Source organism: Streptomyces sp. NPDC019531, from assembly GCF_044903305.1.
Lineage (GTDB): Bacteria > Actinomycetota > Actinomycetes > Streptomycetales > Streptomycetaceae > Streptomyces.
On the sequence record NZ_JBJDQL010000001.1, the window covers coordinates 264,654 to 321,400 of the forward strand.

Consider the following 56,747-nt stretch of genomic DNA (forward strand, 5'->3'; position numbering starts at 1 on the left):
CCGTCCCGTCCTCCAGGGGGCTCCGCCCCCTTCGACCCCCGCTCCTCAAACGCCGGAGGGGCTGAATTTTGCCGGTCCAGGCAATTCCAGCAACGGCCCCGCGCTAGCGGCCCGCCTCCTTCGACACCAGCGCCACCGCCTCGTCCACGTCGTCCGTCACGTGGAACAGCAGCAGGTCCTTCTCCGAGGCCTTGCCCTGTGCGACGAGGGTGTTCTTGAGCCAGTCGATCAGGCCGCCCCAGTACTCGCTGCCGAAGAGAACGATCGGGAAGCGGGTGACCTTCTGGGTCTGGACCAGCGTCAACGCCTCGAAGAGTTCGTCCAGGGTGCCGAGGCCGCCCGGGAGGACCACGAAGCCCTGCGCGTACTTCACGAACATCATCTTGCGGACGAAGAAGTAGCGGAAGTTGAGGCCGATGTCGACGTAGGGGTTGAGTCCCTGCTCGAAGGGGAGCTCGATGCCGAGGCCGACGGAGGTGCCGCTGGCCTCGCAGGCGCCCTTGTTGGCCGCCTCCATGGCGCCCGGGCCGCCGCCGGTGATGACCGCGAAGCCGGCTTCCACCAGGCCGCGTCCGAGCCGCACCCCCGCCTCGTACTCAGGGGAGTCGACCGGCGTCCGTGCCGAGCCGAACACGCTGATCGCGGGCGGGAGTTCGGCGAGCGTGCCGAAGCCCTCGATGAACTCCGACTGGATGCGCAGAACGCGCCAGGGGTCGGTGTGGACCCAGTCCGAGGGGCCGCCCGCGTCCAGCAGGCGCTGGTCGGTCGTGCTCGCCGTGACCTGTCCCCGCCTGCGGAGGACCGGTCCCAGGCGCTGCTCCTCCGGCGGCTGCTTCTTGCCCTCGGGGTTCCCGGTAGCCATGTGCGCTCCCTCCGCTTGCCTGGTCTTTCCATCTCAGCCTAGATCTACGCGGGTTACGGAGGGGGGACGTACGCGTGTCCGCCATGAAGCGCCCACCGCCACACCGCCTCCTTACGACGTCAGCCAGGCCCGCAGCTTCTCCTCCGCCTCCGGGATCAGCGACACCTTCACCCGCTCGTCCACCTTGTGCGCGAGCAGCGGTTCTCCGGGGCTGTAGTTCACCGCGGGCACGCCCAGCGCGCTGAAGCGGGAGACGTCCGTCCAGCCGAACTTGGGGCGGGCCACTCCGCCGACCGCGGCCATGAAGGCCTGAGCGACCGGGTGAGTGAGGCCGGGGCGGGCGCCGCCGGTGTGGTCGTCGACGACGAACTCGTCGACGCCGCAGTCCGCGAAGAAATCCCGTACGAAGGCCTCCGCCTCGGCCTCGCTGCGGTCGGGCGCGTAGCGGAAGTTGACTGTCAGGACGCAGGAGTCCGGGATGACGTTCGTGGCCACGCCACCCTTCACTCCGACCGCGTTGAGGCCCTCGTGGTACCCAAGGCCGTCCACGAGCGGCTTGCGCGGTTCGTAGGCCGCCAGCTTCGCGAGGGCCGGAGCGGCCTTGTGGATCGCGTTGGAGCCCATCCACGCGCGCGCGGAGTGCGCCCGCTCTCCCTTGAACGTCAGCAGCACCCTCAGGGTTCCCTGGCAGCCGCCCTCGACCTGGTTGTCCGTCGGCTCCAGCAGGACCGCGAAGTCGCCCTCCAGCCACTCCGGGTGGGCCTCGGCCACATGTCCCAGGCCGTTGAGGTGGGCGGCGACCTCTTCATTGTCGTAGAAGACGAAGGTGAGGTCGCGGTTGGGTTCGGGGACCGTCGCAGCGATCCGCAGCTGGACCGCGACGCCGGACTTCATGTCGCAGGTGCCGCAGCCCCAGAGGTAGCCCTCGTCGTCGAGGCGGGAGGGCACGTTGCCCGCGATGGGGACGGTGTCGATGTGGCCGGCGAGGATGACGCGTTCCGAGCGGCCGAGGTTCGTGCGGGCGACGACGTTGTTGCCGTGGCGGTCGACCGTGAGGTGCGGCAGGGCGCGCAGAGCGGTCTCGATCGCGTCCGCGAGGGGCTTCTCGGTGCCGCTCTCGGAGGGGAAGTCGACGAGCCGCGCGGTGAGCTGAGCTGCGTCCAGCGTAAGGTCAAGAGGGGTGTCGGCCATGCTCCTGACCCTAACGCCCCACCGATCGCGCCCACTGTCCCCATCCGGCGCGGACGTCTCCGTACTCTCCAGTATCTTGTCCGGATGCCAGAGCCGTTGCCCCCTACTCGTAAGCGCCGCGGCCGCCTGCTCCGCTTCGGGGCGGCCCTCGTGGTCCTGTGCGCGGTCGCCGGTTACCTCGTGGTGCAGTACGTCACCGGAGGCTCGGGCGGTCCGGTCTGCAGAGTCGTGTCGGGCAAGGCCGGCGGAGCGTCGTACGACTTCACGCCGGAGCAGGCGGTGAACGCGGCGACGATCACCGCAGTCGGCACCGGGCGCGGGCTGCCCGAGCGGGCCGTGACGATCGCGCTCGCCACCGCGCTCCAGGAGTCGGGCCTGCGCAACATCGCGCACGGCGACCGTGACTCGCTCGGGCTGTTCCAGCAGCGGCCCTCGCAGGGCTGGGGCACCGCGCGGGAGATCCAGGACCCGACGTACGCGGCGGCCGAGTTCTACAAGCACCTCGTCAAGGTGGACGACTACCAGGATCTCCCGCTGACGGTCGCCGCGCAGCGCGTGCAGCGCAGCGGCTATCCGGAGGCGTACGCCAAGCACGAGCCGGACGCCACAATGCTCGCCGCCGCCCTCACGGGCACCTCGGCGGCCACCCTCACCTGTGATGGGCGCCAGGACACCACACAGGCGGCCCAGGCCACCGCCACCGGCCCGGACGCGGTGCGGTCCGCCCTCGTTCGGGACTTCGGGCGGGACGCACTGGAGACGACCGCCGCGGAGGTGGGCGGCAAGGCGTCGCCGAGCCCGACGCCGACCACGGGTGACGCGCGCACGGTGACCCTTCCCGTGCGCAAGGACTCCAGCCCGGGTGCCGACCGCAGTCTCACGGAGCGCGGCTGGCAGCTCGCGCACTGGGCCGTCGCCAACTCCTCGGCGCTGCGCATCGAGCGCGTCTCGTACGCCGGGCGGCAGTGGACCGCCGGGAACACGGACAGCCGGTGGCGGTCGGCGGGCAGCGCGGGCGCCACGGACTCGGTGCGGATAGTCACGGCACGGTAGTTCGGAAGATCACCTGGAAGGGTCACATCCGCCCGCCGTCGGAGCGGGTGTGCGCAGGTTTTCGCCCCGTCACCCCCGCATCCGCGAAAACCCTTGAGAACAAAGGGCTGCACGGATTCGAAAGACTTTCGGACCGGAAGCTTTTTGCCCGTTTTTATCCGCAGGCGATTATGCGACGCATTGCCAACTCTTTACGTTGTGCCTCCGCAACCTTCCTCGGCTTCGAGCGGTAGTCACGGCGTCCTAGCAACGTTTCCTCCGTCGAAGGAGCAACATGTCCCTCCCCCTGACCCGCAGGATCGCCCGTGCAGCGCTGCTCGTCGCTGCGGGGGCGGCAGCCGGGGTCGGTGCGGCCGGCGCCGCCAGCGCGGCCCCCGCACAGCTGCCGGCCACCCCGAACCTCGGCGGGCTGACCGCTCTGGACGGGGCGGACGTCGGCAACACGGTGGACGGCACCGCGCAGAACCTGACCGAAACCGCGGGTAAGACCGGTGGCAAGACGGTCGAGAAGGCCGTGCCGACCGCGGGCAAGACCAGCGGCAAGGCCGTGAAGAAGGCGGCTCCGGCCGCGCAGAAGACGGCGGGCGAGGCCGCCGGTTCCGCCGGGGACCTCCTCGGCGACACAACGTCCACGGCGACGAAGGGCGGCGTCCCGACCGACTCCCTCACCAAGGGCGGCGGCCTTCCGGCGGCGGACACCCTGCCGGCGAAGGGCCTGCCGCTCGGCTAAGCGCCTGGCTTGAGCCGATGTCGGGGTCCAGGGAGTTCCCTGGACCCCTTCGGCTTGTGCGCCGAACCGCCTGCGGCGGTCGGGGCCGGGGCGTCTTCGAGCGGTGCCCCGTGCTCCAGGCCGAGCCCACCCGTTCCGCCCTGCGGATCGAGGACCCACGGCGGTGGCAGGGGCAGCTACGCCAGACGCTCCACCGCCGCCCGCACCCGCTCGTCCGTCGCCGTCAGTGCCACGCGGACGAACTTCTCGCCCGCCTCGCCGTAGAAGTCGCCCGGGGCCACCAGGATGCCCAGTGCCGCCAGGTGGGCGACGGTCGCCCAGCAGGACTCGTCCCGCGTCGCCCAGAGGTAGAGGCTGGCCTCGCTGTGCTCGATGCGGAAGCCGTGTCCGAGCAGTGCGTCGCGCAGCAGAGAGCGGCGAGCCGTGTACCGCTCCCGCTGCTCGCGGACGTGGGTGTCATCGCCCAGGGCCGCCACCACCGCGGCCTGGGTCGGCGCCGACGTCATCATGCCGCCGTGCTTGCGGATCTCCAGGAGGGGCGCCAGGACGGCCGGGTCGCCCGCCAGGAAGGCCGCGCGATAGCCGGCGAGGTTCGAGCGCTTGGAGAGCGAGTGGACGGCCACGATGCCGTCGTAGGAGCCGCCGTTCACGTCCGGGTGCAGGACGGAGACCGGATCGGCCTCCCAGCCCAGCTCCAGGTAGCACTCGTCGGAGAAGATCAGGACGCCATGTGCCCGGGCCCAGGCGACGATCCTCGTCAGCTCCTCCTTCGACAGCACCCGGCCCGTCGGGTTCGACGGGGAGTTGAGCCACAGGAGCTTCAGGCCCGCCGGGTCCAGTTCGGTCGGGTCGTCGTAGATCTCGTACTCGGCCCGGGCCAGGCGTGCGCCGACCTCGTACGTCGGGTAGGCCAGGCGCGGGTACGCGACCCGGTCGCCGGGGCCCAGGCCCAGCTGGGTGGGGAGCCAGGCGACGAGTTCCTTGGAGCCGATGATCGGCAGGACGTGGCGGTGGGTGACCTCGCGGGCGCCCAGGCGGCGCTCGACCCAGCCGGTGAGCGCGTCACGCAGGGCCGGGGTGCCCCAGACCGTCGGGTAGCCCGGGGAGTCCGCCGCGTCGATCAGGGCCTTCTGGATCAGGTCGGGGACCGGGTCGACGGGGGTGCCGACCGACAGGTCGACGATGCCTCCGGGGTGCGCGGCGGCCGTCTTCTTGTACGGCTCCAGCTTGTCCCAGGGGAAGGTGGGGAGGCGGTCGGAGACTGCGGACACGGCGTTCGGGCTCACTTTCGGGTCGTACGGCAAACGCCTCGGTCCCGTACGGCGGCGATCGGTGCGATCAGGCCGTACGGGACCGAGGCGGCACACCTCAGGGGTGCCGGATGTTCAGGCCTGCGGCGGGAGCGCGGCGATGAACGGGTGGTCCCGCTCGATCAGGCCCAGCTTGCTGGCGCCACCGGGCGAACCGAGCTCGTCGAAGAACTCGACGTTCGCCTTGTAGTAGTCCTTCCACTCATCCGGGGTGTCGTCCTCGTAGAAGATCGCCTCGACCGGGCATACCGGCTCACAGGCACCACAGTCGACGCATTCGTCCGGGTGGATGTACAAGGACCGGGAGCCCTCGTAGATGCAGTCGACCGGGCACTCCTCGATGCAGGCCTTGTCCTTCACGTCGACACAAGGCTGCGCGATGACGTAGGTCACGCTGTCGTTCCTCCTCCATAGGGCGCTGGCGGGCCTCCTCAGGCTCCGCCGCCTCGCGCGCGGGAGCGCGGCGTCGTCGATGCCCGCCCCTAGTATCTCCGTTCTTGGGCATGATCCGAACAGGAGGGGTGAACTGACCTGTGGAAATCTCCGCCGCGGGGCGCCTCGTCGTCCGTATCTCCGCAGCTGACGTGGGCAAACGGGTATCCGTGCGACGCCAGGACGAAACCGCCGTCACGCAGGAGAAGTTCACCGACACGGTGGGTGTTCTCACATCATGGGACAACGGTGTGCTGATGATCACGCGCCGGGACGGCGAGAGCGTCCGCATTCCGGAATCCGCGCTGGTGGCGGGCAAGGTCGTCCCGGCCGAGCCGGCCCGCCGCCGGGGCCCCGCCGCGTCGTACGCGGAACTGGCCCGGATCGCCGCGCGCGGCTGGCGGCCCGTGGAGAGCGAGCGGCTCGGCGAGTGGGAGCTGCGCGCCGCCTCCGGGTTCACCCGCCGCGCGAACTCCGTCCTCCCGCTCGGCGACCCCGGCATGCCGCTCGACGAGGCCCTGAGCGCCGTACGCCGGTGGTACGGCGACCGTGGGCTGCCGGCGTACATACAGACCGCGACCGGCGCGGCGGGCACTCAGGAGACGCTGTGCGCGGAGCTGGAGGCGCGCGGCTGGACGCGGGAGGTGACGGCGGAGCTGTGGACCGGGGCGCTGGCGCCGGTCGCCGATCGCGAGGCCGCGGGTGTCGTGCTGTCCCGGGAGGCCGACGAGGGCTGGCTGGCGCGTTATCAGCGCAAGGGGGTGAGCGAGGTGGCGCTGCGGGTGCTGGGGAGCGGGGCGTCGGTGTGGTTCGCCACCGTCGCCGGTGAGGAGACGCCGGCCGCGATCGGGCGATGTGTCGTGGACGGACGGTGGGCCGGGTTCGCCGCGGTCGAGGTGGATCCCTCGCTACGGCGACGGGGGCTGGCCTCCACCGTGATGGCCGCGCTGGCACAGCGGGCGCTCGACGAGGGGGCGTCGGCCGGGTGGCTCCAGGTCGAGTCGGACAACGCCGGTGCGCGGGCGCTGTACGCCGGGATGGGGTTCGCCGCGCACCACGCCTACCACCACTACCGCGAGCCGGGCCTCTCCGGCGGAGCACGGTAGCGATCGCCGCGAAAGGGCACGAGCCAGCTATGCGTCCCCCGTATCCGCCACCGCCCGAACGTTCCGCCGAGCTACGGAGGCGGTTCGCCGAAGAGGCGCGGTCCGAGCGGCCCGATCTGTCCGCGCTGTGTCTGTTGCTGGGGGCGGAGGCGGACGGGGAGCTCGACGAGGCCGGGATCGACCGGGCGCAGATCGAGCTGGACCGGCTGGCCGGGCAGTTGCCCTTCCGCCCGGGCGGTCCGCGGTCGTGGGCCGTGTCGCTGCGGGAGCTGCTCGGGGACCGGTGTGGGTTCCGTGGGGCGCCCGCCGACTACCAGCGGCTGGAGTCCTCGCTGTTGCACGAGGTGCTACGGCGGCGGAGGGGGCTGCCGATCCTGCTGTCCGTGGTGTGGATGGAGGTGGCTCGGCGGGCCGGGGCGCCGGTGTACGGGGTGGCCCTGCCGGGGCACTTCGTGGTGGGGTTCGGGCCGCCGGAGGAGCAGGTGCTGGCGGATCCGTTCGACGGGGGGCGGGTCCTGGCGGGGGCCGACGCCGAGTTGCTGGTGGCGGGAGCGACCGGGGCGCCCTTGGACCCGGCGATGCTGACACCGGCCGCTCCGCTCGACGTGGTCCTGCGCATCCTGAACAACGTGCGGGCCTGGGCCACGGCCCGGCCGGAGCGGTCGGACGTGGGCCTGTGGGCCGTGGAGTTGGCCTTGTTGCTGCCCTCGCATCCGGCGCGACTGCGTTATGAGCGGGCGCAACTGCTGGTGCAGCGCGGTGACTTCGTCGAGGGGGCTGAGGAGTTGGAGGCGTATGCGGGGGTGGTGGTCGCGGTGGACGAGGCCGCTGCGGATCGTCTGCGACAGCAGGCGCGGGCCGCGCGAGCGAGGTTGAACTGACGGTTGTGCGGCGTGTGCAGCCCGGTGGGGGCTTGTCGCGCCCACGCGGCGGAGCCGCATATCGATACAGCCCCGCGCCCCTGAAAACGCAAAGCGCTTACAGCCAGCCCTTTTCTCTTGCGATGCGGACTGCCTCAGCCCTGTTCCGTACCGCCAGTTTCTGGATCGCCGTCGAGAGGTAGTTGCGCACCGTGCCCTGGGAGAGGTGAAGTGCCTTGGCCAGCTCGGCGTTCGTCGAGCCGTCGGCCGCTGCCCTCAGGACCTCTCGCTCCCTGTCCGTCAACGGGTTCGCGCCCTCCGCCAGCGCCGCCGCCGCGAGCGTGGGGTCGATGACCCGCTCCCCCGCCAGCACCTTGCGTACCGCCGCTGCCAGTTGGGCCGCCGGGGCGTCCTTGACCAGGAAGGCGTCGGCGCCCGACTCCATCGCGCTGCGCAGGTAGCCGGGGCGGCCGAAGGTGGTGAGGATGACCAGCTTCACCGACGGGAGTTCCTTGTGGAGCCGGGCCGCCGCCTCGATGCCCGTCGCGCCCGGCATCTCTATGTCCATGAGGGCCACGTCGATGTCGTGGGCGCGGGCCGCCGCCAGGACCTCGTCGCCGCGGGCCACTTGGGCGACGACCTCGATGTCGTCCTCCAGGCCGAGCAGGGCGGCCAGGGCCTCGCGGACCATCGACTGGTCCTCGGCGAGCAGGACCTTGATCGTGCGGCTCGTCATGAGGCGGATCCTACGTCGGCCGCGGAACCGGCGGGCACGCGGGCGACCAGCCGGAAGCCGTGCCGGGTGCCGGTGGCCTCCAGGGTGCCGCCGGCTTTCTCCAGACGTTCGGTGAGGCCGGTCAGACCGTTGCCGGGGCCCTCTCCCGAGCCTCCGGAGCCGTTGTCCTCGACGGAGAGTTCGAGCATCGCTCCGTCGAGGGTCTGGCGGCGCAGCAGCTCCACGGTGCAGCGCCGGGCGCCGCTGTGCCGTACGACGTTGGTGACGGCCTCACGGAGGGCCCAGGCGAGGGCCGACTCGCTCTCCTCGGGGACGCCGGTGAGGTCGGGGTCGGTGGGAACCTGAGCGGTGACCCCGGCCGACGTCAACGCGGCCTCGACGCCCGCCAGTTCGGCGGCCAGTCGGGGGCGCCGGTAGCCCGTGACGGCCTCGCGGACGTCGACCAGGGCCTGGCGGCTGACCTGCTCGATGTCGGCGACCTGCTGGGCCGCCTTCTCGGGATGGTCGGGCAGCATCCGGCCCGCCAGCTCGCTCTTCAGGGTGATCAGGGAGAGGGAGTGGCCCAGCAGGTCGTGCAGGTCGCGGGCGAGGCGCAGGCGTTCCTCGTTGGCGGCCAGGTGGGCGACCTTGGCGCGGGCCTCGCGCAACTCGATGGTCGTACGGATCAGTTCGCGTACGCCGGTCATCGAGAAGCCGCCGAGGAGGGCCGGGAAGAGCAGTCCGGCCAGGAACGCCGTGCCGCCCGGGACGGCGAACGCGACGCACGTCAGCAGGGCGGAGACGGCCGGGACGGTCCAGCGGGCCATCCGGAACGGCAGGGCCGCGCCGGAGGCGATCGCCACGTACACGAACAGGACGAGCCACTCCCGGCCCAGGGTGAGGGAGAGCACGGTCGACTGGGCCGCCAGCGCCGCCACCGAGCCCAGTACCGCCTGGTTGAGCTCGCCGCGCCCGGTACGGAAGACCAGGGCGAAGTACCAGGCCACGAAGGCGACCAGGCCGATCCAGCCGAGGACGGTGACCCCGTCGCTGTGCCCGCCGTGCAGCAGGTCGCCGACGGGCGCGCTCAGATAGGCCAGCCAGATGCCGATCCAGAGGAACTTGACGACCTGCTGCCTGCGGTTCTGCGGGCGCTGCCCGATGCCGACGGTGCTCACGCCTTCAGCGTGTCCTTCCGGTACAGCCAGGCCGCTCCGCCCGCGAACAGGGCGAAGGAGACGGCCAGGATGGCGATGTCCTGTGCGTGCGGGGCGCGGCTCTGTTCGATGGCCTGCCCGAGAGCAGCGTACGCATGTGTGGGCAGCCACTTGGCGATGTCCTGGAGCCACTGCGGGAAGGTCGTCGTCGGCATCCACAGGCCGCCCAGCATCGACAGACCGAAATAGGTGATCATCGTGATCGGGCGGACCGCGTCCCCGGTCGCGAGATAGCCGATGGCCACGCCGAGCGCGGCGAAGACCAGGCTCCCGGCCCAGATCGAGGCGGTGAGGGCGAGCCACTGCCATGCGTCCAGACGTACGTCCTTCACGACAGCGGCGACCACGAACACGACCACGATCGAGGGCAGGCTCACCACGGCGGCACTCGCCGTCTTGGCGAGGACATAGCCGTGGCCCGGCAACGTGGTCAGCCGCAGCTGCCGTACCCAGCCGCCCTCCCGCTCCTTGGCGATGCGTTCGCTGTTGCCCATCAGGACGGCGGTCAGGGCGCCGAAGGAGGCCATCGAGACCATCATGTAGGTCGGCAGGGTCAGGCCGGTGCCGTCGACCTTCGACGTGCTGTCGGCGTTGCCCGCGATGATCAGGAACAGCAGGGACGGGTACATCACCGAGAAGAACAGGAACTTGCGGTTGCGCAGGGCGCGGACGAGTTCCAGCTTGATCAGACCGTTCATGGGGTACGGGCCTCCTCGGCCTCGGTGATCGCGACGAACGCCTGCTCAAGGCCGAGCCCGGTGACTTCGAGGTTGCGGGGGTAGACGCCGAGGCCGTAGAGGGCGTGGACGGTCGCGTCGGCGTCGGTGGACTGGATGCGGACGGTCCGGCCCGAGATATCGACTGAGGTGAGGAAGGGCAGTTCGCGCAGGGGCCCCTCGTCGATCGTGCCCTCCAGGTCGAAGGCGATCCTGCGGGCGCCCGCCTTGGCCTTGATCTCGGCGGCCGTGCCGTCGGCCAGGAGGCGGCCTCGGTGCAGGACCAGCACCCGGTCGGCGATGGCGTCGGCCTCTTCGAGGTAGTGGGTGGCGAAGAGGACCGTACGGCCCTGGTCGGCCTGTTCGCGCATGGTGGCCCAGAAGGCCTGGCGGGTGGTGACGTCCATGCCGGTCGTGGGCTCGTCCAGGACGATCAGGTCGCTGTCACCGGCGGTCGCGAGGGCGAAGCGGACGCGCTGGGCCTGGCCGCCGGAGAGCTTGTTGACCTTGCGGTCGGCGATCTGGGAGATACCGGCACGGGCGAGGACATCGTTCAGCTTGTACGGCTTCGGGTGCAGGTCACAGGCGAGCCGTACCAACTCGGCGACCGTGACCTCGTCCATCAGTCCGCCGCTCTGCAGCATCGCGCCCACGCGCCCGGCGACTATCGCCTCGCGCGGGGTGGTGCCGAAGAGCCCGACAGTGCCGCTGTCGGGCTGCTTGAGGCCGAGCAGCAGATCGAGCGTGGTCGACTTGCCGGCCCCGTTGGGACCCAGCAGCGCCACGGTCTCCCCCGGACGCAGGGTCAGGGACAGTCCGTCCACGGCCCGTACTTCGCCGTATGCCTTGCTCACCTGGTCGAACGCGACCACCGAGGCTGTCGTTGTCATACGGCCATGGTGGCTTCGAGGGTGCGGCGGCGGGCAGTGTCGGCCGTCCGGAGTGCCGCATGACAGATGTCATGTCGGGCGGCACTCCGGTGCGGTTTCCGCGGGTCGGTCAGCTCGGGTCGGTGTCGATGGTCACGGTGCGGTCCGCCGCCGTCTTCGCGCGCAGTGCCTTGCCCAGTGCGGAGGCGACATCCTGCGGCAGGACGTCACGCTTGCCGCTGGCGCCGTTGATCTGCACGCCGGCGAAGGTGGTGCCGTACGCCTCCTTGAGCGCTTCGAGGTCGTACGTCTCCACGAGCTTGCCGCCCACCGCCTTGAAGCCGAGGATCTTCGGCAGGGAGAGCGAGCCGAACTTGATGCTGTGCGCCGCGTCGGTCTGGATGGTGACGACGCTGGACATCGCGGGCTCCGCGAACTCCTTCATCATCCGGTCGACCTCGGAGTTCGAGATCGACGGCTGCTTGGTGGTCGTCGGGAGCGTGACGGAACCGGCGGTGCCGGTCTCGACCTGGGCGCGGTACGCCTCCTCGACCGCCGAGACCGACTGGTCGACGGCGATGCCCTTGCCGGCCTTGCCGTACACGGCGACGGCCTTGCCGTTCTCGAACTTGATCGTGCCGTCCGTGGACGAGCCGGAGCCGCCCGAGGCGTCCTCCAGGGCCGCCCGGAGCTTCTCCTCGTCGACGGGCATGACCGGGTCGACGACCCGGTGGTTGCCGAAGAGGGAACCGATGACCGAGACCGGGTTGTAGTCGCTCTTGGCGGCCGCGGCGACCGTGGCCTGCTCGTCGAGCTGGAGACCCGCCTGGTCCGGCTTGAGCGAGACGGTGCCGCCTCCGACCGACAGCTTCAGCGCCTCGTTCACCCGGTCACCGAAGGCGTCGTCGAGCTTCTTGACGGCGTCGTCGCGGGTGCCGCCGCCGATGTCGACACCGAGCACGGTGGTGCCCTTGGGCACGTCGGAACGGTTCATCAGCAGGCCGGCGCCGTAGGCACCGACGCCGAGGAGGACCACGGTGCCGCCGACCATCGCCAGCTTGCTGCGGCCCTTCTTTTTCTTCTTCTTGGACGAGGCGGCCGGCTCCTGCGATGCGGTGTCGGGCAGCTTCGGGGCCGTGTGCGGACCGTCGGTGACGTGTCCCTGCGTGCCGGGGGGCACGACCGGGATGCCGCTGGTGACGGTGTGCCCGGAGACGTTGTCCGGGTTGCCGTAGCCGGGGCCGCCCGGTTCGGGGGCCGGCTTCTGCGGGGTGAGGATCGCGGTGTCGTCGCTCAGTCCGCCGCCGGGGCCGAGGCCCGCGCCGGGAGCGCCGGGTGCGGGGGCGCCGGGACCGCCGGGGCGACCGAGGGTGCCGGGGCCGCCCTGCGTGGACTGGCCGGGCTGACCGCCGGAGATGCCCGGAGCGCCGGGGCCTGCGAAGCCGCCGGAGATACCTGGGGCGCCGCCGGGGCCGCCCTTGCGGCGGGGGCCGCCCGGGCCGCCGGATCCGCCCGTGCCGCCGGGTCCGCCCTGCGCGCCGGGTCCGTCCTGCGCGCCGAAACCGTCGGAGCCGTTGAAGGACTCGCCGCCGAAGGACTCGGGCCTGGCGAAGGGGTCCGGTCCGGCGGGCGGTACGACCGGGCCGTCGCCGGTGACCGGGCCGCCGGTGGGGCCTGCGGGGCCGTGGGTTCCGCCCGGGCCGCCGGGGCCCTTCGGTCCGCCGAAGCCGCCGCCGTAGTCGATCTGGCCGCCCTGACCGCCGTAGTCGATCTGGCCGTTCTGCCCGTTGGGCCCACCAGGGCCGCCCTGCGTGCCGAACCCGCTCTGGCCGTTCGGGCCGTCCTGACCGCCGGGGCCCGCGAAGCCGCCTTGGCCGTTCAGGGCGTCCTGACCGCCTTGGCCGCCGAAACCGCCCTGGCCGCTCCCCCCGTTCGGGCCGACGGAGCCGTTGCCGTTCTCCGCGAAGTACGGGAGGTCGTCGCGGCGGGGTTCGGTGCCGCGCTGTCCGGCGTTCAGGGCCTCGGTGACGTCGAAGGAGCCCGTGCCGCCGCCGTGGCCGGGAGCCACCGGACCGCCGGTGGCGCCAGGGAGCCCGGCGCCGTTCGTGCCGCCGGAGCGGGAACCGCCCGGCACGCTCATCGAGCCGACCACGCCACCGGGCCGACCGGCCCCGTGACGCGCACCACCGGAAACGGGCGCACCGGGACCACCGGCACCCGCACCCGCCACACCCGGCGCTCCCGCGCCCGAACCGCCCGGCAGACCTTGCCCGTTGGTGGCATCGCCGCCCGGACCACCCTTGGCGGGGCCGGACTTGCGGGGCGCGAACCAGTCGCTCGTCTTCTCCTCGGCGGCGGGCGGGGTGGGTTCGGCGGGAAGCTCGACGGTGCCCGTGGTCGAGGAGGGACTCGGCGCCGGTGCCTCGGCCACCGGGCCGGTGTCGGCGGAGCCCTCCGTATCGCCGACGGGCTGGCGCATGACGACCGGCGGAATGGGCCGCGATCCGGGGATGTTGATCCGGATCCGGGTCGTCAGCGTGGTCTCGGTCTTGCGCTCCTCCGGCTGCGCGGACGAACGGCCCGCGTCCGGACCGCCGTCGGACACCTGGGGCGTCCCGTACGGCGGCGTGCCCGAGGGGTAGGCGGCTCCGCCGCGCCCGTTGGGCCCGGAGGACGGACTGTCAGTTTCACGACTCAAGGCAGGTTCTCCCGGTTGGCTCCGCCGCCCGTTTCGACCTCACTGCTTCGGGCGTCGGCGGCGCGCACCACCATACTGGCCACTTCTGGCCCGTATCCCACGACCGCTGGGGAAACCCACACGGGACTCCCACGCGCGCGATGCGGAGAAGTAGTACGTCACTTGCCAAGTCGGACGGCGCCGCCGCCCGGTTGCCGCCCTCGTCCAAGGGTGGCGCAGATCACAGCCACAGCCATGCCACCGAGCAGGAAGAGGTAGGAGCCGCTTTCCGCGGCGAAGACGAAGTCTCCTTCCGGACGGCTGGCGGTGAGGAAGATGACCGCGACCATCCAGCCGCCCGCGGGCGCGACGGCCCCGGCCCGGCTGTCGGCGGCGCGTGCCCCGCCGAGCAGCAGTCCGGCCTCGCCGAGCACCGCGAGCAGCAGTCCGCCGGGGAACCAACCGCCCTGCACCAGCGCTCCGGCCAGCCCGACGACCGCGCCGAGCACGAAGAGGCCGAGGTAGGCGGCGACCCGGCCGGCCGACGGGCGTGGCAGCGGCTGGGCCAGCATCGACGTACGGTCGCTCATGACGCGCCCTCGATCCCGGAGAACAGGTCGCTCTCCCTGGTGCCTCCGTGTTCCCCTCTGACCAATTCGTAGTACTCGGTGGTGAAGAGAGGTTGCGCGAGTTCGTTGGAGAGCGCGAAGTACGCCCCGGACACGTCGATCTGGGTCGCGTGCGCGGTCATGGCGGCGCTCTTGGCGGCGGTGTACGCCGTGCCGTCGATCTCCGTGGTGATCCGCTCGTCGTCCACCACGCCCGGTACGTCGTCGAGTACGCCGGCCTTGGTGAAGGGGAGGTCGGGCAGGTCGTCGTGGAGCCGGGCGAAGGCCTGCTCGCCGACCGTGCGCGGTACGCGGTTCCAGTAGACCTTCTCGATCGACCAGCCCGTCTCCGCGGCGAGCTCCACCGCGCGCATGGCGACTCGGTGGGCCTGGATGTGGTCGGGGTGGCCGTACCCGCCGTTGTCGTCGTAGGTGACGAGGACCTGGGGGCGGACCTCCAGGATCACCTCGACCAGGTGTGCGGCGGCCTCGTCGAGGTCGGCCTGCCAGAAGCAGGCCGGGTCGTCGTTCTCCGGGAGGCCCATCATTCCGGAGTCCTGGTAGCGCCCGGCGCCGCCGAGCAGACGGAAGTCCGCGACGCCGAGCTCACGCAGGGCCGCGGTGAGCTCGCCCCGCCGGTGCTCGCCCAGGGCGGCACCGGTCAGATGCCGCGGCCCGGGCGGGATGACCTCGCCGAGCTCGCCGAGGGTGCAGGTGACCAGGGTCACCCGGGCGCCCTCGGCCGCGTACCTGGCCATGGTCGCGCCGTTGTTGATCGACTCGTCGTCCGGGTGCGCGTGCACCAGGAGGAGACGCCGAGCGGGCTGTTCCGTCATGGCCCCAGCCTACGAGGAGCCACCGACAGTCCCGCGCGGGCGGGGTCGCCGGACCAGGGTCAGAACTTGATACTGCCGATCATGCCCGCGATGTTCGTCGTCAGCTCACTGATCGTCGGGGCGATCGAAGAGGCTGCGAGATAGAACCCGAGCAGGATGCACACGACCGCGTGCCCGCCCTTCAGCCCTGACTTCTTGATCAACAAGAAGACGACGATCGCCAGCAGCACCACCGCCGAAATCGAGAGTGCCACGGCGGTTCACCTCCAAAGATCCCAGGGACGTGGGGGTCGGACCAGGGGGGCAGATAAATCCATACGTCAGCCAGCAGGTTCATACCCACTATGCGGTAGTGATCATAACTATCCGTGCCTGCGCATCCGTCGGCGCACGGCCGCACAAGGGGGCGCATGGCCAATATGGTCGGGGCATGACGACCGAGCCTGACTCCTTCCCCCGTCGGCACGCCCGCACCCAGCGCTTCACGCTCGGCGCGCCGCGCGCGTTCACCGTGGCGCCCGACGGATCGCGTGTCGTGTTCCTCCGCTCGAACTCCGGCACGGACCGGGCCCATTCGCTGTGGCTGCTCGACACCGCGGAGGGCGGGGAGCGCGTGGCGGCCGACCCGCGCGCCCTCCTGGGCGGCGCCGAGGAGCACCTCTCTCCCCAGGAACGGGCCCGGCGCGAGCGCAGCCGGGAGGGCGGCGCCGGCATCGTCGGCTACGCCACCGACACGGCCGTAGAGTTGGCCTCTTTCGCCTTGTCAGGGCGTCTTTTCACGGCGGAGCTGCGGGCCGGCACGGCACGCGAACTGCCCGCCCCCGGACCGGTGATCGACCCCCGTCCGGCCCCCGACGGACGGCAGATCGCGTACGTCGCCCAGGGCGCCCTGCGGGTCGTGGGCGCCGAGGGTGAGGACGACCGGGCACTGGCCGTACCGGAGTCGGATCAAGTCACGTACGGCCTGGCCGAGTTCGTCGCGGCCGAGGAGATGGGCCGCTCACGGGGCTTCTGGTGGTCGCCGGAGTCGGACCGACTGCTGGTCGCGCGCGTGGACGACACGCCGGTGCGGCGCTGGTGGATCTCCGACCCGGCCCACCCCGAGCGTGATCCACAACACGTCCCGTATCCGGCGGCGGGCACTCCCAACGCGGACGTACGGCTGTCGGTGATCACCCTGGACGGCATGCGCACGGAGGTCTCCTGGGACCGGGCACGCTATCCGTATCTGGCCCGTGTTCACTGGTCAGCGGCGGGCGCTCCGCTGCTGCTCGTACAGGCGCGCGACCAGCGCAGCCAGCTGTTTCTCGCGGTGGATCCGGAGACCGGGACGACCCGGATGGTGCACGCGGACGAAGATCCAATTTGGCTGGATCTTTTCCCCGGGGTGCCCTGCTGGAGCCCTTCGGGGCAGCTTGTGCGGATCGCCGACGAGGGCGGCGCACGCGTGCTGGCGGTCGGAGAACGCCTGCTGACCGGACCGCAGTTGCACGTCCGCGCGGTGCTCGACGTCGGCGGGGACGACGTGCTGGTCTCGGCGTCGGCCGGCCCGGAGGCCGAGGCCCCGGAGACGGGCGAGGTGCACGTCTACCGGGTCAACGAGCTCGGAATGGAGCGCGTGTCGCAGGAGCCTGGCATGCACTCGGCAGTGCGCGCCGGGGGCGTGACCGTGCTGGTGTCCGCGACCCTCGACCGGCCGGGCGCCCGCGCGCGGGTGCTGCGCGACGGCAAGAAGACGGCGACTGTCACGTCGTACGCAGAAGATCCCGGTCTGTCCCCGCGCGTGACGCTCACCGAGGGGGGCGCACGGAAGATCCCGTGCGCCGTGCTTTTGCCACGGGACTACGCCGGTGACACCCCGCTTCCGGTTTTGCTGGACCCGTACGGGGGCCCGCACGGGCAGCGGGTGGTCTCCGCGCACAATCCGCACCTGACCTCTCAGTGGTTCGCCGACCAGGGTTTCGCGGTGGTCGTGGCCGACGGCCGGGGCACTCCGGGCCGCTCACCCGCCTGGGAGAAGGCGGTCCGGGACGAGCTCGCGGCGGTGGTGCTCCAGGATCAGGTGGACGCGCTCCAGGCACTGGCCGGGGAGTTCCCGCTGGACCTCTCCCGGGTCGCGATCCGCGGCTGGTCCTTCGGCGGCTACCTGGCGGCGCTCGCGGCCCTGCGCCGCCCCGACGTCTTCCACGCGGCGGTGGTCGGCGCCCCGGTCAGCGATCTGCGCCTGTACGACACGCACTACCAGGAGCGGTACCTCGGCCACCCGGTCGCGCAGCCGGAGGTCTACCGCCGCAACTCACTGATCGACGACGAGGGCCTGGTCGACGCGGCCCAGCCGCACCGCCCGATGATGATCATCCACGGGCTCGCGGACGACAACGTGGTGGTCGCCCACTCCCTGCGGCTGTCCTCGGCCCTGCTGGCCGCGGGGCGCCCGCACGAGGTGCTCCCGCTGTCCGGGGTGACCCATATGACCCCGCAGGAGACGGTCGCCGAGAACCTGCTGCGGCTTCAGCTGGAATTCCTGAAGCGGTCGTTGGGGATGGCGTAGGCACAACAACGGGCCGGGGCGACATGGCGCGCCCCGGCCCGTTTACGGCACCCGCACGGCCGTACGTCGTTCAGCCTGACGCGTCCGTATATCGGAACCGGGTCGGCCAAGTTGCCGCCGTGTTACTCCGGCTCCTCGGGCGACACGACCTGCATCTCGTCGGCGAAGTGGCAGGCGGAGTCGTGCGCGACCGGTCCGCTCATGAACCGGAACTCCGCCGGTACCGCCAGCGCCGGGACCTCCAACGCGCAACGCTCCTCGGCCTTCCAGCAGCGGGTGCGGAAGCGGCACCCCGACGGGATGTTCGTCGGGGACGGGACATCACCGGCAAGGATGATCCGCTCCCGGTCTTCCCGGGCCGTCGGGTCGGGCACGGGCACGGCGGACAGCAGCGCCTGTGTGTAGGGATGCGTCGGATGGTCGTAGATCTCGGTGTCCCTGCCGATCTCGACGATCCGCCCGAGGTACATCACCCCGACCCGGTCCGAGATGTGCCGGACGATCGACAGGTCGTGCGCGATGAACAGGTACGACAGCTCGAACTCGCTCTGCAGCCGGTCGAGAAGGTTGATCACCTGGGCCTGGACGGAGACGTCGAGGGCGGAGACCGGTTCGTCGGCGACGATGATCTCGGGGCGGAGCGCCAACCCGCGTGCGATGCCGATGCGTTGGCGCTGGCCGCCGGAGAACTGGTGCGGATAGCGGTTGATGTACTCGGGGTTGAGGCCGACCACGTCCAGGAGGTCCTGGACCTTCCTGCGCCGGTCGCCCTTGGGGGCCACCTCGGGGTGGATGTCGTACGGCTCCCCGATGATGTCGCCGACCGTCATGCGGGGGTTGAGGGAGGTGTAGGGATCCTGGAAGACCATCTGGATGTTGCGGCGGACCGACTTGAGCGCCTTGCCGGAGAGCTTGGTGATGTCCTCGCCCTTGTACTTGATCGACCCACGCGTCGGCCGCTCAAGATTGACGAGCATCCTGGCGACAGTTGATTTGCCGCAGCCGGACTCCCCGACGATGCCGAGGGTCTCTCCTCTGTTGACGACGAAGTCAACACCGTCAACAGCCTTGACGGCACCGATCTGTTTCTTGAACAGAATGCCCTGGGTCAACGGGTAGTGCTTGACCAGTCCACTCACTTCCAGGATCGGCTCAACCATTGAGGCACTCCGTCCAGAAGTGACAGGCACTCGTCCGTGTGTCGTCAATGTCGTACAGAGGTGGTACGTCCGTCCGGCACACCTCTTGAGCCATCGGGCAACGGGGGTTGAACGCGCAACCCGGAGGGATGTTCATCAAGTTGGGCGGCAGCCCCTTGATCGCGTACAGCTCCTGGCCCTTCTGGTCGAGACGCGGGATGGAGTCGAGGAGTCCACGAGTGTAGGGGTGGGCTGGCGCCTTGTAGATGTCGTGGACGGGGGCCTGCTCGACGATCCGCCCGGCGTACATGACGGCGATCCGGTCGGCCACGTCCGCGACCACGCCGAGGTCATGGGTGATGAGGATGAGCCCCATGTTGTACTCGCGCTGGAGCTCGGCGAGCAGGTCCATCACCTGGGCCTGGACGGTGACGTCGAGGGCGGTGGTCGGCTCGTCGGCGATGATCAGCGCGGGTTCCAGGGCGAGGGCCATCGCGATCATGATGCGCTGGCGCATACCGCCGGAGAACTGGTGCGGGTAGTCCCGCACACGCTCCTTGGCGGCCGGGATGCGCACATGGTCCATCAGCTCCACGGCCCTGGCCCGCGCGTCCTTCTTCGACATCCCCCGGTGCACGACGAACATCTCGCCGAGCTGGTCGCCGACGGAGAGCACGGGGTTGAGGGAGGACAACGCGTCCTGGAAGATCATCGCCATCTCGGCGCCCCGGACCTTCCGCCGCTCCTCCTCCTTGAGGGTCAGCAGATCCTTGCCCTGAAAGACGATCTCCCCGCCGGTGATCCGGCCGGGCGGCATGTCGAGGATCCCCATCACGGCCTGCGCGGTCACCGACTTCCCGGACCCGGACTCCCCGAGCACCGCGAGGGTCTCCCCCGCGTCCACACCGTAGTCGACCCCGTTGACGGCCTTGGCGACCCCGTCCCGGGTCCGGAACTCCACATGCAGATCACGCACTTCGAGCAACACGACGACTCACCTCAGCTTCTGGTCGGGGCGCCGCGGGTGGCGCCGCAGAACAGGAGGAACTGGGTGCGCCGCACGCCCAAAGCGCCACGGCCACGCGGCTCCCGGGCACGCGTCTCGTACGCCCCCGACATGCAGGCCGCGACGGTCCGGGCGCAAGGGGAGCGGGACCCACCGCGCCGCCCCACCACACCCCTCCCGCCCCCTCACCACCACATCCGCTCCCGGCCTCCCCGCCTGGTCCGCCCGCACAGCGCCACAGCCGCACGCCCCGGTCCGCAGAGCAGCGCAGCCGCCCGCCCCTCGGCTCCCGGGCGCGCGCGCCCTGTACGCCCCCGCCAGGCAGGCCGCGAGGTCCGGGCAGAAGCGGAAGGGGCGCAAGGCCCACCGTGCCGCCCCATCCCGCCTCACCCGCATGGTCACCACCACGTTCGCTCACCTCAGCTTCGGGTCGAGGGCGTCGCGGACCGCGTCGCCGAGCATGATGAAGGCGAGCACGGTGATCGCGAGGGCTCCGGCCGGCCAGAGGAGCATGTGCGGGGCGTTGCGGATGTAGGCGGAGGCCGAGGAGATGTCGATGCCCCAGCTGACCGTGGGGGGTTTGAGGCCCACACCGAGGTACGACAGGGTCGCCTCCAGCGAGATGTAGGTGCCGAGGGCGATGGTCGCCACGACGATCACCGGGGCGATCGCGTTCGGGGTGATGTGGCGGAGCAGGAGGCGCAGGTTGGAGGCGCCCAGTGCCCTCGCCGCCTGTACGTAGTCGTTCTGTTTGGCGGTGATGACCGAGCCGCGCGCGATGCGGGAGAGCTGCGGCCAGCCGAGCAGCACCATGAAGCCGATCACCGGCCAGACCGTGCTGCTGGTGACCACCGACAGCAGGACCAGGCCGCCGAGGACGACGGGGATCGCGAAGAAGATGTCGGTGATGCGGGACAGGATCGAGTCCCACCCGCCTCCGAAGAAGCCGGCGAGGCCGCCGAGGGCCGACCCGAGGATCGCGACGCCCAGCGTGGCGCAGACACCGACCGTGACCGACGTACGGGCGCCGTACACCGTGCGCGTGTAGACGTCGCAGCCCTGACCGTCGTAGCCGAAGGGATGGCCGGGCTGCGAGCCCTCCTGGGCCTTCGACAGGTCGCACTTCAACGGGTTCCCCGACGCGATCAGCGACGGCCACAGGGAGATGACGACCAGGAAGAGGATCAGCAGCGCGGAGATGATGAAGACAGGGTTGCGGCGCAGGTCGCGCCAGGCGTCGGACCACAGCGAGCGGGGCCTGTCCCGAGGGCCCGTTCCCTCGGGGCCCTTCTCCAGGGTGGTCGCCTCGCTCACGGCGAGGTCCATCGCGCCGCCCATGCCGGTCGCGGCGATCGCACCCTCTGATTCCTGGGGTTCAGGCATAGCGGATCCTGGGGTCGAGGACGGCGTACAGCAGGTCGACGAGCAGGTTGGCCACCAGGAACACCAGGACGAGGACGGTGACGAAGCCGACCACTGTCTGGGTGTTCTGCCGCAGGATGCCCTGGTAGAGCTGGTAGCCGACGCCGTGGATGTTGAAGATGCGCTCGGTGACGATCGCACCGCCCATCAGAGCGCCGATGTCGGTGCCGATGAAGGTGACCACGGGGATCAGGGAGTTGCGGAGCAGATGCCTGATGATCACCCGGCGTCTCGGCAGTCCCTTCGCCACCGCCGTACGGACGTAGTCGGACCGCCTGTTCTCCGCGATCGACGTGCGGGTCAGCCGGGTCACGTACGCCAGTGACACGGAGGCGAGGACCAGGCCCGGCACGATGAGTTCGCTGAACGTGGCATCCGTCGACACCGACGGTTTGATCCAGCCCCACTCCACCCCGAGGAGCAGTTGGAGCAGCAGACCGGTGACGAAGGTGGGCACGGAGATCACGACGAGGGTCAGCAACAGCACCGTGGTGTCCACCGGGCGCCCTCGCCTGAGTCCTGTCAGCACGCCCAGCGTGATGCCGATGACGATCTCGAAGACGATGGCCACGACGGTCAGCCGGATGGTGACCGGGAACGCCGTCGACATCAGCTCGGTGACCTTCTGGCCGTTGAACGCGGTGCCGAAGTCGCCGGTGAAGACGTTCCCCATGTAGGTCAGGTATTGCTGCCAGAGCGGCTTGTCGAGGCCGAACTCCTTCTTGAGCTGGGCGGCCGTCGCCGCGTCGCACTGCTTGTCGCCGCACAGGCCGGCGATGGGGTCGCCCATCACGTTCACCATGAGGAAGATCAGCAGGGTAGACCCGATGAACACCGGGATCATCTGGAGCAGGCGCCGGACGACGTACCGTCCCATGGCGCGGTCAGCCGACCTTGATCTCGTCGTAGACGGGAACGCTGAACGGGTTGAGCTTCACGTTCGAGAGCCGCTGCGAGTAACCGGCGCTGCCGTTCTGGTACCAGAGCGGGATGGCGGCCATGTTGTCCCGTACGACCTCCTCGGCCTGCTGGAACTTCTCGACGGCCTTGGCGGTGTCGGCCTCGGCGTTGGCCTCGTTCACGAGCTTGTCGAAGTCCTTGTTGGACCACTTGCCGTCGTTGGAGGAGGCGTTGGTGTAGTAGAGCGGCTGGAGGAAGTTCTGGATGAGCGGATAGTCCATCTGCCAGCCCGCCCGGAAGGGGCCGCTCATCTTCTTCGCGGTGATCTGGCTGCGGAAGTCGGCGAAGGTGCCGACCGGGTTGCCGACGCAGGCCTTGTCATTGCCGAGCGCGTTGTTGATGGAGTTGCAGACCGCGTCGACCCACTGCTTGTGGGAGCCGGTGTCCGCGTTGTACGTGATCTTGACCTGGCCGCCGGGAAGCCCGCCGCCGTCCTCGATGAGCTTCTTGGCGGCGTCGGGGTCGTAGTCGCAGGCGTCCCCGCACAGACCGTCCTTGAAGCCGCCCTCCTCGCCGAGCACCGGGGAGGTCCAGTCGGTGGCCGGGGTGCGGGTCTTCTGGAAGATCGTCTCGGTGATCTGCTCTCGGTCGATCGCCCGGGACAGGCCGGTGCGGACCTTCTCCATGCCGGCCGTGTTCCAGTTCTTGTCGTAGAACGGGAAGGCGAGGGTCTGGATGATGCCGGCGGGAGTGTTGATGTAACGGTCACCCAGGTCGCTCTTGACGTTCTTGAGCTGGGCGGCTGGCACGTCGTCGACCAGGTCGAGGTTGCCGGCCATCAGGTCGGTGTAGGCGGTGTTGTTGTCGGTGTAGACCTTGAGGGTCACACCGCCGTTCTGTGCCTTGTCCGCGCCGGGGTAGGCGTCCCACTTCTTCAGGGCCATCTGTGAGCCCTTGGTGTACGAGTCGATGGCGTACGGCCCGTTCCCGACCGGCTTCTTCACCCAGGCCTCGTGGTCGGTGAAGAACGCCTGTGGGAGGGGGGCGTAGGCGGGGTAGCCGAGAGTGTCGGGGAAGGTCGAGAACTTCTGGCTGAGCTTGACGGTGAAGGTGTTGGTGCCGGTGACCTTCAGCCCGGAGAGCGTGTCGGCGGTCTGCTTGCTGCCGTCCTCGGGGTGCGTCTTGTCGTATCCGTCGATGTAGCCGAAGAAGTACGCGTTCTTCTGGTTGTTCTTGAGGGAGGCCCCGTAGTTCCAGGCGTCCACGAACGACTTGGCGGTGACCTTCTCACCGTTGCTGAAGGTCCAGCCGTCCTTGATCGTGATCGTGAAGTTCTGCGAGTCGCTCGTGTCGATCTTCTCGGCGAGCATGTCCTCGGCCTTGCCCGTCTCCGGGTTGTACTTCTTCAGACTGCGGAAGATCATGTCGAGGACCTTGCCGCCCTGCACCTCGTTGGTGTTGGCGGGCTCCAGAGGGTTCTGCGGATCGCCCCACGAGGAGCTGAGCACCGCGCCGCCGTCCCCGCTGCCGCCACTGTCGCCGTCCCCACCGCCGCAGGCCGTCGCCGCGAGGGCTACGGCCGCCGCGCATGCGGCCCATTTGGCGTGCGTGGCTCCACGCATGGAGTGCCTCCTCAAGACTGATCCGTTACCGGCCAATATCAGTCCAGAAAGGGCATACCGCATGTCTGGATAGGCCTTTGGGGGCAGTGAGGGGCCGCCCCGGAGGGGCATACGACGACCGGGGGCGGAGGCAGCCGGCCTCCGCCCCCGGTCGGGGTCGTGCAGGGGTCGTCAGTCCTTGGCCGGCCCCTGGTCGGAAGCCGCCGACTCCGCCGACTCCGCCGCGTCCTCCAGGGCCTTCAGGGCGGGATCCATGATCACGTCCTCGTCGCGGGCCTCCGTGGTCGGGTCCTCCGGGAAGTGGCAGGCCGTCAGGTGGCCGACCTTGTTGCCGGAGATCTGGACCAGCGGGGGCTCGTCCGTGGCGCACTTGTCCTGCGCCTTCCAGCACCGGGTGCGGAAGCGGCAGCCGGACGGCGGGTGGATCGGCGAGGGGACGTCACCGGAGAGCCGGATCCGCTCCCGGCGCTCGGTGTCGTCGTCCAACTCGACCTCGGGCACCGCGGAGAGCAGGGCGTGGGTGTACGGGTGCCGCGGCCGGTTGTAGATCGAGTCCCGGTCGCCGACCTCGACCACCTTGCCGAGGTACATCACCGCGACACGCTGCGAGAAGTGCCGTACGACGGCCAGGTCGTGGGCGATGAACAGGAAGGCGATGCCGAGCTCGTCCTGGACCTTCTTGAGCAGGTTGACGACCTGCGCCTGGATCGACACGTCCAGCGCGGAGACCGGCTCGTCGGCCACGATCAGCTTGGGGTTCAGGGCTAGCGCGCGGGCCACCCCGATGCGCTGGCGCTGACCGCCGGAGAACTCGTGCGGGAAGCGGTTGTAGTGCTCCGGGTTGAGGCCGACGAGCTCAAGCAGCTCGCGGACCTTCTTCTCCCGGCCGCCCTCCGGCTCGATGCCGTTGACCTCCATCGGCGACTTGATGATCGTGCCGACGGTTTGCCGCGGGTTGAGCGAGGAGTACGGGTCCTGGAAGATCATCTGGATCTCGGACCGCACCGGCGCGAGCTGGCGGCGCGAGGCACGGGTGATGTCCTGGCCCGCGTAGGTGATCTTGCCGCTGGTCGGTTCCAGGAGCCGGGTGATGAGCCGGCCGGTGGTCGACTTGCCGCAGCCGGACTCGCCGACCAGGCCGACGCTCTCGGCGACTCCGACCGAGAGGTCGATGCCGTCCACGGCTTGCACCGCGCCGACTTTTCGTTTGATCGGGAAGCCGCCGTAGATCGGGAAGTGCTTGGTCAGCCCTTCGACCTTCAGCAGTGTCTCGGGCGCGGCGGTATCGGCGGAACCCTGCTGGGCGGGGAGGGTGAGGTTGTCGCTCATGTCTCGGTTCTCCCTAGCGCAGCCGGGGCTGGATCTTGTCGATGAAGATGGTCTGCTTCTGCTCCGCCGTCAGATGGCACGCAGAGGCGCGGCCCTCGGCCAGCGGCGGCCGGGAGTCCGTGCAGAGCGTGCCGGCCACCTCGTCCTTGAAGGTGCACCGCGGGTGGAAGGGGCAGCCCGAGGGCGGGTTGAGCAGCGAGGGCGGGGAACCGGGGATCGGCACGAGTTCCTCGTCGACGTCGCTGTCCAGGCGCGGCATCGAGCTGAGCAGGCCCCAGGTGTAGGGGTGGCGCGGCGCACGCATGACCTCGCGGACGTTGCCTCGCTCGACGGCCCGGCCCGCGTACATCACCAGCAGGTCGTCGGCCATGGTGGAGATGACGCCCAGGTCGTGGGTGATGAAAATGATCGCGGAGCCGAACTCCTGCTGGAGGTCCTTGAGCAGGTCCAGGATCTGGGCCTGCACGGTGACATCCAGCGCGGTGGTCGGCTCGTCGGCGATCAGCAGCTCGGGGTCGCACATCAGCGCCATGGCGATCATCGCGCGCTGGCGCATACCGCCGGAGAACTGGTGCGGGTAGTCGTCGAAGCGCATCTTGGGCTGCGGGATGCCGACCTTCTCCAGCATCTGGACCGCCCGGTCCTTCGCCTCCTTCTTGGAGGCGCCGCGGTGCTTCATGAACGGCTCGGACAGCTGGCGGCCGACCGTGTAGAACGGCGACAGCGCGGTCAGCGGGTCCTGGAAGATCATCGCCATCTTGTTGCCGCGGAGCTGCTCCAGCTCCCGCTCGGTGGCGGTGACGAGTTCCTTGCCGTCGAGGACGATCTCGCCGTCGACGGTGGTGGTGCGCGGGTTGTGCAGGCCAAGGACCGTCAGATTGGTGACGGACTTGCCGGAGCCGGACTCGCCGACGATGCCCAGGGTCTTGCCGCGCTCGACGTCGAAGGACAGGCCGTCGACGGCCTTGACGATGCCGTCCTCGGTGGAGAACTGCACCTTCAGATCGCGCACTGAGAGGAAGCTGTCCGAGCCTGAAGGGGCCGGGGCGTCCTCGGTCTTGGTCAGTGTGGTCACGGTGGTTCGTTCTTCCTAGGAGAGACGGACGCGCGGGTCGATGAGGGCGTACGCGATGTCCGTGAGGATGTTGATGATCAGGATGAAGAAGGCACCGAACAGCATGACGCCCATGGTCAGCGGGAGGTCCTTGGTCTGCGCACCCTGAACGGCGAGACGGCCCACGCCCTGGAGGGAGAAGGTGATCTCGGTGACGACGGCACCGCCGAGCATGGAACTGATGTCGATGCCGAGGACGGTGACGATCGGGATGAGCGATCCGCGCCAGGCGTAGCGGAAGAAGACGTACGGCTTCGACATGCCCTTGGCCCGGGCGGTGCGGACGTGCTCCTCGGCGAGTTGCTCGATCATCGAGGAGCGCGCCATACGCGTGTACTGGGCGGTGAAGATGGTGGCCATCACCAGGACCGGCAGCAACATGCCGATGAACCAGCCCCACGGGTCCTCGGTGATCGGGACGTACTTGGGGCTCTCCATCAGTCCGGTGCTGTAGACGAGGATCCACAGGACGATCGGACCGAGGAAGTAGATCTGGAACGAGCTGAGCACCATGGACGCGCCGGTGGCGACCTTGTCGAGCAGTGATCCCCGCCGGTAGGCGGCGATCATGCCGGCGCCCACACCCACGACCAGGAAGACGACGGCACCGCCCGCGGTGAGCGTCAGGGTGGTCGGGAAGCGGTCCATGATCGTGGACCAGACCATGTCGCCCTGGTTGAAGGAGACACCGAGGCAGGGGGCGCTGCAGTGGCCCTGGGGGAAGTCACGGCCGGTCACAATGCCGGACATGAAGTCCCAGAACTGCTGCGCGATGGGCAGGTTGAGGCCGAGCGCCTCGCGGATGTCCGCCAGTCTCTGGGGAGAGCAGTCCTTGCCACAGGCCAGGGAGGCGTAGTCGGAGGGCGCGGCGACGAACAGGAAGAACGTGGCGGCGCCGATGAGAAAGAGGGTGACCAGGGCACCGACCGTGCGCCGGAGGATGAACTGAAACATGGCGGGAGGGCTGCTCTCTGCGGAGACGGTGGGAGGTTTCACGGAGGTGCGGGGGCGCGCTCCGCCTGGTGCGCGCCCCCGCGATCAGCCGTAGAGAGTTACGACTTCAGGTACAGGCGGGTCATGTCGATGAGGCTCGACACGCTGCTGTAGCGGGCACCGCCGACGTTGGAACCGCTGAGCTGGAAGCTCTTCGTGTACCACAGCGGAGCACCGGGAAGGACCTTCTCCAGCAGGTAGTGCTGCGCTTCCTTCCAGGTCGCGGCGGCCTCGGTGGGCTCCTGGGTCAGCGCCTTCTGGATGAGGGCGTCGACCTTGGCGTCCTTGACGTGCGAGTAGTTCGGCGAACCGTCGGAGACGAGCGAACCGTCGTAGATGGGCGTGATGACCGTGCCCGCGGACGGCCAGTCCTGGCCCCAGCCCGTGATGTAGATGTCGTACGGGTTGTTGAGCTTGCCGATCTGCTCGTAGTAGCTCGCGGAGTCGACTTCCTTGGCCACGACCTTGAAGCCCGCCGAGGTCAGCGCGTCCTCGATGGCGACCTTGCGCTTCTGGCCGGGCTCGTTGTTGTTGTAGGCGTAGACCAGGGTCTTCTCGGAGGCCGGGACGCCCTTGAGGATCTCCTTGGCCTTGGCGAGGTTGCCCTGCGGCGTCTTCAGACGGCCGTACGGGTCGTAGTTCGCCTCGTAGCCGGGCAGAGTCGGGGCGAAGTAGTTCGGGGCCACGTCGCCGCCGTACGCGCCACCCTCACCGGCGATGAGGGACTTGGAGTTGACCGCGTAGGTCACGGCCTGGCGGACCTTGAGGTCCTTGACCCGGTCGAGGTTGAAGGACAACGACATCACGTAGGGCTGGTAGCCCTTGACGGTGCGCTTGTTGACCGACGCGTTGCCGATGACGTCCTGGATCTGAGTGGCCTCGACGCCGCCGGTGAACTGGATGGCGTTCTTGTCGTCACCCTGGTCGGCGATCAGACGCTTGGTCTGGGTCGACTCGGTGACGCCGAACTGGAAGTCGAAACCGTTCACGTACTGATGGCGCACGGAGTCGGTCTTCGGGTCCCAGTTCGTGTTCTTCGCGAGCACGAGGGACTTGCCGACCTTGTACGACGCGATCTTGTACGGACCCGTGGCGACCGGGGCCGTGTCGTACTTCTCCTTGGTGTCGGTCTTCTCCGGCACGACCGCGTAGCCGGCCATGGCCAGCGTCTGCGGCAGGTCCGGACGGGCCTGGTCGAAGTGGAAGACGACCGTCTTGTCGTCCGGCGTGTCGAGGACCGAGGCGGGCAGGTGCTTGCCGTCGAAGCCGCCGCCCGGAAGCAGCTTGCGGTAGTCGCTGGCGTACTTCTTACCGGCCAGCCACTGCTGCAGGTAGGGCGGGCCATCGAAGATGAACTTCGCGAACTGGCGCTCGACCGTGTGGCGGATGTCGGCGGAGGTGATGGCGCTGCCGTTGGAGTCCTTGACGCCGTCCTTCAGCTTGAAGGTCCACGTCTTGCCGCCGTCGGAGGACTGGCCCGAGTCGGTGGCGAGGTCGCCCACGACCGTGACGTTGCCCTTGTCGTCCTCCTTGAACTGCGTCAGGCGACGGAAGAGCAGGTTGGCGACCTGGCCGGCGTCGGAGACGTAGATCTGGCCCGGGTCCAGGTGGGTGAGGCCCGACTCCTGGTAGACCTGGATGGTGCCGCCGCTCTTGGCGCCGGCGACGTCCGCGGCCGGACCGGTGGAGGCGGCGGCGTCGGCGTAGGTGACCGCCTTCGACTGGGTGGCCGCTTCCTTCTGGTCCTTCTTGGAGTCGGCGCCGGAGTTCGAGCCCTTGTTCTCGGAGCAGCCGGTGAGCGCGAGTGAGCCGGCCGCTATGGCGACCACGATGCCACGCGCTCTGCGCGAGGTGAACGACTTCATGTGGCGAATGCACCTACCTGTCGGTTGTTATCCATGAGTACTGCCTGACGCGGCTGGTAGGCCGACGCGGGGGCGGCAGTCACCCCCCACCAATGGACGGTTACCGCCCGGACTTGGGGTCGAAGGCATCCCGGACCGAGTCTCCGAGGAGGTTGAAGGCCAGGACGAAGATCACCAGTGCGATCCCGGGGAAGAAGATGAACGCCGGGTCCTGCTGGGTGTAGTTGGCACCCGCGGCGAACAACCGGCCCCAGTCGGGGGTCGGCTCGACGAAACCGACACCCGCGAAGGAGAGGAAGGCGATGGTGAGGATGGTGCTGGGCAGCTGGTACGTGAACTGCACCAGGATCGGCGTCACCACGTTCGGCAGGATCTCCTTGCGGACGATCCGCCAGGGCGAGGCACCGGAGACCATGGCGGCCTCGACGAACTCCCGGTCACGCAGCGACAGTACGACGGAGCGCACGATCCGGGCCATGCCCATCCAGCCGAGCACCCAGAGCACGATCAGGATCGCCAGCGCCCGGAAGTAGGTGGGCGTCTCCTCACGCGGGTCCACGAAGAACGAGGTGACCACGGGCATGAAGGCGATGAAGAACAGCTGCTGCGGGAAGGCGAGGAAGAAGTCCGTGACCCGGCCCAGCCAGTAGTCCGTCCTGCCGCCGAAGTACCCGCCGAGCAGACCGATGATCACGCCCGTGACCATCAGCAGGACCGTCACGCCGAGCGCCATGAGCAGCGAGGTCCGCATGCCGTACATCAGCATGGCGAACAGGTCGCGGCCGAACTGCGGCTCCACACCGAACCAGTGGTCCCCGGAGATGCCACCGAAGTAGCCGAGCGGGAGCCCGAACTCGTCCAGGATCGGCTTGTCCTGATAGGCCGGGTCCTGGCCGTACAGCGAGTACGGGTTGGTCCCACTGATCTTGGTCAGCAGCGGCGCCGCGAGGGCAACGACGAAGTAGAAAATCACTACCCAGGCACTGATGACCCCGGTACGGTCACGCTTGAAGCGCTGCCACATCAACTGGCCGGGAGAACGACCCTCGAGCTTCTGCTCGCCCTTGGCAGGCTCGGCATCCGTCTCGAGCTCGGGGTCCAAGGCGACTGGACTGGTCATGTGTGTACTTCCCCCGGGGGGTTGGAGAGTTGAGCGCAGCACAGATACCGGCAGGTTCTGTGGTTTGGGGGAACTTTCGCCAAAGTGTTCAACGCGCGTCAAGGGCGGAAGACATAGGGATCTCCCTACCGGCCATATTTTGAGGAAAAATTGCAAAGATTGACACCTGCGCGCGCTTGACACGTGAACCGACAGACCGTCAAAACGGACATATAGCAATGGATTTCTATTCACATGTCCGAAACACGATGGACGGATTACCGATTACCGGACGGTATCGCATAGGTCACGGACAGGCTTCTTACGGGCATGCCGAAGGCCCGGTTCCCCGCTGAGGGAGAACCGGGCTGCCGACGGTCGCCGGCGGTCGGATCAGCCGTGCTTGGCGCGGCTCGCGGCGCGGGCGCGCTCGCGGGCGTCCAGGTTCACCTTGCGGATGCGAACCGCCTCCGGGGTGACCTCCACGCACTCGTCGTCGCGGCAGAACTCCAGCGACTGCTCAAGGGAGAGCTTGCGCGGCGGGACGATCGCCTCGAACGAATCGGCCGAGGAGGACCGCATGTTGGTGAGCTTCTTCTCCTTGGTGATGTTCACGTCCATGTCGTCGGAGCGCGAGTTCTCGCCGACGATCATGCCCTCGTACACCTCGGTGCCGGGGTCGGTGAACAGCACGCCGCGCTCTTGAAGGTTCGTCATAGCGAACGCGGTGACGGCACCGGCGCGGTCGGCGACCAGGGAGCCGTTGTTGCGGGTCTGGAGCTGGCCGAACCAGGGCTCATGGCCCTCGTGGATGGAGTGGCCGATGCCCGTACCGCGGGTCTGGGTCAGGAACTCCGTCCGGAAACCGATCAGACCACGGGACGGCACGACGAACTCCATGCGCACCCAGCCGGAGCCGTGGTTCGACATGTTGTCCATACGGCCCTTGCGGACACCCATGAGCTGCGTGACCGCGCCCATGTGCTCCTCGGGCACGTCGATCGTCATGCGCTCGACGGGCTCGTAGACCTTGCCGTCGACCTCCTTGGTGACGACCTGGGGCTTGCCGATGGTCAGCTCGAAGCCCTCGCGGCGCATCTGCTCGACCAGGATGGCGAGCGCCAGCTCACCACGGCCCTGGACCTCCCAGGCGTCCGGACGCTCGGTGTCGAGCACCCGGAGGGAGACGTTGCCGACCAGCTCGCGGTCGAGGCGGTCCTTGACCTGACGGGCGGTCACCTTGCGGTCCTTGACCGCGGCCTTGTTTTCGGCGCCCTTGCCGGTACCGCCACGACCGACCAGCGGCGAGGTGTTGGTACCGATGGTCATGGAGATCGCCGGCTCGTCGACCGTGATCAGCGGCAGCGGGATCGGGTTCTCGGGGTCGGCGAGGGTCTCGCCGATCATGATGTCCGAGATACCGGCGACCGCGCAGATGTCACCCGGGCCGGCCTTCTCGGCGGGCTTGCGGGTGAGCGCCTCGGTCATCAGCAGCTCGGTGATGCGCACGCTGGACATGGTGCCGTCGCGCTTGATCCAGGTGACGGTCTGGCCCTTGCGCAGCTCGCCCTGCTCGACGCGGAGCAGCGCGATACGGCCGAGGAAGTTGTCCGCGTCCAGGTTGGTGACGTGCGCCTGGAGCGGGGCCGCCTCGTCGTACTCGGGGGCCGGGACGTGGGACAGGATCGTGGAGAAGAACGGCTCCAGGCTGTCGCTGTCCTGCGGGACAGTGCCGTCCTCGGGCTTGGTCAGCGAGGCCACACCGTCCCGCGCACACGCGTAGACGATCGGGAACTCGATCTGGTCCTCGTCGGCGTCGAGGTCGAGGAAGAGGTCGTAGGCCTCGTTCACGACCTCGTCGATGCGCGAGTCGGGGCGGTCCGTCTTGTTGATGCACAGGATGACGGGCAGCCGGGCCTGCAGCGCCTTGCGCAGCACGAAGCGGGTCTGCGGCAGTGGGCCCTCGGAGGCGTCGACCAGCAGCACCACCGCGTCCACCATCGACAGACCGCGCTCGACCTCGCCACCGAAGTCGGCGTGGCCCGGGGTGTCGATGATGTTGATGGTGATGACGTCTCCGCCATCCTTCGGGTGGTACTTCACGGCCGTGTTCTTGGCCAGGATCGTGATGCCCTTCTCACGCTCCAGGTCGTTCGAGTCCATCATGCGGTCGTCGAGCGACTCGGCGGCATGCGCCGCGAAGGCACCGGCCTGCTTCAGCATGGCGTCGACGAGGGTCGTCTTGCCGTGGTCGACGTGGGCGACGATGGCGACGTTACGGATGTCGTGGCGCGTGGCCATGAAGGCGTACTCCTGGAGTGTGAGGAAGGCCGACGCGTACGTCTGTGTTACGCGGACCCTGCCGGGCTCAACATGCCACGGCCTCACCCCATCGTACGGTGCCTCCCGGGCGGGGGCTCGCCGGGCTCAGTCCCCGGCGCGACCCGCCGCGGCCCTCGCGCCCTTCTTCAGGAAGCCCATGTCCTCGTAGACCGGCGTCTGGAAGCCGAAGGCACCGGCGTTCACCACGTCCTTCTTCGCGGCGGACAGCTGGGGCCGCTGGTACAGCGGGATGGATCCGGCGGCCGCCCAGATCCGGGAGTCGGCCTTGCGGATCAGGCCCCGGCTCCTGCCCTGGTCCAGTGTGGTGAGGGCCTGGTCGAAGAGCTGGTCCACCTGGTCCGTGCCGACCCGTGTGTAGTTCTGCTCCACGTTCAGCGAGCCGTCGGCGGCCGGTACCGGCTTGGCGAAGATCGGCCGGGCGTCGGTCGCCGGGAAGGCGGTGGCCGGCCAGGAGTACAGGGCGAGGTCGTACTGCCCGGACGCGATGTGGTCCTTGAAGTAGCTCTCGTCGGACACCTTGGAGATCTCGGTCCGGATGCCGACCTTCTGCAGCATCGAGGAGATCCGCTCGGCCACGGTCCGCAGTGTCTCGGACCCCGGCCCCGACGGCAGCACGAACTTCAGAGTGAGCGCTTTGCCGTCCTTGGCCAGCGCCTTGGCCGCCGCGGCAGCCGGGGCGGGCGTGCCCTTGGGTGCGTACGCCCCGGCCGGTGCCCCGCCCTGCTTGAGCCCGTTCGCGTACTGCTTGCCGTCCTGCGCGAGCTGCCGGGCGTCGCCGTCGCTCTTCTTCGCGTGGTCCTTGGAGTCCTTGGAGTCCTTGGAGTCCTTGTCGTCGCTCTTGTCGTCCTCGCCGACGATGTACGTCCCGTCGTCCCCGTCCTCGGAGTCCCGCTCGGACTTTCGGCCCTTGGCCCCGGCCGCCTTCTCGCCCTTCTCCTCCCCCTTCTCCTTCCCCTTCTCCTTCCCCTTCTCCTTCCCCTTCTCCTTCCCCTTCTCCACGGGCCCGCCGAGCACCCAGCCGGCGTCCGCGAGCAGCGCCGACGCCTCCTTGGTGTCCTGGCCGCCGAGCGCGCCGCTGTTGTCCGCGTAGGCGTCCTGGCCGGAGAGCGCGAGATGGCTGCCGACGGGTACGGCGGGCAGTCCGAGCGGGCTGAGGACGACACGCGCCAGCGCCTTGCGGTCGATGGCGCGGGCCACGGCCCGGCGCACCCGCTCGTCGGCGAGCGGTCCGGCGGCGCCGTTCAGGGCGAGCTGTGTGTAGGCCGGTTCGAGGGACTTGCGGACCTCGAAGCCCTTGAGGGCCGTCTGCTGACGCTCGTACTCCGCGATCGCCTCGCTCTTCTTCTCGCGGGCGCTGATCTCGTCGTCGGCGGCGTCCTCGTCGTCCCCGTGGGCGACGGCCCAGGAGCGCAGGGACTCGGCGGCGCCCAGGTTGCTGCCGGAGCCTTGGGCCGGGAGACCGCCCGGGCCCGCGAGCGGGGTGCTGCCTGCCTTGGCGCCCGCGCGGGCGGCGAGGTTGATGCGGCCGAGGGCCTCGGGGTCGATCTCGGCGAGGTCGGCCTTGCCGGCGGCCAGCGCGGTGGCACGCTCGTCGCGGGGTACGGCGCGCAGCACGATCTCGTCGAGCTTGGCGGGGTGGCCCCACCAGCGGGTACTGCGGGCGAGGACGACCTCGTCGCCCTTGCGGTCGACCTTCTTCAGCGTGAAGGGACCGGCGGTGACCTTGAGCTTCTTGCGGGCCGAGTCGTTGAAGGAGTCCGGGGTGCCCATGACGTCCTTGGGGTACAGCGGCGAGAACAGCGAGCGCCAGTCGGCGTACGTCCGCGCGAAAGTGACCCGGACCTCCAGGTCGTCGGCCCCGCGTTCGATCTTCTCGATGCGGTCGTAGCCGGCGTTGCGGGCGGTCCAGTACGCGGAGTCCTTGCCTGACAGGGCACGCCACTGGGCGGCGAAGTCGGCGGCGCCGATCTCCCTGCCGTCGCTCCACACGGCCTGCTGGTTCAGCTTGTACAGCACGACCTGCTTCGGCTCGGTCTCGACGACCTTCGCCGACTCCAGGTAGTCCGGGTTCACCTGCGGCCGCCCGTTCGCGTCGAGGCGGTACATCGACGGCAGGACGGCCTGGGCGACGGTGGTGGTGGTCGCGTCCGCGTCCGACTGGAAGGTGTTCAGGGTCTCCGGTACAGCGTCCACGGCCCAGTGCAGCGTGCCGCCGTCGGCCACCTGGTTGCGCGCGGCGGGCGCGATGTCCTGCTCCGCGAGCGGCTTGCTCGCCTTGTCCTCGGAACCGCACCCGGCGAGCACGGGCACCGCGAGCGCACCCGCGGTGAGGAAGGCGACCGAGCGCAGGACCGCGCGCAGTCCGACGGCGGGGTGGGACATGCCGGTTACCTCCGGGAGTGCGCCGCCGTCACGTTTGGCGGAGTATGGAGCTGATCAGATGTATGCGGCCCACTGAAGAGGAAAGGGGTCGGCAGAGGGCGGCGACACGGCGAAAACGGCGTGGAAGCCCACCCGTGTGGCGCAATGAGCGGCGCGTGGGGGGCGCGCGCGGAGGCTCACGATCCGCCAATCCATGCACATGCCTTCCCAGCGGCAGGTGTGACGCGCAACACTCGCAGGCGCATGACCGTTCCTGCCCAGGGCGATGGCGCCCGCGGAAGTGAGGTCACGTCATGTCCGTGCACGACGAACTGGCATCGGCCCAGCGTTCGCTCGACGAAGTGCTCCGGTATGTAAAACGCCTGGAGCAGCAGTTGGGCAGCGGCGGCCTTGAGATGCGCCGCGTCCGAATGGACGCCGACCGGCTGCGCGAGAGCCTCGCGCTGCTGAAGGAGACCGACCCGGGGCTCGCGAAGACCCGGCGCCCGGATCTGGTCTCCATCTCCGACACCCCCTACGACAACAGCCTGTGGACGGACTCGGACGACGAGGGTCTGGGGGCCCGCGACCGTCGAGCCCCCTGAACCCGACCGGAGTCAAGAGTTGGCCACTGGTACGGAACCTCCCGACACCGAATCCCATACCGTGAGCGGCGGCGTACGCGCCGGTACGCGCGCCGCGATCGACGCCCCGCACCTGCGCACCGACCGCTGGTGGCTGGCGCCTGCGGCCACCGCCGCCGGGCTGTTCGCCTTCATCGTGTACTCGACGTGGCGGGCCTTCGCCGACACGGACTACTACGCGGCCCCGTATGTCTCGCCGTTCTACTCCCCGTGTCTCGCCGAGCGCTGCGAGCCCATGCGCCACGGCCCCAACTGGGAGATCTTCGGCGGCTGGTGGGGCATCTCGCCCGCGATCATCATCCTGATCTTCCCGCTCGGCTTCCGCCTGACCTGCTACTACTACCGCAAGGCCTACTACCGGGGCTTCTGGGCGTCCCCGCCGGCCTGCGCGGTGGCCGAGCCGCACAAGAAGTACACCGGTGAGACCCGCTTCCCGCTGATCCTGCAGAACATCCACCGGTACTTCTTCTACGCCGCGATCGTGGTCGCCGGCATCCTGACCTACGACACCGTGCTCGCGTTCCGCGACGAGCACTACGAGTGGGGCCACATGGGCCTCGGCACCCTGGTGTTCCTGGTCAACATCGTGCTGATCTGGGCGTACACCCTGTCCTGCCACTCCTGTCGGCACATCGTCGGCGGAAAGCTCAGGCACTTCTCCAAGCATCCCGTGCGATTCAAGGCCTGGCAGTTCGTGGGCAGGCTGAACGCCCGCCACATGCTGCTCGCCTGGGCCTCGCTGGTGAGCGTGGCGCTCGCCGACTTCTATGTGTTCCTGGTCGCCTCCGGCGCTTTCGACGATCCGAGGTTTTTCTGATGTCCGTGGTCGACCGACAGGAGTGGGACGTCGTCGTGGTCGGCGCGGGAGGTGCCGGGCTCAGGGCCGCGATCGAGGCCCGCGAGCGCGGCGCCCGTACGGCGGTGATCTGCAAGTCGCTGTTCGGCAAGGCGCACACGGTGATGGCCGAGGGCGGCATCGCGGCCAGCATGGGCAACGCCAACTCGAACGACAACTGGCAGGTCCACTTCCGCGACACCATGCGCGGCGGCAAGTTCCTCAACCAGTGGCGGATGGCCGAACTGCATGCCCAGGAGGCCCCGGACCGGGTCTGGGAGCTGGAGACCTGGGGCGCCCTCTTCGACCGTACGAAGGACGGCCGGATCTCCCAGCGCAACTTCGGCGGCCACGAGTACCCGCGCCTCGCCCACGTCGGCGACCGCACGGGCCTGGAACTGATCCGTACGCTCCAGCAGAAGATCGTCGCGCTCCAGCAGGAGGACCATCGCGAGACCGGCGACTACGAGTCGCGCCTGAAGGTCTATCAGGAGTGCACGGTCACACGGGTGTTGAAGACGGTGTCCGACAGCGGCTCCGCCGCGGGCTCCCGGGTCTCCGGGGTCTTCGCCTACGACCGTGAGACGGGTCGTTTCTTCGTCCTCGAAGCGCCTGCCGTGGTCATCGCCACCGGTGGCATCGGCAAGTCCTTCAAGGTGACGTCGAACTCGTGGGAGTACACGGGAGACGGCCACGCACTGGCCCTGCTCGCGGGCGCGCCCCTGCTGAACATGGAGTTCGTGCAGTTCCACCCGACCGGCATGGTCTGGCCGCCGTCGGTGAAGGGCATCCTCGTCACCGAGTCGGTGCGTGGTGACGGCGGTGTGCTGCGCAACTCCGACGGCAAGCGGTTCATGTTCGACTACGTCCCGGACGTCTTCAAGGAGAAGTACGCCGAGTCCGAGGAGGAGGGCGACCGCTGGTACGAGGACCCGGACAACAACCGGCGTCCTCCCGAGCTGCTGCCCCGGGACGAGGTGGCCAGGGCCATCAACTCCGAGGTGAAGGAGGGCCGGGGATCGCCGCACGGCGGGGTCTTCCTGGACGTGTCCACGCGCATGCCGGCCGAGGTCATCCGGCGCCGGCTGCCGTCCATGTACCACCAGTTCAAGGAGCTGGCGGATGTCGACATCACGGCCGAGCCGATGGAGGTCGGGCCGACCTGTCACTACGTGATGGGCGGTATCGCGGTCGAGTCGGACACGGCGGCGGCGCGCGGGGTGCCGGGGCTGTTCGCGGCCGGAGAGGTGGCCGGCGGTATGCACGGCTCGAACCGGCTCGGCGGGAACTCTCTCTCCGACCTGCTGGTCTTCGGGCGCCGGGCTGGGTGGCACGCGGCCGAGTACGTGACCTCGACGGACCGGCCGCCCCTGGACGAGGCCCAGGTCGACGCGGCGGCCGCCGAGGCGCTGCGGCCGTTCTCGGCGGAGGGCGCGGAACCCGCCGTAGGGCCTCCGGAGAACCCGTACACCCTGCACCAGGAGCTCCAGCAGGCGATGAACGATCTGGTCGGGATCATCCGCCGCGAGGGCGAGATGGAGCAGGCGCTGGAGAGGCTCGCGGATCTGCGGGTACGGGCCCGGCGGGCCGGGGTCGAGGGGCACCGGCAGTTCAACCCGGGCTGGCACCTCGCGCTTGACCTCCGGAACATGCTGCTGGTCAGCGAGTGCGTGGCGCGGGCCGCGCTGGAGCGGACCGAGTCGCGCGGCGGGCACACCCGCGAGGACCATCCGGCGATGGACCGCGAGTGGCGCAACGTCAACCTGTTGTGCCAACTGACCGACCCGACGGGCGGGTTGGCGGCCACGGACCCGGTCCGGGGCCAGATCGACCTCACCCGTGAGACCACCGACCCCATCCGCGCCGACCTGCTCGCCCTCTTCGACAAGGAGGAGCTGGTCAAGTACCTCGCCGAAGAGGAGCTGTACGAATGAGCGGCTACACGGCCCACTTCAAGGTGTGGCGGGGGGATGTGAAGGGCGGTGACCTGGAGGACTTCAAGGTCGACGTCAACGAGGGCGAGGTGGTCCTTGACATCATCCACCGCCTCCAGGCCACCCAGGCGCCCGACCTTGCCGTCCGCTGGAACTGCAAGGCGGGCAAGTGCGGTTCGTGCTCGGCGGAGATCAACGGGCGACCCCGGCTGATGTGCATGACCCGTATGTCGGTGTTCACGCCGGAGGAGACGATCACCGTCACGCCCCTGCGGGCCTTCCCGGTGGTCCGCGACCTGGTCACGGACGTCGGATTCAACTACCAGAAGGCGCGCGAGGTCCCGGCGTTCGTGCCGCCCTCCGATCTCGGCCCCGGTGAGTACCGGATGATGCAGGAGGACGTGGACCGCTCGCAGGAGTTCCGCAAGTGCATCGAGTGCTTCCTGTGCCAGGACACCTGCCATGTCGTCCGTGACCACGAGGAGAACAAGACGGCGTTCGCGGGCCCCCGGTTCCTCATGCGGGTGGCGGAACTGGACATGCACCCGCTGGACGCGGCCGAGGACACCGGCCTGGACCGCAAGAAGACGGCCCAGGACGAGCACGGTCTCGGCTACTGCAACATCACCAAGTGCTGCACGGAGGTCTGCCCCGAGGGCATCAAGATCACGGACAACGCGCTGATCCCCTTGAAGGAAAGGGCCGTCGACCGCAAGTACGACCCGCTGGTGTGGCTGGGGTCGAAGATCAGGAGGAGGTCTTCCTAGCCGGCTTCATGGACTGCCGCTGGACGTACAGCCCCGCGGCGAACACGGCCATGCCGCCCATCGCGACCGCGAAGTTGCCCATGTCCGGTCCGTGGAGCGGGCCGACGAACAGGAAGGTGCCGATACCGGCCATGGCGATCAGGGTGCCGTAACCCCACACCCGGGGCCGCAGCACCTTGGCCCGCCCCCGGCCCGGCGTGAGCCAACCCACGCTGATCGCGGCCACGGAGAGCACCACGCCGGTCGTCAGGACCAGGACCGAAAGGATCTCCAGTACCTCGTGCATACCGATCATCGTCGCACGAGGTCCAGCACCCTGACCAGGTTGGACTCCGCGATCTCCCGCATCCACTCCGGGTTCGGGAAGTCGCCCTCGATGAGGCGCAGGGGCCCCGCGACCAGGGACACGTGCATGGCGAGGCGGTACAGACGCACCCGGTCCTCGTCCAGGTCGGGGGCGTGGAGGGCGTCGTAGTGCGGGCCGAAGCGGATCCGCAGGAAGACGTGCTCCCACTCGACGTCGAAGTACATGAGGCCTTCGATGTCGATCAGGGCGGGACGGCCCTGGGCGTCCAACAGGACGTGGTCGGCGCCGAGTTCGCCGTGGATGAGGGTGTGGCGGTCCCGGGGCCGTACGGCCGCCGCGAGCCGTCGCACGGTCTCCTCGAGCTCCTCCCGTACGCCGGCGATCCGCTCGTCCCGTACGGCTGCCTGCTCGATGTGGCGCAGGGCGCCCTCGGTGATGCGCCGCTCGCACGAACTCGACGACGAGGTACCGCCGTTGTCGACGAGCCCGACCTTGCCGAAGGCGGGGCCTTCCTGGGCGTGCAGGGTCGCGAGCTCGGCGGCCAGCTGGTCCAGGGCTGCACGGCCCGCGACCGGGTCCCGTTCCAGGGCCTCCTCCAGGCTGCCCCCGGGCATGTCCTCGACGACCACGGCGTCCAGCGTGGTGTCGGAGTACAGGAGGCGGGGGGTGCGGACACCGGCCGCGACCAGGCGGTCGTGGGCGGCGGTGAACACGTCGAGGCTCGTGCCGGGGGAGAAGGGGTCGCGGAGGTCGGACGGGCCGGAGTCCCAGTAGTCCTCGTCGGCGGACCACACATAGGCGACGACGGTCGTGTCGTCGTCCAGGGTGAGCCGGTAGACGCCCTTCTTGGTGCCGCCGCGGAGGCGGGTGACGGCGGCGGGAGTGCGGCCGGTCGCGGCGCGGGCGAGGGGGGCGAGGTCGTCGCGGGTGAGGTGTCTGCGGGTGGTGGTCATTCGGGAGATGCTCGCAGGCGGGTGCTGTCGAGCGCCTGTTGTTTTCAGCGGATCCAGTCCCTCTCGTACGCCCTCCAGTCCCCCTCCGTCGCCGCGAAGTCCACGTACAGCGCCACCCCGAAGTTCGCCCGGTCCGCGTCTGTGCGGGACAGGCCGAGGCGGACGCCCCGGACGGCCGCGGGGACCGTCTCCGCGGCGGCCCGGTGGCCGAGCTTGTTCTCGTGGAAGAAGGGCAGGCCCATCAGGAGGTCCGTCGAGGGCGGGGTCACCTCCAGGGCCAGCGAGGTCTGCTGGGCGACGTAGCCGCCGTAGAGGCTCTCCAACGGCGTCGACGTGTCGTACGACATCACCGCGATCTGGTCGACGCGTCGCGCGACCCGGCCGAAGTAGGCCTGCGACCACCACTTGGGGTGCCCGGTGAGGGTGCCCGCGACGGAGTGCAGTGCGGGCAGCGGGTCGATCTGGTGGGCGGCGACGGACAGGGGCACGCCCTGGGCGCGGGTGACCTGGTGGAGGGCGCCCAGGAGGTCGAGGTAGTCCTCGTCGCCGGAGTGCAGGGGCTCCAGGTCGAAGTGGGCGCCGTCGAATCCGGCGGCGAGGATCTGGCGGGTGGAGCGGACGACGGCGACGCGGGTGTCCCGCTCGGACAGGCGCAGCCCGTCCGGGCTCTCGGTGGCGAGCTTGTCGCCCAGCCAGGCCTGGACCCGGATGCCGGGCGCCGCCTCATGCATGGCGCCGATCAGCCCACGCGCCTTCGGATACGCCGACCGGGGCAGGGTTCCGTCGTGCTCCAGGGGGCCCGCGTGGACGTACAGATCCCGGATGCCGGTGTCCCGGAGGCGGCGGGCGAGGGCGGCGACGTCGGCGTCGGTCCTGCGGCCGTCCACCCAGGCGTGGCCGAGCCAGATCGCGTCCTTGCCGCGGGTGCGGGTGCCGTCGGCCGGGGCGCCGGTGTAGTTGAGCCGGAGGGCGACGGCGACGGTGAGGAGGGGGAGCAGGACGACGAGCGCGAGCCCGAGCACGCTCCAGCGAATCCAACGGCGGCGTCTCGGCTTCGGCGCCGGTAGGTCCTTCTCGCCCTCGCCGTCCCCGCCCGGCTGTATGTCCTGCCCGTCCGACATCCGCTCCCCCGCCCTCTCGCCGTACCTCCGCCACCCCGCCCCGCTCGCGTCCCCGCATTCCGGCCCATACGCTCCGAAATGTGACGTCATCCTTCATACGGGGCCGCCCGCGGCGGGGCCGCTCGCACATATCCGTGCGGGTGGCGCATGCCCTGCTGGGCGTGGTGGCCGCGGTCGTGTGGCTGGTGTTGTCGTGCATGACGATCAATGACGAGACCGTGGTTGCGGGCGCGCGTACCGGTGCCGCCGCGTCCGCGGACGACGACTCCTCCGCCGACCTCGTCATGCCGGTTGCCGCCCTCGTCGTGGTCGTCGGCCTCGCCGCCTACGGCTCCCTGCGCCGGATACGCCGCACCCGCAGCCGTACGACACCGGCGGCCCCCGGTACGACCCACGTCGGCGCGTACCCCTCCCCCGCGACCGCTCCTCCGCGCGCCGACCTCGACGACCGTTCCCGGACCGCGCTCGTCGACGCGGACAACCGCCTCCGCGCCTTCCGCGAGGAACTCCCCTTCGCCGAGGCCGGGTTCGGCCCCGAGGCCATGGTCCCGTTCGTCCGGGCGGCCGAGGCGGCGGAGGCCGAGCTGTCCGCCGCGTGCGCGATACGCCGACGGTACGACGCCGGCGTACCGGAGGAGGCGGCGGCGCTCGCGGGAGTCGTGGGCCGCTGCGAGGAGGCCGAGCGGCGGCTGACCGCCGACGGGGAGAACCTGCGCGGTCTGCGGGCGCTGGAGGAGGACCCCGCGGGGGCCCTGGCGTCGGCCGAGACCCGCTTCCGTGAGCTGACCGCCCGCACGGCCGAGGCGAAGACCGTGCCCCCAAGTGACTCCGTCACCGGGTACGTCGAGCTGGCCAAGGACAGCCTGGTCACCGCCGCCGGCCGGCTCAACCGGACCCACCAGGCCAGCGCCTCCGGCCGGCCGGACGAGGCGGCCCACCACCTCCGCGCGGCGGAGAGCGCGATCTCCCGGGCGGATGTGCTGGTGACGGCCGTGACCCGGCTGGACTCGGCGCTCGCCGAGGCCGCCCGTCTGATCCCGTCCGCCCTCACGGGCGCGGAGGCGGAACTGGCGCCCGTCCGTGGCACTCCCGAGGGCGAGACCCACGCCCGGCTGCTGCACGCCGACTCGGTCCTGGCCGCCGTACGACGGGAAACGACGTCCGGGCACGCGTACGACGCCCTCGGCGTCCTGCGCCGGATCGTGCAGGCGACCGCTCCTCTCGCGAGCGGTCGGTCCGGGGTGCTCCCGGCCGCCGCACTGCTGGTCGCCCGGGAGTCCGTGGCCGCCGCGGACGACTACATCGCCGTCCACCGCGAGGCCGTCGGCGCCGAGGCCCGGGTCCGGCTGTCGGAGGCCCGTACGACCGACGATCTCCCGCGGGCGGACACCCTGGCCCGCGAGGCCCGTGACCTCGCGGAGCTGGACGTACGACTGCGCGGGCACCCTGCCTGAGCGCTCCGCTGGAGGTGCCGTGTCATGCCGTCTTTCGTCGGCGGCGTCGGCATGGCCGGTCGCTCCACCACTCTCGGCTTCGCTCGAGCGGGAGGGACCCTGTCGCGGCGGAAGCCGCATATCGACCCCGCGCCCCATCAGGGCGCTGCCGAACCGCAGCCGACCTCGCCCGACCGCCTAGAAGAGGCTGAGCAACGCCTCCGCCGGGTCCACCATGCCGTTCTCCCCGTCGGGCAACGGCAGTTCGAACCACACCGTCTTGCCGCGCGGTGTCCGGCGGGAGCCCCAGGCCGCGCTGAGCAGGCCGACCAGTTGCAGGCCGCGGCCGCCCTCGTCGGTGTCGCGGGCGCGCCTGCGGCGGGGCTGGACCAGGCCGGAGTCCCAGACCTCGCAGACCAGGGTGCGGTCGAGGAGGAGGCGTAGCCGGATGTCGCCCTCGCCGTAGCGCAGGGCGTTGGTGACGAGTTCGCTGACCAGGAGTTCCGTCGTGTCGACCAGGGGTTCCAGGTCCCAGCTCAGCAGCTGGCCGCGCGCGTACTCGCGGGCCCGGCCCACACTGCGCGGCTCGCGCGGGAGCGTCCAGTCGCCGACGGACCCGGCGGGCAGACCCTGGACACGTGCCATCAGCAGCGCGATGTCGTCCTCGCCGTGATGGGTGTCGAGGGTGTTGAGGACGTGGTCGCAGACGTCCTCCAGGGGGGCGGAGGGGTCGGTGAGCGCACCTACGAACGCCTGGAGGCCTTCGTCCAGGGGGTGATCGCGGCTTTCGACCAGTCCATCCGTGTAGAGCGCGAGCAGGGCACCTTCGGGTAGGTCGACCTCGACCTCCTCGAAGGGCTCGCCACCGACGCCGAGTGGCATGCCGGGCGGCACGTCGAGCATGAGCGCGTCCTCCCCGGGCTCGACCAGCACCGGAGGCAGATGGCCCGCGTTGGCGAAGGTGCAGCGCCTGGTCACCGAGTCGTAGACGGCGTAGACGCAGGTCGCGAGGTACACCTCGGAGAGGTCCGCCTCGCGGGGGCGGCGGGCCGCGCGGGTGGCCTGCTGGACCCCGCCGGGGGCGCCCAGTCCGCGGGCGATCTCGTCCAACGCGGAGAGCACTTCGGCCGGTTCGAGGTCCAGCAGGGCCAGGGTCCGTACGGCCGAGCGGAGTTCACCCATCGCCACCGCCGCGCGTAGACCTCGGCCCATGACGTCCCCGACCACCAACGCCGTACGGTGTCCGGGCAGTTCGATGACGTCGAACCAGTCGCCGCCGACCTCGCTGGGCCGGTCCGCGGAGGAGTTGCCGGGCAGGTAGCGGCAGGCGATGTCCAGGCCGGAGGCGACCGGGTCGCCGGGCGGCAGCAGGGACCGCTGCAGTATCAGCGCCCGCTCGTGCTCCCGCCGGTACAGGCGCGCGTTGTCGATACAGACCGCGGCACGGGCCGCCAACTCCACCGCCAGGCCCCGGTCCCGGTCGCCGAACGGCTCGCTGCCCTTCGTCCGGGCGAACTGCGCGAGGCCTACGACGGTGTCGTGGGCGACCATCGGCACAGCCAGCGTGGACTGGACGGGGCCGCCCTCCTCGGCCGGGATGTACTGCGGGCGTGCGGTGCGCAGGGCGTCCGCGCAGAGCGAGTTGAAGGGGTAGTGGTGGACGGCGCCCACCGAGACGGGGTCGCCGGAGCCGATGAGGGGGGCATCGGAGACCGCGCTGGCGAAGGCGACCCGGCGCAGTTCGGCGCTGCCGTCGGCGAGGCCCGGTGGGGTCTCGTCGCCGGCCAGCAGGCCCTGGTAGAGGTCGACCGTGGCCAGGTCGCAGAAGCCGGGGACGACCACGTCGAGGAGTTCGCGGGCCGTGGTCTCCAGGTCGAGGGAGTTGCCGATGCGTGCGCCGGCCTCGTTGAGGAGGGCGAGATTGCGCCGGGCGGCGGCGGCCTCGCGGGCGGCGGCGCGACGGGCGGTGATGTCGGTTCCCAGCCAGGCGATCCCGATGGGCCGGCCGGACCCGCTGCGCACCCGGTACAGGTTGATGGACCAGTGGCGGCGCTCGTCGGAGCCCGGCAGAAAGCCCGTGACGTGCATGTCCGTTATGGAGTCGCCGGTCTCCAGGACCCGGCGCAGGGTCGCGGTGACCCGCTCGGCCTCGGGACGCGGCAGATAGTCGTGGACTCCCTTGCCCCGGTGGTCGTCCGGGGTGCCGCCGAAGAGGGAGGCGAAACGGTAGTTGACGCGGCGAACCCGCAGGTCGGGGTCGATCAGCACGAATCCGAAGGGAGATTGACCGAAAATCGCCTGCGAGGCGGCGAGGTCGGTCTCGATGCTCCTGAGCGTGCGCACATCGACGACGATGCAGACGGCGGCCTTGTCGCCCTCCTCGGTCCGCGTCGGCATGACGTAGACCTCGGCGAGGCCCTCCCGGCCGCACTCGCCCTCGGCCGGCGCCGGCACCCGGAAGGGGACCACTCCGGTCCACTCACGGCCGTCCAGGATCTCGGCCATCTTGCGCTGGCCCTGCTCGTGCAGGTCCGGGTCGATGAACGCCTCGATGGGGTCCATGCCGACGGCGCGCTCGGCGGCGATGCCGAAGAGCTGCTCGGCGCGCAGGCTCCACTGGTCGACGAGGCCGTCGGGGCCTATGGAGAAGGACGCGACCTTGATGTAGTCGTAGATCGAGCCGGGCGGGCTGCTCTGCCACATGGCGTCGCCGAAGGGCGCGTCGCCGGTACGGAGATGTGCCGCGGCATCACCCGCGGCCTCCGCCCTCGCGTCGCCCGACGGGTCATTCGACTCCGTGGCCTTCGCTGGTATCTCGCTCACGCGAACCGTCCCCTCCAGCTCACCGCGTCCGGCACCGGTCACCGGGGGCGGCTGCCCGCAGTATCCAGCACTACGGCGCCGCACAACACGGTGTTCACGATCACAGCACGATCCCGACGATTTTCGGTCCGGACTGCGACAACACTTCCAGTCTTCTAACCAGCGGACACTGCGTCGAATCCCACCCGTCGACAACCGCCACTGGCCTGAACCATTCGCTGGACAAGGGGAGGGGCGCCGTACAGGTGTTCTTCATCGCGATCAAGTCCCGTTCATCCTGATCAAGTCCCGTTCATCGCGATCAGGTCCTGTTCATCGCGGTACCGCGAGTTCGAACCAGACCGTCTTGCCCGTCGCGCCGGGGCGGGTACCCCAGCGGTTCGCGACGTGGGCCACCAGTTGCAGGCCGCGGCCGCTCTCGTCGTCCAGGTCGGCGACGCGTTGGCGGGGCGGGTCGGGGAGCGGGTCGGAGACCTCCACCAGGAGGACGCCGTCGGCACCGTCGGGGCGAACCAGGCGGACACCGATGGGGCCGGTGGCGTGCCGCAGGGAGTTCGTCACCAGCTCGCTGACCAGCAGGGCGGCGATGTCGGCGAGGCCGTCCAGGTTCCAGGCGGCCAGCCGGTTACGGACGGCTGTGCGGGCGGCGCGTACGGCGCCCGGGTCCGCCGGGAAGGTCCACTCGGCGCAGCCGCCTTCTGTGTCGATCACGCCGATCACATCCCGGGCAAGCCCATGTCCGCTTTCTTGGGGTTAAGGGGCACATACCCGATATTGCGGGAGCGTTACCGTGTCGAATGGTGGAACACGGGGCGCCCAAGAGCTCGGGGGGTTCTGCTGTGGGGCGGGTGCGGGCTTGTTGTGGCTGGTCGCGCCCACGCGGCGGAGCCGCACAATGTCACAGCCCCGCGCCCCTGGAAACAGCTTCCCTGACCGCTTCCACGTCCTGGTCGAGCCAGTCCACGTCCCAGATCTGGTCCGGGGGAAGCCAGCGGAGTGCGTCGTGGTCCTGCAGGGGCTTGGGGTCCGGGGAGCCGGGGAGGAGGCGAGACCTCCACGCCTGGAGGACATACGGAGGCTTCAGTGGCCACTCGCCCGGGACGCGCTCCACCGCCTCCGCCGCCACACCGAGCTCCTCACGCAGTTCGCGGGACAACGCCTGCTCCGGCGTCTCCCCCTGCTCCACCTTGCCGCCCGGCAGTTCCCAGCGTCCGGCCAGTTCAGGAGGCGCGCTGCGACGGGCTGCGAGGAGGCGGTCGCCGTCGTACAGGGCGGCCGCCACCACCACGATCCGTTCCGTCATGCGCCGGAGCCTACGGGAGGCTCGGTCAGTCGGCCGGGCCGGCGCCGTTCTGGCTGATGCGCTCGACCCAGTAGAGCTGTTTGTGGCCGCGGGAGTCGAGGCTGTCCGCGATCTTCTGGGCCTCCGCCCGGGTCGCGTACCTGCCCACGCGGTACCGATTGCCGCTGTCGTCCTGTCGTATGACGAGCCAGGGAAGAGTGATCGTGCCGTCGTTCATTGCGCCCCACCGCTCCTTCCCGACCTGCGTCGAGCCCCACCCGATAAGGAAACCGCAATCCGCATATGCCCGAGCCTACGCCCTACCTTTACGCAGCGAACACGCGTTTTCACAAAGAGGTACGCAACCAGCCAGGACGGACTCCACCGGCAGGGGGCGCGCGGTGGTGAACACGCCCCCGGTGGACGGCGACACCTCCAGTCAGGGGCAGCCCTGCAACAGTGGTGTCGACCTGCGAGAACGGCCGAATTCGAACGGCGTTTGCCTGGAGGCCGGTTGAGTCTTCGCCCGGGGCAACTTCCCCGGGGGCGCGCTACTTCACCGGAAGGTGGTACGCGACCTGGTAGCGGTCGGCCGGGATGACCACGTCAGCCGTCTCCACGGGGCGGCCCGAGGCGTAGTAGGTGCGGTGGACCACGAGGACGACATGGCCGGGCACACCGCCCAGCGCGAGGAGTTCCTCGGCGAGGCCGGGGCGGGCGCCGACCTCCTCGGTGACGTTGTCCACGACGACGTCGATGGCGGCCATCCGCTCGACGACGCCCATGCCGCCGAGGGGGCCCTCCTCGGGGAGCATCACGGGGGTGCGCCCGGTGACCGCGAGGGGCTCCCAGGAGGTGGAGAGCATGATCGGCTCACCGGCCTCCCGGAAGACGTACTTCGTGCACATCACGCGGTCGCCGGGCCGGACGGCCAGCCGCTCGGCGATGACGGTGGAGGCCTCGGTCTGCGCGCTGTTGGACTCCCAGGTCCCGCGCCCCTCCCCGTCGGCCTGCTCCTGCCGGAAGGGGGTGGCGCCGGAGACCGGGCGGTAGCCGGAGCGGGCGATACGGCGGGGCACGGGCCGCTCGCGGACGTATGTACCGGAGCCGGAGCGGCCCTCGACCAGGCCCTCGGCCATCAGCACCTTGCGCGCCTCAAGGGCGACGGTGTCCGAGACGCCGTACTCCTCGCGGATCCTGGCCTGGGACGGCAGACGGGTGTGCGGTGGCAGCGAACCGTCGGTGATCTTCTTACGGAGATCACCCGCGACACGCAGGTACGCCGGCTGCTCACCGAATGTCACTGGCCGCTCCCATCAGGTTGTACAGACAGCAACAGCCTGGCAACCGTGGGTTCGGCCATGCAAGCAAAGGCCAGAGAATCACTCGATGTGATGACATGTTCCCGTGGCGGCCTTTACGCAGGCACTTTCTCCCCGCTATGGGCGCGCTCACACATCGAGTTCGCCGCTGCCCGAGTCACCGCTCCCGTCGTCGTAGTCCTCGTCGTACTCGGGCCGCTTGGTGGCCAGCCCCAGAGCCTTGCGTGCGGTGACCGTGCTGGTGCCGTCGACGTACTCGTAGCCCTTGTCGTAGTGGGTGTAGAAGGTGTCCACGTCGTCGTCGGCCGCTGCGGCGGCCGCCTTCGCCCACTCGTCGCGCGCGTCCTCCATGTCCTTCACCAGGGCCGCGACCGGCTTGTCGGCCTCGGCCGGCCAGGAGTGCGCGCGCAGGGCCTTGATCTGCTCGTCGAGGCTGTCGTGGACGTCCCGCGACCAGTCCTCGTAGCCGGGCAGGTCGTCCTCCGGGTAGTCCTCGGGCTCCTCCCACAGCACGGTGTCCATGGCGTTGAGGGAGGTGAGGAGGGCGATCTGGTACGTGTCGAGCGTGGTCTCGTCCGCGCGCAGCGAGCCGGTCAGGGTGCCGGTCTCGTCGGTGTTGCCGAAGATGCAGGTGACCTCGCGGTCGCCGAGGCGCCAGCTCTGCCGGGTCGGGCCGAAGTAGTAGACGTCGACGTCGTCCGGGAGCGCCCAGGTGTCCATGACGTAGGCGTCCTGGAGCGGGTAGCACTTCTCGTCGGCGGCGTCGGAGACCGCGCCGTCCCCCGGGAAGGCTGAGCCGGTCATCCTGAACTCGCCGAACACCTCGCCCTCGTGCTCACCCGCGCAGGGCACCTCGTCGACGTCGTAGGTCAGGCCTCCGAGGGACTCCCCCGGCGCATCGAAGCACTGGCCCTTGGCCACCGAAAAGGCCGCGCCCTCGGTCGCGCCCTTCTTGAACCCCTCCCACGCGTCGGAGAACCCTCCGGTGGCGAGCGCGGTCACCCACAGCGCGAGGCCGAGCGACGACAGGATCGATCCGGCGATCGCGAGGCCCTTGCCGGACTGCCCCTTCCTCTTGATCTGCACGAGCGCGATCACGCCCAGCACGAGTCCCACGGCCGGGAAGCAGCACAGGACTCCGAGGACCAGGGAGGCGACGGCGAGGCCGTTGACCGACTTCGGGCGGGCGTAGGGGCTGTATCCCTGGCCCCAGCCCTGGTACGGCGGGCCATAGGGTTGCCCGTACGGCTGTCCGTACGGCTGCGGCCCCTGGGGCGGCGGCCCATACGGCTGCTGTCCCTGCGGCGGCGGCCCGTACGGGTCCGGGAGCGGGGACGGCCCCTGGGCGGGGTCGGGCCGAGGTGGCCCAGGGGGCGGGGGTATGGACACGGGTACCGTGCTCCTGGTTCGGGCTGTGGTGGGGAACTGACGTACGACAGGGCGCATGGTATGCGCGGGGCGGGTGGGGGCGGAATGCCGGTTGCGGGTACGACGAACCGGGCGGTGAACGGGCTCACGGCACAGTGGGCGGGGACGGCTTCCGGGGGCACGGTGTTCTCGGCGGCCGGGGTGTGGCCGCTGCTGGCCTTCCTGGCCGACGGGGCGGCGGGCGCGGCACGGGCCGAACTGGCGGCGGCCGTGGGGCTCCCGGCGGACGAATCTGCCGCGGCGGCACGGGAGTTGCTGCACACGATGGCGAACGCTCCCGGGGTGGACGCGGCCCTCGGGCTCTGGACCAGGCGGACCCTGGAGCTGCGGGAGGAGTGGGCGGACGGGCTGCCCGCGGACGCGCACGGCGTTCTTGGCGGGGATCCGGCCGCCGACCAGCGGGAGTTGGACGCCTGGGCCGGGAAGCGGACGGGCGGGCTGATCGAGCGGATGCCGGTGGAGGTGCGGGACGACACCGCGCTGGTCCTGGCGAGCGCGCTCGCCCTGCGGACCACGTGGCTGCGGCCCTTCGAGGAGCGTCCGGTACGGCCGTCCGCGGGGCCCTGGCGGGGCCGCACCCTGCGCGGGCTGAGCCGGCGCAGCGTGCGGCTGGACCGGGTCGGGGTGGCGGCGGTGAACGGAGGGCGGGTCACCGAGGTGAGGGTGCTCGGTGACAACGGCGTCGACGTCCATCTCCTGCTCGGCGACGAGCACATGACGCCGGGTCAGGTGCTGGGGGCGGGGACGGCCGCACTCGACGGCGCGTGCCCGGTCGTCAAGGGGGCGCTGCTTCCGCTCGGCCCCGCGGGGCCGGGGCTGCGGGTCGAGGAGCGCCCGTGCGTCACTCCTCGGCCTCCGGCGCTGGAGGTGACGACGACGGCGTTCGAGGTGCGGGCCCACCACGATCTGCTGGATCTGCACGGGCTGTTCGGCCTCAGCACGGCCCGGGACACCAGCCGTGGCCACTTCCCCGGCATCAGCGCCTCACCCCTGGCCGTCGGCTCCGCACGACAGTCCGTGCTGGCCCGCTTCGACGCGCTCGGCTTCGAGGCGGCGGCGGTGACGGCGGTCGCCGCGGCACCGGGCGGTCCGCCACCCACGCCCCGGTACACGGCGACCGTGGTCACGGCCACCTTGGACCGCCCGTTCGGCTTCCTCGCCGTACACCGGGAGACGCGGCTGGCACTGGCGGCGGGGTGGGTGGACGAGCCGTGGTGACGCCTCCTGCTCGACGCAGGGGTGCAGGTCTTGCCGCCAAGGACGCGGTCGACGCGTGTCCGCGGGCCGACCGCCCAGCATGTCCATGACGCCCCGGACGGCACGACCATCCGACTCGATCTGATCTGACGCTCACTCGTCGAGGGCGGTGGCCCGGGCGCTGTTCTCCCAGGTGGTGACGTCGGACCGGACGGCGTCGAGGTGGTCGAGCACGGCCGTCACCGCGTCGTCGCCGAGAGGCAGGCGCAGCGGGGTCTCCTCGGCGTCGAGCGCGGCGCGGATCAGGGACGCCGCCTTCGCGGGGTCGCCGGCCTGGGTGCCGCCGCCGCCGGAGACGAACCCGCGGGTCTCGCTCACCTTGCCGTAGACACCGCTGTCGGCGCTGATCCCCGCCCGGCTCGCGTCGAACAGCGCGGTGCGGAAAGCCCCCGGCTCCACGATCAGCACCTTGATGCCGTACTCGCGCACCTCGTCGGCGAGCGCCTCGGACATGCCCTCCAGAGCGAACTTCGTTCCGCTGTACGCCGAGAACCCCGCGAAGGACAGCTGGCCGCCCATGCTGCTCATCTGCACGATCGCGCCCGAGCGCCGCTCGCGCATGCCGGGGAGCACCGCCCGTGCGAGCGCCGCAGGGCCGAAGACCTGCAGGTCGAACAGCTCGCGCAGCTCGTCGTCGGTGGTCTCCTCGAAGGCACCGACGTGCGTCCGGCCCGCGTTGTTGACGAGCACGTCGATCCGCCCGTGCCGGGTCAGCACGTCTCGTACGGCGGCCTCCGCGGCGGCCGTGTCGGTCACGTCCAGGCGCAGTGCCTCCAGCTGGTCGGGGTGGGCGGCCACGAGGTCGTCCAGCGCTTCGGGCCTGCGGGCCGCGCCCACCACGACATCGCCGTCGGCCAGGGCCGCCTCGGCGATCGCCCGACCGAACCCACTGCTCGCGCCCGTGATCAGCCAGACCTTGTTCATGACGACTCCTCTTGCCGGGTGCTTCCACGGACCAGCCTGCTGCCGAAGCCGGTTGCCCGTCCAAGACCCTTGGTGATAACCGATGGCTATGACGACCGATGTGCACGTACGGGATCTGCGTTACTTCCTGGCGGTGGCCGAGGAGCTGCACTTCACGCGCGCGGCCGAGCGGCTGTACGTGTCGCAGCCCGCGCTGAGCAAGCAGATCCGGGCGCTGGAGCGGCAGTTGGGCGTGGAGCTGTTCCGGCGGGACCGGCACGGTGTGCTGCTCACCGAAGCCGGCGAGACGCTGCTGCCGCATGCCCGGCGGGTGCTGGCGGACTGGGCGGCGGCGGACAGCGCGATGACGTCGGCCCGGGCGGCGCGGCGCGGCACGCTGGTGGTGGGCATGAGCACCAGCCCCGGTCGCGGCGGCCTGCTCCCGGCGATCCGCTCCCGCTTCACGGCCGCGCACCCGGAGGCGGTCGTACGTCTGCGGCAGATGGGCTGGCAGGACCCGACCGCGGGCCTGGCCGACGGCGGGACCCAGGTCGCGTTCGTCTGGCTGCCGCTGCCCGACGAGGAGCGCTACGCGTGGACCGTGGTCGCCGAGGAGCCACGCCTGGTCGCCCTCCCCGGCGCCCATCCGCTCACCGCCCGCGAGGAGGTCGACTTCGCCGACCTGGCCGACGAACCGTTCCTCGCCCTGCCGCCGAGCGCGGGCCCCCTGCGCGACTTCTGGCTCGCCCTCGACGAACGCTCCGGCCGCCCGCCCCGCATCGGCGCGGAGATCGCCGGCACGGAGGAGACCTACGAGGCCCTCGTGGCCGGCCTGGGCGTCTGCCTCGTGGCCGCCGGCAACGCGCCGCTGATCACCCTGGGCGGCGTGGTCACCCGCCCGGTGCGGGGCATCGGGCCGAGCAGGTACGCCCTGGCCTGGCGCAAGGAGGACGGGGAGCGGGCGCTGGTGCGGGGGTACGCGGAGGCGTGCCGCGCGGCGGCGGGGGCGGCGTGACGGATTCCCGCATCCCTTTCGTCCGGGGTATTGACGAGCTACGCCTCCGGTGTCATCGTTTCCGGCACATAGACATCAGATGTCTGACGTCAGACGTCATCGCCGAACGAAGAGGTTCCCGCCATGTCGCTCTCGGACGACCTCGCCGAGCAGCTGCTCACCGCGATCATCGACGGCCAGTACCCGCCGGACTCCGCGCTCCCGCCCGAGGGGGAGCTCTCGGAGCAGGGTGGGGTCAGCCGGCTGACCGTGCGTGAGGCGGTCAAGCAGCTGCGGGCGCAGAACGTCGTACGGGTGCTGCGCGGCCGGGGGACGTACGTCAACGCCCCGGACCGGTGGACCGCCCTGGAGCCGGTGGTGCGGGCGGCCTCGCGTACCGCGAGCGGCGCCCTGTCGGAGCGGCTGATCGAGGCGCGCCGGCTCATCGAGAACGGCGCCTGCGAGCTCGCCGCCTCCCGCCGTACCGAGGAGGACCTGGACGTGCTGCGCCAGCACCTGGCGAGCATGCGCGAGGCGGCCGACGCGGGTGACACCGAGCAGTTCGTGCAGGCCGACATCGACTTCCACGACACGGTGATGCGGGCGACGGGCAACCTGTTCGTGCCGCTGCTCTTCGAGCCGTTCGGGCCGCTGCTCGTGGAGGGGCGCCGGGAGACCTCGGCCGTGCCCGAGATCCGTATCAACGCCATCGCGCACCACGAGGCCGTGCTCGCCGCGCTGGAGTCCGGCAGCCCCGACGCGGCCCGGTCCGCCATGGACGGTCACATGAACCAGACCGCCGACGATCTGCGCACCCACGTCATCAAGCGCGACCTCGACTGACACCCCCCGACTCCCCGCACAGCAACAGGAATTCGCCATGTCCCTACCCCGCCATGCCCACACGGTCCCCGTCCCCGAGGCCACGGTGCTGGAAGGGCTCCCCCCGGTCCGGGAGGTGAGCGCCTCCGAGGTGGCCGCCCGGATCGCCGGCGGCCCCCGTCTCGTGGTCCTCGACGACGACCCGACCGGCACCCAGACGGTCGCCGACGTCCCGGTCCTGACCTCCTGGACGGTGGACGACCTGCGCTGGGCGCTGCGCCAGGACAGCTCCGCCTTCTTCGTCCTCACCAACACCCGCAGCCTGTCCCCCGAGGACGCCGCCACCCGCAACCGCGAGGTGGTCCGCGCCCTGAAGGAGGCCGCGAAGGCCGAGGGCACCGGATACGTCCTCGCCAGCCGTGGCGACTCCACCCTGCGCGGCCACTTCCCGCTGGAGACCGACGTCCTGGCCGAGGAACTCGACGCGGTGGACGGTGTGGTGCTGGTCCCCGCCTACATCGAGGCCGGCCGGCTGACCGTGGACTCCCGCCACTGGATGCGCACCCCCGACGGCCTCCTCCCGGTCGGCGAGAGCGAGTTCGCCCGCGACGCCACCTTCGGCTACCGCAACTCCTCGCTGCCCGACTGGGTCGAGGAGAAGACCGGCGGACGCACGGCCGCCGACGAGGTCCTGCGCATCACCCTCGACGACCTGCGCGGCGGCGGCCCGACCCATACGGCACGGCTGCTGTCCTCGCTGAGCGGCGGTCGTACGGCCGTGGTGGACGCCGTGTGCGACGACGATCTGCGGGTCCTCGCGCTGGCCCTCGCCGAGGCCGAGTCCAAGGGCACCCGGCTGCTCTACCGGGTCGGGCCGTCCTTCGTACGCGCCCGTGCCGGACAGGCCGGCCGGGCCCCGCTCACCGCGGCGGAACTGCGGCCGCTGCGCGGGGACGCGCCCCACGGGCTGATCGCCGTGGGGTCCCATGTGTCGCTGACGACACGGCAGTTGGACCGGCTGCGAGAGCGCGGCGGGATCGCCGAGTACGAGCTCGATGTGGCCCTCCTGCTCGACGAGGACCGGCGGGACGCCCATATCGCGGAGGTCGCGGCCGCCGCGGCAGGCGCGCTGGAGACGACCGACGCCGTGATCCGCACCTCGCGCACCCTGGTGACGGGAGCCGACGCGGACGACAGTCTGGCGATCTCGCGCCGGGTCTCCGCCGCGCTCGTGACGGCCGTACGGCAGGTCAACGCCATCCGGCGGCCCGCCTTCGTCATCGCCAAGGGCGGCATCACCTCAAGCGACACCGCCACCCACGGTCTTGAGATCCGCCGCGCCTGGGCCCGGGGCACGCTGCTGCCCGGGATCGTCTCCCTGTGGGAACCGGTCGACGGGCCCGCCGCCGGCATCCCCTACATCGTCTTCGCCGGGAACGTCGGCGGACCCGACGCCCTCGCCGACGCCCTCGACCTGCTCCGGAGCGCCTGATGCTGCTGCACGGAACCGACGCCCTGAAGCAGGCCGCGGCCGCCGGGCACGCGCTGCCCGGGTTCGTCGTCTACAACCTGGAGACCGTCCAGGGCATCACGGCCGCCGCCGAGGCCGCCGGCACACCCGTGCTGATCCAGGCGGGCTCCAGCCCCTTCAAGCACGCCGGCCGCGAGACCCTGATGCGGCTGGCGCTGGACGCCGCCGAGGACTCCGGCACCGCCCGCCTCGGGGTGCACCTCGACCACAGCCGGGACCTGGCCGAGATCACGGCCTGCCTGGAGAGCGGCTACACCTCCGTCATGGTCGACGGCTCCCACCTGCCCTTCGCCGAGAACATGGCACTCACGAAGGAGGCCGTACGGCGGTCCCGGGACCACGGCGCCTGGGTGGAGGCCGAGTTGGGCGCCCTGCCCGGCGACGAGGACGTCTCCACCGACGCCGTCGCGACGGACGCGGCGATGACCGACCCCGTGCAGGCGGCCGAGTTCGTGGCCGCGACGGGCGTGGACGCGCTCGCCGTCGCCGTCGGCAACGTCCACGGCTTCACCCGAGACCCGGTCCGCCTCGACCTCGACCGACTGGCCGCGATCCACGAACTCGTACCGGTCCCGCTGGTCCTGCACGGCGCCAGCGGACTGCCCGTGGAGGAACTGCACGGCGCCCTCGCCCGCGGGGTCGCCAAGGTCAACGTCAACGCCGAACTCCGCCGCGCCTACCTGGACGCCGTCCACGCGGCCCTCCCCTCCGCGCTGCCCGGCTCCGACGTGGTCGCCGTGTGGACGGCGGGCCGGAACGCGGTGCGGGATGCCGCGCTGGAGGTCATCGGACGCCTGAGCCCCCACGCCGAGGGAGGAAGCGCGTGACCTTACCCCGGACCAGCTGAGACGCGGTCGCGCCGAGCCCGGCCCGCCGACAACGCCCCGCACTCCATCGTCGTACGGCACGAGCCCGTCGTACGACCGACCGCCGTATCGCGCCACCCTCGCGAGCCGCCCCGACAGCCGCCGCCCCCGCGCCACCCCCTCGCCCGCGCCGCGGCTGTGCGCCCTCCCTCTCCCCCTCTGCCCACGCCCCCCGGCAGAGCCCTGCCCTTCTCCCCTAGGAGGACAAAGATGTCTCCGCACCCCCCTCCCCGCACGGCCGTCATCGGTCTGGGCGCCATGGGCCTCCCCATGGCGCGCCGGCTCGCCGGTGAACTGCCCGTGTCCGTCTACGACATCGCCGCCGACCGGCGAGCCGCCCTCGCCGCCTCCGACGGCGCCCGGGACGCCGCCTCCCCCGCCGAGGCCGCCCGTGACGCCGAGGTCGTCGTGCTCGCCGTACGCGACCAGGCACAGGTCGAGGGCGCGCTGTTCGGCAAGGACGGCGCCGCCGAGGCCCTCCGCCCCGGCGCGGCCGTGATCCTCACCAGCACCGTCGGGCCCGAGGCGGCCCGCTCCACCGCCGCGCGGCTCGCCGAGCACGGGGTGCTGACCGTGGACGCGCCGGTCAGCGGTGGCCC

50 protein-coding genes (1 of these 50 only partly in view) are annotated in these 56,747 nt (G+C 70.4%); 16 read left to right on the forward strand and 34 right to left on the reverse strand.

Features of this window, described 5'->3' with window-relative positions:
* Positions 1 to 103 precede the first annotated feature (103 nt).
* Together ACI2L1_RS01270 and dapE are read right to left on the reverse strand one after the other, a co-directional pair.
* Positions 104 to 862, reverse strand: a complete 759-nt coding sequence (locus tag ACI2L1_RS01270) for a TIGR00730 family Rossman fold protein (RefSeq protein WP_404737225.1) — start codon at positions 860 to 862, stop codon at positions 104 to 106.
* A gap of 111 nt (positions 863 to 973) precedes the next feature.
* Complete coding sequence (gene dapE / locus ACI2L1_RS01275) at positions 974 to 2,053, reverse strand: succinyl-diaminopimelate desuccinylase (RefSeq protein WP_404737226.1); 1,080 nt, start codon at positions 2,051 to 2,053, stop codon at positions 974 to 976.
* Between the two features lie 84 nt (positions 2,054 to 2,137).
* Between dapE and ACI2L1_RS01280 the strand changes: the two genes are divergently transcribed.
* Both ACI2L1_RS01280 and ACI2L1_RS01285 read left to right on the forward strand, forming a co-directional pair.
* Entirely contained in the window at positions 2,138 to 3,106 is a 969-nt protein-coding gene (locus ACI2L1_RS01280) for a heavy metal transporter (protein ID WP_404737227.1), read from the forward strand.
* A 274-nt stretch (positions 3,107 to 3,380) separates the two neighbouring features.
* Positions 3,381 to 3,836, forward strand: coding sequence for an ATP-binding protein (locus ACI2L1_RS01285; RefSeq protein WP_404737228.1), 456 nt, complete (start codon positions 3,381 to 3,383; stop codon positions 3,834 to 3,836).
* 176 nt (positions 3,837 to 4,012) lie between these two features.
* Here the strand turns inward: ACI2L1_RS01285 and ACI2L1_RS01290 are convergent, their stop codons facing one another.
* Both ACI2L1_RS01290 and fdxA read right to left on the reverse strand, forming a co-directional pair.
* Positions 4,013 to 5,107: a bifunctional succinyldiaminopimelate transaminase/glutamate-prephenate aminotransferase gene (locus ACI2L1_RS01290; RefSeq protein ID WP_404737411.1), complete on the reverse strand. Its 1,095-nt coding sequence runs from the start codon at positions 5,105 to 5,107 to the stop codon at positions 4,013 to 4,015.
* A 114-nt stretch (positions 5,108 to 5,221) separates the two neighbouring features.
* The gene (gene fdxA, locus ACI2L1_RS01295; RefSeq protein ID WP_007384503.1) at positions 5,222 to 5,539 is read right to left on the reverse strand and encodes a ferredoxin; all 318 of its coding nucleotides are present in this window, start codon (positions 5,537 to 5,539) and stop codon (positions 5,222 to 5,224) included.
* 140 nt (positions 5,540 to 5,679) lie between these two features.
* On the opposite strand from fdxA, the gene ACI2L1_RS01300 reads away from it, so the two are divergent.
* A complete protein-coding gene (locus ACI2L1_RS01300; protein WP_404737229.1) occupies positions 5,680 to 6,684 on the forward strand; it encodes a GNAT family N-acetyltransferase in 1,005 nt (334 codons plus the stop codon).
* Positions 6,685 to 6,713: 29 nt separating this feature from the next.
* Positions 6,714 to 7,565: a transglutaminase-like domain-containing protein gene (locus tag ACI2L1_RS01305; protein WP_404737230.1), complete on the forward strand. Its 852-nt coding sequence runs from the start codon at positions 6,714 to 6,716 to the stop codon at positions 7,563 to 7,565.
* 97 nt (positions 7,566 to 7,662) lie between these two features.
* Here the strand turns inward: ACI2L1_RS01305 and ACI2L1_RS01310 are convergent, their stop codons facing one another.
* From ACI2L1_RS01310 to ACI2L1_RS01345, 8 genes are all read right to left on the reverse strand, one after another.
* Positions 7,663 to 8,280, reverse strand: coding sequence for a DNA-binding response regulator (locus tag ACI2L1_RS01310; protein WP_404737231.1), 618 nt, complete (start codon positions 8,278 to 8,280; stop codon positions 7,663 to 7,665).
* Positions 8,277 to 9,437 carry a sensor histidine kinase gene (locus ACI2L1_RS01315; protein ID WP_404737232.1) on the reverse strand — a complete coding sequence of 387 codons (1,161 nt, stop codon included), beginning with the start codon at positions 9,435 to 9,437 and terminating at the stop codon, positions 8,277 to 8,279. The genes ACI2L1_RS01310 and ACI2L1_RS01315 overlap by 4 nt, the downstream gene beginning before the upstream one ends.
* The gene (locus tag ACI2L1_RS01320) at positions 9,434 to 10,174 is read right to left on the reverse strand and encodes an ABC transporter permease (protein ID WP_404737233.1); all 741 of its coding nucleotides are present in this window, start codon (positions 10,172 to 10,174) and stop codon (positions 9,434 to 9,436) included. The genes ACI2L1_RS01315 and ACI2L1_RS01320 overlap by 4 nt, the downstream gene beginning before the upstream one ends.
* Positions 10,171 to 11,082 (reverse strand): ABC transporter ATP-binding protein, encoded by a 912-nt coding sequence (locus tag ACI2L1_RS01325; RefSeq protein ID WP_404737234.1) that lies wholly within the window; start codon positions 11,080 to 11,082, stop codon positions 10,171 to 10,173. The genes ACI2L1_RS01320 and ACI2L1_RS01325 overlap by 4 nt, the downstream gene beginning before the upstream one ends.
* A 109-nt stretch (positions 11,083 to 11,191) precedes the next feature.
* A complete protein-coding gene (locus ACI2L1_RS01330; RefSeq protein WP_404737235.1) occupies positions 11,192 to 13,759 on the reverse strand; it encodes a hypothetical protein in 2,568 nt (855 codons plus the stop codon).
* 158 nt (positions 13,760 to 13,917) lie between these two features.
* A complete protein-coding gene (locus ACI2L1_RS01335) occupies positions 13,918 to 14,328 on the reverse strand; it encodes a DUF6113 family protein (RefSeq protein ID WP_404737236.1) in 411 nt (136 codons plus the stop codon).
* Positions 14,325 to 15,182, reverse strand: coding sequence for an N-acetyl-1-D-myo-inositol-2-amino-2-deoxy-alpha-D-glucopyranoside deacetylase (gene mshB / locus ACI2L1_RS01340; protein WP_404737237.1), 858 nt, complete (start codon positions 15,180 to 15,182; stop codon positions 14,325 to 14,327). The genes ACI2L1_RS01335 and mshB overlap by 4 nt, the downstream gene beginning before the upstream one ends.
* A 59-nt stretch (positions 15,183 to 15,241) precedes the next feature.
* Positions 15,242 to 15,436: a hypothetical protein gene (locus tag ACI2L1_RS01345; protein WP_020136789.1), complete on the reverse strand. Its 195-nt coding sequence runs from the start codon at positions 15,434 to 15,436 to the stop codon at positions 15,242 to 15,244.
* A gap of 176 nt (positions 15,437 to 15,612) precedes the next feature.
* On the opposite strand from ACI2L1_RS01345, the gene ACI2L1_RS01350 reads away from it, so the two are divergent.
* A complete protein-coding gene (locus tag ACI2L1_RS01350; RefSeq protein WP_404737238.1) occupies positions 15,613 to 17,733 on the forward strand; it encodes a prolyl oligopeptidase family serine peptidase in 2,121 nt (706 codons plus the stop codon).
* 122 nt (positions 17,734 to 17,855) lie between these two features.
* Here the strand turns inward: ACI2L1_RS01350 and ACI2L1_RS01355 are convergent, their stop codons facing one another.
* The 12 genes from ACI2L1_RS01355 to ACI2L1_RS01410 form a co-directional block, all read right to left on the reverse strand.
* Positions 17,856 to 18,893 (reverse strand): ABC transporter ATP-binding protein, encoded by a 1,038-nt coding sequence (locus tag ACI2L1_RS01355; protein ID WP_404737239.1) that lies wholly within the window; start codon positions 18,891 to 18,893, stop codon positions 17,856 to 17,858.
* Entirely contained in the window at positions 18,886 to 19,860 is a 975-nt protein-coding gene (locus tag ACI2L1_RS01360) for an ABC transporter ATP-binding protein (protein ID WP_404737240.1), read from the reverse strand. Before ACI2L1_RS01360 ends, ACI2L1_RS01355 begins: the two co-directional genes overlap by 8 nt.
* A gap of 432 nt (positions 19,861 to 20,292) precedes the next feature.
* On the reverse strand, positions 20,293 to 21,261 hold the full coding sequence (locus tag ACI2L1_RS01365; RefSeq protein ID WP_404737241.1) for an ABC transporter permease: 969 nt from the start codon (positions 21,259 to 21,261) through the stop codon (positions 20,293 to 20,295).
* Positions 21,254 to 22,177: an ABC transporter permease gene (locus ACI2L1_RS01370; RefSeq protein WP_404737242.1), complete on the reverse strand. Its 924-nt coding sequence runs from the start codon at positions 22,175 to 22,177 to the stop codon at positions 21,254 to 21,256. The genes ACI2L1_RS01365 and ACI2L1_RS01370 overlap by 8 nt, the downstream gene beginning before the upstream one ends.
* 7 nt (positions 22,178 to 22,184) lie before the next feature.
* Positions 22,185 to 23,822, reverse strand: a complete 1,638-nt coding sequence (locus ACI2L1_RS01375) for an ABC transporter substrate-binding protein (protein ID WP_404737243.1) — start codon at positions 23,820 to 23,822, stop codon at positions 22,185 to 22,187.
* A gap of 171 nt (positions 23,823 to 23,993) precedes the next feature.
* Positions 23,994 to 25,151: an ABC transporter ATP-binding protein gene (locus ACI2L1_RS01380; protein WP_404737244.1), complete on the reverse strand. Its 1,158-nt coding sequence runs from the start codon at positions 25,149 to 25,151 to the stop codon at positions 23,994 to 23,996.
* 13 nt (positions 25,152 to 25,164) lie between these two features.
* On the reverse strand, positions 25,165 to 26,226 hold the full coding sequence (locus ACI2L1_RS01385; protein ID WP_404737245.1) for an ABC transporter ATP-binding protein: 1,062 nt from the start codon (positions 26,224 to 26,226) through the stop codon (positions 25,165 to 25,167).
* A gap of 15 nt (positions 26,227 to 26,241) precedes the next feature.
* The gene (locus ACI2L1_RS01390) at positions 26,242 to 27,219 is read right to left on the reverse strand and encodes an ABC transporter permease (protein ID WP_404737246.1); all 978 of its coding nucleotides are present in this window, start codon (positions 27,217 to 27,219) and stop codon (positions 26,242 to 26,244) included.
* Between the two features lie 98 nt (positions 27,220 to 27,317).
* Positions 27,318 to 29,123 (reverse strand): ABC transporter substrate-binding protein, encoded by a 1,806-nt coding sequence (locus ACI2L1_RS01395; RefSeq protein ID WP_404737247.1) that lies wholly within the window; start codon positions 29,121 to 29,123, stop codon positions 27,318 to 27,320.
* 100 nt (positions 29,124 to 29,223) lie between these two features.
* Positions 29,224 to 30,243 (reverse strand): ABC transporter permease, encoded by a 1,020-nt coding sequence (locus ACI2L1_RS01400; protein WP_404737248.1) that lies wholly within the window; start codon positions 30,241 to 30,243, stop codon positions 29,224 to 29,226.
* A 372-nt stretch (positions 30,244 to 30,615) separates the two neighbouring features.
* The gene (gene typA, locus ACI2L1_RS01405) at positions 30,616 to 32,523 is read right to left on the reverse strand and encodes a translational GTPase TypA (protein ID WP_404737249.1); all 1,908 of its coding nucleotides are present in this window, start codon (positions 32,521 to 32,523) and stop codon (positions 30,616 to 30,618) included.
* 126 nt (positions 32,524 to 32,649) lie between these two features.
* Positions 32,650 to 34,947, reverse strand: a complete 2,298-nt coding sequence (locus ACI2L1_RS01410; protein ID WP_404737250.1) for an ABC transporter family substrate-binding protein — start codon at positions 34,945 to 34,947, stop codon at positions 32,650 to 32,652.
* A 293-nt stretch (positions 34,948 to 35,240) separates the two neighbouring features.
* On the opposite strand from ACI2L1_RS01410, the gene ACI2L1_RS01415 reads away from it, so the two are divergent.
* From ACI2L1_RS01415 to ACI2L1_RS01430, 4 genes are read left to right on the forward strand one after another with little or no spacing between them, the layout of a single operon-like run.
* Positions 35,241 to 35,531, forward strand: a complete 291-nt coding sequence (locus tag ACI2L1_RS01415; protein ID WP_404737251.1) for a hypothetical protein — start codon at positions 35,241 to 35,243, stop codon at positions 35,529 to 35,531.
* Positions 35,532 to 35,550: 19 nt separating this feature from the next.
* Positions 35,551 to 36,387, forward strand: coding sequence for a hypothetical protein (locus ACI2L1_RS01420; RefSeq protein ID WP_404737252.1), 837 nt, complete (start codon positions 35,551 to 35,553; stop codon positions 36,385 to 36,387).
* On the forward strand, positions 36,387 to 38,339 hold the full coding sequence (locus ACI2L1_RS01425; protein ID WP_404737253.1) for a fumarate reductase/succinate dehydrogenase flavoprotein subunit: 1,953 nt from the start codon (positions 36,387 to 36,389) through the stop codon (positions 38,337 to 38,339). The genes ACI2L1_RS01420 and ACI2L1_RS01425 overlap by 1 nt, the downstream gene beginning before the upstream one ends.
* Positions 38,336 to 39,106 carry a succinate dehydrogenase/fumarate reductase iron-sulfur subunit gene (locus tag ACI2L1_RS01430; protein WP_404737254.1) on the forward strand — a complete coding sequence of 257 codons (771 nt, stop codon included), beginning with the start codon at positions 38,336 to 38,338 and terminating at the stop codon, positions 39,104 to 39,106. The genes ACI2L1_RS01425 and ACI2L1_RS01430 overlap by 4 nt, the downstream gene beginning before the upstream one ends.
* On the opposite strand, the gene ACI2L1_RS01435 is transcribed toward ACI2L1_RS01430, so the two are convergent.
* From ACI2L1_RS01435 to ACI2L1_RS01445, 3 genes are read right to left on the reverse strand one after another with little or no spacing between them, the layout of a single operon-like run.
* The gene (locus tag ACI2L1_RS01435) at positions 39,087 to 39,392 is read right to left on the reverse strand and encodes a hypothetical protein (protein ID WP_404737255.1); all 306 of its coding nucleotides are present in this window, start codon (positions 39,390 to 39,392) and stop codon (positions 39,087 to 39,089) included. The two genes, ACI2L1_RS01430 and ACI2L1_RS01435, sit on opposite strands and share 20 nt — an antisense overlap.
* Before the next feature lie 5 nt (positions 39,393 to 39,397).
* Positions 39,398 to 40,366, reverse strand: a complete 969-nt coding sequence (locus tag ACI2L1_RS01440) for a phosphotransferase family protein (protein ID WP_404737256.1) — start codon at positions 40,364 to 40,366, stop codon at positions 39,398 to 39,400.
* Positions 40,367 to 40,410: 44 nt separating this feature from the next.
* Positions 40,411 to 41,487, reverse strand: coding sequence for a hypothetical protein (locus tag ACI2L1_RS01445; protein ID WP_404737257.1), 1,077 nt, complete (start codon positions 41,485 to 41,487; stop codon positions 40,411 to 40,413).
* Positions 41,488 to 41,567: 80 nt separating this feature from the next.
* Here ACI2L1_RS01445 and ACI2L1_RS01450 point away from each other — a divergent pair, with 80 nt between their 5' ends.
* Positions 41,568 to 42,941: a hypothetical protein gene (locus tag ACI2L1_RS01450; RefSeq protein ID WP_404737258.1), complete on the forward strand. Its 1,374-nt coding sequence runs from the start codon at positions 41,568 to 41,570 to the stop codon at positions 42,939 to 42,941.
* A gap of 177 nt (positions 42,942 to 43,118) precedes the next feature.
* Here the strand turns inward: ACI2L1_RS01450 and ACI2L1_RS01455 are convergent, their stop codons facing one another.
* The 6 genes from ACI2L1_RS01455 to ACI2L1_RS01480 form a co-directional block, all read right to left on the reverse strand.
* Positions 43,119 to 45,743: a SpoIIE family protein phosphatase gene (locus tag ACI2L1_RS01455; RefSeq protein WP_404737259.1), complete on the reverse strand. Its 2,625-nt coding sequence runs from the start codon at positions 45,741 to 45,743 to the stop codon at positions 43,119 to 43,121.
* Between the two features lie 312 nt (positions 45,744 to 46,055).
* The gene (locus tag ACI2L1_RS01460; RefSeq protein WP_404737260.1) at positions 46,056 to 46,463 is read right to left on the reverse strand and encodes an ATP-binding protein; all 408 of its coding nucleotides are present in this window, start codon (positions 46,461 to 46,463) and stop codon (positions 46,056 to 46,058) included.
* A 178-nt stretch (positions 46,464 to 46,641) separates the two neighbouring features.
* Positions 46,642 to 47,046, reverse strand: coding sequence for a (deoxy)nucleoside triphosphate pyrophosphohydrolase (locus ACI2L1_RS01465; RefSeq protein WP_404737261.1), 405 nt, complete (start codon positions 47,044 to 47,046; stop codon positions 46,642 to 46,644).
* Positions 47,047 to 47,071: 25 nt separating this feature from the next.
* Entirely contained in the window at positions 47,072 to 47,263 is a 192-nt protein-coding gene (locus tag ACI2L1_RS01470; protein ID WP_362668190.1) for an SPOR domain-containing protein, read from the reverse strand.
* Positions 47,264 to 47,576: 313 nt separating this feature from the next.
* Positions 47,577 to 48,329 carry a GntR family transcriptional regulator gene (locus tag ACI2L1_RS01475; protein WP_404737262.1) on the reverse strand — a complete coding sequence of 251 codons (753 nt, stop codon included), beginning with the start codon at positions 48,327 to 48,329 and terminating at the stop codon, positions 47,577 to 47,579.
* A gap of 147 nt (positions 48,330 to 48,476) precedes the next feature.
* Positions 48,477 to 49,736 carry a DUF4190 domain-containing protein gene (locus ACI2L1_RS01480; RefSeq protein WP_404737263.1) on the reverse strand — a complete coding sequence of 420 codons (1,260 nt, stop codon included), beginning with the start codon at positions 49,734 to 49,736 and terminating at the stop codon, positions 48,477 to 48,479.
* Positions 49,737 to 49,820: 84 nt separating this feature from the next.
* Between ACI2L1_RS01480 and ACI2L1_RS01485 the strand changes: the two genes are divergently transcribed.
* Positions 49,821 to 50,993, forward strand: a complete 1,173-nt coding sequence (locus tag ACI2L1_RS01485) for a serpin family protein (protein ID WP_404737264.1) — start codon at positions 49,821 to 49,823, stop codon at positions 50,991 to 50,993.
* Between the two features lie 132 nt (positions 50,994 to 51,125).
* On the opposite strand, the gene ACI2L1_RS01490 is transcribed toward ACI2L1_RS01485, so the two are convergent.
* Positions 51,126 to 51,956, reverse strand: a complete 831-nt coding sequence (locus tag ACI2L1_RS01490; RefSeq protein WP_404737265.1) for an oxidoreductase — start codon at positions 51,954 to 51,956, stop codon at positions 51,126 to 51,128.
* An 82-nt stretch (positions 51,957 to 52,038) separates the two neighbouring features.
* Here ACI2L1_RS01490 and ACI2L1_RS01495 point away from each other — a divergent pair, with 82 nt between their 5' ends.
* From ACI2L1_RS01495 to ACI2L1_RS01515, 5 genes are all read left to right on the forward strand, one after another.
* Positions 52,039 to 52,950, forward strand: coding sequence for a LysR family transcriptional regulator (locus ACI2L1_RS01495; protein ID WP_404737266.1), 912 nt, complete (start codon positions 52,039 to 52,041; stop codon positions 52,948 to 52,950).
* 123 nt (positions 52,951 to 53,073) lie between these two features.
* Entirely contained in the window at positions 53,074 to 53,772 is a 699-nt protein-coding gene (locus ACI2L1_RS01500; protein ID WP_404737267.1) for a FadR/GntR family transcriptional regulator, read from the forward strand.
* A gap of 37 nt (positions 53,773 to 53,809) precedes the next feature.
* Positions 53,810 to 55,243, forward strand: coding sequence for a four-carbon acid sugar kinase family protein (locus ACI2L1_RS01505; RefSeq protein WP_404737268.1), 1,434 nt, complete (start codon positions 53,810 to 53,812; stop codon positions 55,241 to 55,243).
* Entirely contained in the window at positions 55,243 to 56,109 is an 867-nt protein-coding gene (locus tag ACI2L1_RS01510) for a ketose-bisphosphate aldolase (RefSeq protein WP_404737269.1), read from the forward strand. The genes ACI2L1_RS01505 and ACI2L1_RS01510 overlap by 1 nt, the downstream gene beginning before the upstream one ends.
* Positions 56,110 to 56,358: 249 nt before the next feature.
* On the forward strand, positions 56,359 to 56,747 hold the 5' end (the start) of the coding sequence (locus tag ACI2L1_RS01515) for an NAD(P)-dependent oxidoreductase (RefSeq protein ID WP_404737270.1). 568 nt of this gene lie beyond the right edge of the window; the window shows 389 of its 957 coding nt (coding positions 1–389); its start codon is at positions 56,359 to 56,361; its stop codon lies beyond the right edge, outside the window.

Bases quoted from the DNA above. Each gene is read 5' to 3' on its own strand.
- ACI2L1_RS01320 (WP_404737233.1), bottom strand. From the start codon at position 10,174: ATGAACGGTCTGATCAAGCTGGAACTCGTCCGCGCCCTGCGCAACCGC.
- ACI2L1_RS01355 (WP_404737239.1), bottom strand. From the start codon at position 18,893: ATGGTTGAGCCGATCCTGGAAGTGAGTGGACTGGTCAAGCACTACCCG.
- ACI2L1_RS01415 (WP_404737251.1), top strand. From the start codon at position 35,241: ATGTCCGTGCACGACGAACTGGCATCGGCCCAGCGTTCGCTCGACGAA.
- dapE (WP_404737226.1), bottom strand. From the start codon at position 2,053: ATGGCCGACACCCCTCTTGACCTTACGCTGGACGCAGCTCAGCTCACC.
- ACI2L1_RS01410 (WP_404737250.1), bottom strand. From the start codon at position 34,947: ATGTCCCACCCCGCCGTCGGACTGCGCGCGGTCCTGCGCTCGGTCGCC.
- ACI2L1_RS01285 (WP_404737228.1), top strand. From the start codon at position 3,381: ATGTCCCTCCCCCTGACCCGCAGGATCGCCCGTGCAGCGCTGCTCGTC.
- ACI2L1_RS01350 (WP_404737238.1), top strand. From the start codon at position 15,613: ATGACGACCGAGCCTGACTCCTTCCCCCGTCGGCACGCCCGCACCCAG.
- ACI2L1_RS01270 (WP_404737225.1), bottom strand. From the start codon at position 862: ATGGCTACCGGGAACCCCGAGGGCAAGAAGCAGCCGCCGGAGGAGCAG.
- ACI2L1_RS01505 (WP_404737268.1), top strand. From the start codon at position 53,810: ATGTCCCTACCCCGCCATGCCCACACGGTCCCCGTCCCCGAGGCCACG.
- ACI2L1_RS01305 (WP_404737230.1), top strand. From the start codon at position 6,714: ATGCGTCCCCCGTATCCGCCACCGCCCGAACGTTCCGCCGAGCTACGG.
- ACI2L1_RS01445 (WP_404737257.1), bottom strand. From the start codon at position 41,487: ATGTCGGACGGGCAGGACATACAGCCGGGCGGGGACGGCGAGGGCGAG.
- ACI2L1_RS01335 (WP_404737236.1), bottom strand. From the start codon at position 14,328: ATGAGCGACCGTACGTCGATGCTGGCCCAGCCGCTGCCACGCCCGTCG.
- ACI2L1_RS01365 (WP_404737241.1), bottom strand. From the start codon at position 21,261: ATGCCTGAACCCCAGGAATCAGAGGGTGCGATCGCCGCGACCGGCATG.
- ACI2L1_RS01390 (WP_404737246.1), bottom strand. From the start codon at position 27,219: ATGTTTCAGTTCATCCTCCGGCGCACGGTCGGTGCCCTGGTCACCCTC.
- typA (WP_404737249.1), bottom strand. From the start codon at position 32,523: ATGGCCACGCGCCACGACATCCGTAACGTCGCCATCGTCGCCCACGTC.
- ACI2L1_RS01325 (WP_404737234.1), bottom strand. From the start codon at position 11,082: ATGACAACGACAGCCTCGGTGGTCGCGTTCGACCAGGTGAGCAAGGCA.
- ACI2L1_RS01380 (WP_404737244.1), bottom strand. From the start codon at position 25,151: ATGAGCGACAACCTCACCCTCCCCGCCCAGCAGGGTTCCGCCGATACC.
- ACI2L1_RS01495 (WP_404737266.1), top strand. From the start codon at position 52,039: ATGGCTATGACGACCGATGTGCACGTACGGGATCTGCGTTACTTCCTG.
- ACI2L1_RS01440 (WP_404737256.1), bottom strand. From the start codon at position 40,366: ATGACCACCACCCGCAGACACCTCACCCGCGACGACCTCGCCCCCCTC.
- ACI2L1_RS01395 (WP_404737247.1), bottom strand. From the start codon at position 29,123: ATGAAGTCGTTCACCTCGCGCAGAGCGCGTGGCATCGTGGTCGCCATA.
- ACI2L1_RS01470 (WP_362668190.1), bottom strand. From the start codon at position 47,263: ATGAACGACGGCACGATCACTCTTCCCTGGCTCGTCATACGACAGGAC.
- ACI2L1_RS01310 (WP_404737231.1), bottom strand. From the start codon at position 8,280: ATGACGAGCCGCACGATCAAGGTCCTGCTCGCCGAGGACCAGTCGATG.
- ACI2L1_RS01490 (WP_404737265.1), bottom strand. From the start codon at position 51,956: ATGAACAAGGTCTGGCTGATCACGGGCGCGAGCAGTGGGTTCGGTCGG.
- ACI2L1_RS01425 (WP_404737253.1), top strand. From the start codon at position 36,387: ATGTCCGTGGTCGACCGACAGGAGTGGGACGTCGTCGTGGTCGGCGCG.
- ACI2L1_RS01485 (WP_404737264.1), top strand. From the start codon at position 49,821: ATGCCGGTTGCGGGTACGACGAACCGGGCGGTGAACGGGCTCACGGCA.
- ACI2L1_RS01375 (WP_404737243.1), bottom strand. From the start codon at position 23,822: ATGCGTGGAGCCACGCACGCCAAATGGGCCGCATGCGCGGCGGCCGTA.
- ACI2L1_RS01510 (WP_404737269.1), top strand. From the start codon at position 55,243: ATGCTGCTGCACGGAACCGACGCCCTGAAGCAGGCCGCGGCCGCCGGG.
- ACI2L1_RS01430 (WP_404737254.1), top strand. From the start codon at position 38,336: ATGAGCGGCTACACGGCCCACTTCAAGGTGTGGCGGGGGGATGTGAAG.
- ACI2L1_RS01370 (WP_404737242.1), bottom strand. From the start codon at position 22,177: ATGGGACGGTACGTCGTCCGGCGCCTGCTCCAGATGATCCCGGTGTTC.
- mshB (WP_404737237.1), bottom strand. From the start codon at position 15,182: ATGACGGAACAGCCCGCTCGGCGTCTCCTCCTGGTGCACGCGCACCCG.
- ACI2L1_RS01400 (WP_404737248.1), bottom strand. From the start codon at position 30,243: ATGACCAGTCCAGTCGCCTTGGACCCCGAGCTCGAGACGGATGCCGAG.
- ACI2L1_RS01435 (WP_404737255.1), bottom strand. From the start codon at position 39,392: ATGCACGAGGTACTGGAGATCCTTTCGGTCCTGGTCCTGACGACCGGC.
- ACI2L1_RS01280 (WP_404737227.1), top strand. From the start codon at position 2,138: ATGCCAGAGCCGTTGCCCCCTACTCGTAAGCGCCGCGGCCGCCTGCTC.
- ACI2L1_RS01465 (WP_404737261.1), bottom strand. From the start codon at position 47,046: ATGACGGAACGGATCGTGGTGGTGGCGGCCGCCCTGTACGACGGCGAC.
- ACI2L1_RS01500 (WP_404737267.1), top strand. From the start codon at position 53,074: ATGTCGCTCTCGGACGACCTCGCCGAGCAGCTGCTCACCGCGATCATC.